This is a genomic window from Flavivirga eckloniae (assembly GCF_002886045.1).
Lineage (GTDB): Bacteria > Bacteroidota > Bacteroidia > Flavobacteriales > Flavobacteriaceae > Flavivirga > Flavivirga eckloniae.
In genome coordinates this window covers 1-57,671 of sequence record NZ_CP025791.1, presented here as the reverse complement: position 1 = coordinate 57,671, position 57,671 = coordinate 1, and the positions used below count along the sequence as shown (strand labels likewise).

The 57,671-nt window shown below is 35.1% G+C and carries 43 protein-coding genes and 1 other RNA gene (1 of these 44 running past the window's edge); 24 read left to right on the top strand and 20 right to left on the bottom strand.

Annotation, left to right across the window (positions count from 1 at the left end; genetic code table 11):
* On the bottom strand, window positions 1–298 hold the start of the coding sequence (locus C1H87_RS00220) for an NYN domain-containing protein (protein ID WP_102753882.1). It extends 431 nt beyond the left edge of the window; 298 of the gene's 729 nt are visible here — the first part of the coding sequence; the start codon lies at window positions 296–298; its stop codon lies beyond the left edge, outside the window.
* Window positions 299–458: 160 nt separating this feature from the next.
* On the opposite strand from C1H87_RS00220, the gene C1H87_RS00215 reads away from it, so the two are divergent.
* Window positions 459–3,062: a zinc-dependent metalloprotease gene (locus C1H87_RS00215; protein WP_102753881.1), complete on the top strand. Its 2,604-nt coding sequence runs from the start codon at window positions 459–461 to the stop codon at window positions 3,060–3,062.
* A gap of 187 nt (window positions 3,063–3,249) precedes the next feature.
* Here the strand turns inward: C1H87_RS00215 and C1H87_RS00210 are convergent, their stop codons facing one another.
* The 6 genes from C1H87_RS00210 to C1H87_RS00185 all read right to left on the bottom strand — a co-directional run bounded on the left by C1H87_RS00210 (window position 3,250) and on the right by C1H87_RS00185 (window position 8,698).
* Window positions 3,250–3,798: a 1-acyl-sn-glycerol-3-phosphate acyltransferase gene (locus C1H87_RS00210; RefSeq protein ID WP_102753880.1), complete on the bottom strand. Its 549-nt coding sequence runs from the start codon at window positions 3,796–3,798 to the stop codon at window positions 3,250–3,252.
* A gap of 1 nt (window position 3,799) precedes the next feature.
* Entirely contained in the window at window positions 3,800–4,882 is a 1,083-nt protein-coding gene (locus C1H87_RS00205; RefSeq protein WP_102753879.1) for an iron-containing alcohol dehydrogenase family protein, read from the bottom strand.
* Between the two features lie 51 nt (window positions 4,883–4,933).
* The gene (locus C1H87_RS00200; RefSeq protein WP_102753878.1) at window positions 4,934–5,551 is read right to left on the bottom strand and encodes a CatA-like O-acetyltransferase; all 618 of its coding nucleotides are present in this window, start codon (window positions 5,549–5,551) and stop codon (window positions 4,934–4,936) included.
* 5 nt (window positions 5,552–5,556) lie between these two features.
* The gene (locus tag C1H87_RS00195) at window positions 5,557–6,261 is read right to left on the bottom strand and encodes an HAD family hydrolase (RefSeq protein WP_102753877.1); all 705 of its coding nucleotides are present in this window, start codon (window positions 6,259–6,261) and stop codon (window positions 5,557–5,559) included.
* A 45-nt stretch (window positions 6,262–6,306) separates the two neighbouring features.
* A complete protein-coding gene (kdsB, locus tag C1H87_RS00190) occupies window positions 6,307–7,035 on the bottom strand; it encodes a 3-deoxy-manno-octulosonate cytidylyltransferase (protein WP_102758123.1) in 729 nt (242 codons plus the stop codon).
* A 235-nt stretch (window positions 7,036–7,270) separates the two neighbouring features.
* Window positions 7,271–8,698: an ATP-dependent DNA helicase gene (locus C1H87_RS00185; protein WP_102753876.1), complete on the bottom strand. Its 1,428-nt coding sequence runs from the start codon at window positions 8,696–8,698 to the stop codon at window positions 7,271–7,273.
* A gap of 120 nt (window positions 8,699–8,818) precedes the next feature.
* Here C1H87_RS00185 and C1H87_RS00180 point away from each other — a divergent pair, with 120 nt between their 5' ends.
* The 5 genes from C1H87_RS00180 to C1H87_RS00160 all read left to right on the top strand — a co-directional run bounded on the left by C1H87_RS00180 (window position 8,819) and on the right by C1H87_RS00160 (window position 12,378).
* Entirely contained in the window at window positions 8,819–9,556 is a 738-nt protein-coding gene (locus tag C1H87_RS00180) for a hypothetical protein (RefSeq protein ID WP_233783272.1), read from the top strand.
* Window positions 9,540–10,361 carry a DUF3822 family protein gene (locus tag C1H87_RS00175; protein ID WP_102753875.1) on the top strand — a complete coding sequence of 274 codons (822 nt, stop codon included), beginning with the start codon at window positions 9,540–9,542 and terminating at the stop codon, window positions 10,359–10,361. Before C1H87_RS00180 ends, C1H87_RS00175 begins: the two co-directional genes overlap by 17 nt.
* On the top strand, window positions 10,361–10,900 hold the full coding sequence (locus tag C1H87_RS00170) for an RsmD family RNA methyltransferase (RefSeq protein ID WP_102753874.1): 540 nt from the start codon (window positions 10,361–10,363) through the stop codon (window positions 10,898–10,900). Before C1H87_RS00175 ends, C1H87_RS00170 begins: the two co-directional genes overlap by 1 nt.
* Window positions 10,901–11,058: 158 nt before the next feature.
* The gene (locus C1H87_RS00165; protein ID WP_102753873.1) at window positions 11,059–11,586 is read left to right on the top strand and encodes a nuclear transport factor 2 family protein; all 528 of its coding nucleotides are present in this window, start codon (window positions 11,059–11,061) and stop codon (window positions 11,584–11,586) included.
* Between the two features lie 39 nt (window positions 11,587–11,625).
* Window positions 11,626–12,378, top strand: coding sequence for a hypothetical protein (locus C1H87_RS00160; RefSeq protein ID WP_102753872.1), 753 nt, complete (start codon window positions 11,626–11,628; stop codon window positions 12,376–12,378).
* 63 nt (window positions 12,379–12,441) lie between these two features.
* Here C1H87_RS00160 and rnpB read toward each other — a convergent pair.
* An RNA gene (gene rnpB / locus C1H87_RS00155) (RNase P RNA component class A) lies at window positions 12,442–12,832 on the bottom strand.
* A 210-nt stretch (window positions 12,833–13,042) separates the two neighbouring features.
* Here rnpB and dnaX point away from each other — a divergent pair.
* Genes dnaX through miaE form a run of 3 tightly spaced genes read left to right on the top strand, consistent with a single transcriptional unit; the run spans window position 13,043 to window position 15,939 of the window.
* Window positions 13,043–14,782 (top strand): DNA polymerase III subunit gamma/tau, encoded by a 1,740-nt coding sequence (gene dnaX / locus C1H87_RS00150; protein WP_102758121.1) that lies wholly within the window; start codon window positions 13,043–13,045, stop codon window positions 14,780–14,782.
* 6 nt (window positions 14,783–14,788) lie between these two features.
* Window positions 14,789–15,355 carry a hypothetical protein gene (locus tag C1H87_RS00145; protein WP_102753871.1) on the top strand — a complete coding sequence of 189 codons (567 nt, stop codon included), beginning with the start codon at window positions 14,789–14,791 and terminating at the stop codon, window positions 15,353–15,355.
* A 2-nt stretch (window positions 15,356–15,357) separates the two neighbouring features.
* Complete coding sequence (miaE, locus tag C1H87_RS00140) at window positions 15,358–15,939, top strand: tRNA-(ms[2]io[6]A)-hydroxylase (RefSeq protein ID WP_102753870.1); 582 nt, start codon at window positions 15,358–15,360, stop codon at window positions 15,937–15,939.
* Here miaE and C1H87_RS00135 read toward each other — a convergent pair.
* The 4 genes from C1H87_RS00135 to C1H87_RS00120 all read right to left on the bottom strand — a co-directional run bounded on the left by C1H87_RS00135 (window position 15,936) and on the right by C1H87_RS00120 (window position 20,270).
* Window positions 15,936–16,463, bottom strand: a complete 528-nt coding sequence (locus C1H87_RS00135) for a porin family protein (RefSeq protein WP_102753869.1) — start codon at window positions 16,461–16,463, stop codon at window positions 15,936–15,938. The genes miaE and C1H87_RS00135 overlap by 4 nt on opposite strands.
* A 101-nt stretch (window positions 16,464–16,564) precedes the next feature.
* Window positions 16,565–17,470, bottom strand: coding sequence for a Ppx/GppA phosphatase family protein (locus tag C1H87_RS00130; protein WP_102753868.1), 906 nt, complete (start codon window positions 17,468–17,470; stop codon window positions 16,565–16,567).
* 3 nt (window positions 17,471–17,473) lie between these two features.
* Entirely contained in the window at window positions 17,474–19,537 is a 2,064-nt protein-coding gene (ppk1, locus tag C1H87_RS00125) for a polyphosphate kinase 1 (RefSeq protein WP_102753867.1), read from the bottom strand.
* A gap of 247 nt (window positions 19,538–19,784) precedes the next feature.
* Complete coding sequence (locus tag C1H87_RS00120; protein ID WP_102753866.1) at window positions 19,785–20,270, bottom strand: SixA phosphatase family protein; 486 nt, start codon at window positions 20,268–20,270, stop codon at window positions 19,785–19,787.
* 490 nt (window positions 20,271–20,760) lie between these two features.
* Between C1H87_RS00120 and C1H87_RS00115 the strand changes: the two genes are divergently transcribed.
* The 5 genes from C1H87_RS00115 to C1H87_RS00095 all read left to right on the top strand — a co-directional run bounded on the left by C1H87_RS00115 (window position 20,761) and on the right by C1H87_RS00095 (window position 34,024).
* Window positions 20,761–21,261 (top strand): hypothetical protein, encoded by a 501-nt coding sequence (locus C1H87_RS00115; RefSeq protein WP_158655068.1) that lies wholly within the window; start codon window positions 20,761–20,763, stop codon window positions 21,259–21,261.
* Window positions 21,262–21,290: 29 nt separating this feature from the next.
* On the top strand, window positions 21,291–29,150 hold the full coding sequence (locus tag C1H87_RS00110; RefSeq protein WP_102753864.1) for a gliding motility-associated C-terminal domain-containing protein: 7,860 nt from the start codon (window positions 21,291–21,293) through the stop codon (window positions 29,148–29,150).
* 10 nt (window positions 29,151–29,160) lie between these two features.
* Window positions 29,161–30,087 (top strand): PorP/SprF family type IX secretion system membrane protein, encoded by a 927-nt coding sequence (locus tag C1H87_RS00105; RefSeq protein WP_102753863.1) that lies wholly within the window; start codon window positions 29,161–29,163, stop codon window positions 30,085–30,087.
* Window positions 30,088–30,098: 11 nt separating this feature from the next.
* The gene (locus C1H87_RS00100) at window positions 30,099–32,018 is read left to right on the top strand and encodes an OmpA family protein (protein ID WP_233783270.1); all 1,920 of its coding nucleotides are present in this window, start codon (window positions 30,099–30,101) and stop codon (window positions 32,016–32,018) included.
* 86 nt (window positions 32,019–32,104) lie between these two features.
* The gene (locus C1H87_RS00095) at window positions 32,105–34,024 is read left to right on the top strand and encodes an OmpA family protein (protein WP_102753862.1); all 1,920 of its coding nucleotides are present in this window, start codon (window positions 32,105–32,107) and stop codon (window positions 34,022–34,024) included.
* A gap of 489 nt (window positions 34,025–34,513) precedes the next feature.
* Here C1H87_RS00095 and C1H87_RS00090 read toward each other — a convergent pair whose 3' ends face one another.
* From C1H87_RS00090 to C1H87_RS00075, 4 genes are all read right to left on the bottom strand, one after another.
* Window positions 34,514–35,971, bottom strand: coding sequence for a lipopolysaccharide biosynthesis protein (locus tag C1H87_RS00090; protein WP_102753861.1), 1,458 nt, complete (start codon window positions 35,969–35,971; stop codon window positions 34,514–34,516).
* A 76-nt stretch (window positions 35,972–36,047) separates the two neighbouring features.
* Complete coding sequence (locus tag C1H87_RS00085; RefSeq protein WP_102753860.1) at window positions 36,048–37,331, bottom strand: glycosyltransferase family 4 protein; 1,284 nt, start codon at window positions 37,329–37,331, stop codon at window positions 36,048–36,050.
* 84 nt (window positions 37,332–37,415) lie between these two features.
* Window positions 37,416–39,854, bottom strand: a complete 2,439-nt coding sequence (locus C1H87_RS00080) for a YfhO family protein (RefSeq protein ID WP_102753859.1) — start codon at window positions 39,852–39,854, stop codon at window positions 37,416–37,418.
* A 35-nt stretch (window positions 39,855–39,889) separates the two neighbouring features.
* Window positions 39,890–40,171, bottom strand: coding sequence for a DUF4834 family protein (locus tag C1H87_RS00075; RefSeq protein ID WP_102753858.1), 282 nt, complete (start codon window positions 40,169–40,171; stop codon window positions 39,890–39,892).
* Window positions 40,172–40,330: 159 nt separating this feature from the next.
* On the opposite strand from C1H87_RS00075, the gene C1H87_RS00070 reads away from it, so the two are divergent.
* On the top strand, window positions 40,331–41,353 hold the full coding sequence (locus C1H87_RS00070) for a transporter (protein ID WP_102753857.1): 1,023 nt from the start codon (window positions 40,331–40,333) through the stop codon (window positions 41,351–41,353).
* 25 nt (window positions 41,354–41,378) lie between these two features.
* Window positions 41,379–42,500, top strand: a complete 1,122-nt coding sequence (locus tag C1H87_RS00065; protein ID WP_102753856.1) for a GTP cyclohydrolase — start codon at window positions 41,379–41,381, stop codon at window positions 42,498–42,500.
* Between the two features lie 150 nt (window positions 42,501–42,650).
* Here the strand turns inward: C1H87_RS00065 and C1H87_RS00060 are convergent, their stop codons facing one another.
* The 3 genes from C1H87_RS00060 to C1H87_RS00050 all read right to left on the bottom strand — a co-directional run bounded on the left by C1H87_RS00060 (window position 42,651) and on the right by C1H87_RS00050 (window position 47,345).
* Window positions 42,651–43,910, bottom strand: a complete 1,260-nt coding sequence (locus C1H87_RS00060; protein ID WP_102753855.1) for an aminotransferase class I/II-fold pyridoxal phosphate-dependent enzyme — start codon at window positions 43,908–43,910, stop codon at window positions 42,651–42,653.
* A gap of 252 nt (window positions 43,911–44,162) precedes the next feature.
* Window positions 44,163–45,203 carry a PLP-dependent cysteine synthase family protein gene (locus C1H87_RS00055; protein WP_102753854.1) on the bottom strand — a complete coding sequence of 347 codons (1,041 nt, stop codon included), beginning with the start codon at window positions 45,201–45,203 and terminating at the stop codon, window positions 44,163–44,165.
* Between the two features lie 81 nt (window positions 45,204–45,284).
* Window positions 45,285–47,345 (bottom strand): S9 family peptidase, encoded by a 2,061-nt coding sequence (locus tag C1H87_RS00050; protein WP_233783268.1) that lies wholly within the window; start codon window positions 47,343–47,345, stop codon window positions 45,285–45,287.
* A gap of 88 nt (window positions 47,346–47,433) precedes the next feature.
* Between C1H87_RS00050 and C1H87_RS00045 the strand changes: the two genes are divergently transcribed.
* Window positions 47,434–47,757 (top strand): YbaB/EbfC family nucleoid-associated protein, encoded by a 324-nt coding sequence (locus tag C1H87_RS00045; RefSeq protein ID WP_102753853.1) that lies wholly within the window; start codon window positions 47,434–47,436, stop codon window positions 47,755–47,757.
* 50 nt (window positions 47,758–47,807) lie between these two features.
* On the opposite strand, the gene C1H87_RS00040 is transcribed toward C1H87_RS00045, so the two are convergent.
* Window positions 47,808–48,821, bottom strand: coding sequence for a threonine aldolase family protein (locus tag C1H87_RS00040; protein WP_102753852.1), 1,014 nt, complete (start codon window positions 48,819–48,821; stop codon window positions 47,808–47,810).
* Window positions 48,822–49,214: 393 nt separating this feature from the next.
* Here C1H87_RS00040 and C1H87_RS00035 point away from each other — a divergent pair, with 393 nt between their 5' ends.
* The 7 genes from C1H87_RS00035 (at window position 49,215) to C1H87_RS00005 (ending at window position 57,158) form a co-directional block, all read left to right on the top strand.
* Entirely contained in the window at window positions 49,215–49,853 is a 639-nt protein-coding gene (locus C1H87_RS00035; RefSeq protein WP_102753851.1) for a response regulator transcription factor, read from the top strand.
* 408 nt (window positions 49,854–50,261) lie between these two features.
* Window positions 50,262–51,773, top strand: a complete 1,512-nt coding sequence (locus C1H87_RS00030) for a T9SS type A sorting domain-containing protein (RefSeq protein ID WP_102753850.1) — start codon at window positions 50,262–50,264, stop codon at window positions 51,771–51,773.
* 307 nt (window positions 51,774–52,080) lie between these two features.
* Window positions 52,081–53,191, top strand: a protein-coding gene (gene prfB / locus C1H87_RS00025) for a peptide chain release factor 2 (protein WP_158655067.1) whose coding sequence is annotated in 2 segments (ribosomal slippage) — window positions 52,081–52,143 and window positions 52,145–53,191 — 1,110 coding nt in all. Because the reading frame shifts where the segments join, the coding sequence is not laid out codon by codon here.
* A 45-nt stretch (window positions 53,192–53,236) separates the two neighbouring features.
* Window positions 53,237–53,638: a hypothetical protein gene (locus C1H87_RS00020; RefSeq protein WP_102753848.1), complete on the top strand. Its 402-nt coding sequence runs from the start codon at window positions 53,237–53,239 to the stop codon at window positions 53,636–53,638.
* A 23-nt stretch (window positions 53,639–53,661) separates the two neighbouring features.
* Window positions 53,662–54,279: an HAD family hydrolase gene (locus C1H87_RS00015; protein WP_102758118.1), complete on the top strand. Its 618-nt coding sequence runs from the start codon at window positions 53,662–53,664 to the stop codon at window positions 54,277–54,279.
* The gene (gene arsC / locus C1H87_RS00010; RefSeq protein ID WP_102753847.1) at window positions 54,279–54,620 is read left to right on the top strand and encodes an arsenate reductase (glutaredoxin); all 342 of its coding nucleotides are present in this window, start codon (window positions 54,279–54,281) and stop codon (window positions 54,618–54,620) included. Before C1H87_RS00015 ends, arsC begins: the two co-directional genes overlap by 1 nt.
* Window positions 54,621–54,707: 87 nt before the next feature.
* Entirely contained in the window at window positions 54,708–57,158 is a 2,451-nt protein-coding gene (locus tag C1H87_RS00005; protein ID WP_102753846.1) for a TonB-dependent receptor domain-containing protein, read from the top strand.
* Window positions 57,159–57,671 lie beyond the last annotated feature (513 nt).

The window sequence follows — 57,671 nt, the reverse complement described above, 5'->3', positions numbered from 1 at the left end:
AAGACACCAAACAAAAGCCATTAACCTTTTCAGAATATAAAATATCCATGGCATCAATAATCATTGCAGAATCCGTGGCATTCTTTCCTGTAGTATAACCATATTGCTGAACTGGCGTTACAGCATTTTCCAGCAACACAGTTTTCCATTTAGATAAGTGTGGTTTCGTCCAATCTCCGTAAATACGTTTTATGGTTGGTGTACCATATTTAGCTATTTCTTCCATCATTTCAGAAATGTACTTCGAAGGTATATTGTCCCCATCAATTAATATGGCAATCTTAGTGTCTTTTATCATAAGTGGTTAAAGATACTGATATATTGTTTAATAAACTTCTTAAAATATGCAACCTTAGAGCTCTTTTAACATTTTATATAGACATTAGCCAGTTCTTTATCTTTAATTTTATCGCGACTAATTCAAAAAATTAATAAAACCTAAACTCTAATCGTTTAACATGATGACATTAAAAAATTTAAGAGCCACAAAACTCATTTGTTTTGTGCTAACATTAATGCTTTTTACCGTATCGGAAAATGCAGTGGCTCAAAAAAGAAAAAAAGGAAAAGAAAAAAATCAAATAGAAGTTGCTGCCAAACCTGACAAGAAAAAACCAAAGAAAAAAACGATTACCGAACTGGTTAAATCCAGTAAAAAAATAGATGGTCTCTTCACCATTTATCAAGACACTATAACGGGGACAATACAAATGCTTATTTCTGAAGATCAGATAAACAAAGAATATATCTATTTCAGTCAAATCGCCAATGGCGTTATGGAGGCTGGAAGAGCCATAAAAGGTATTTATAGAGGCTCCAAAGTATTTAAAATTGAAAAGTATTTTAACAAAATCGAGTTTATTACCCAAAACACCTCATTTTACTTTGATCCGGAAAGTCCACTTTCTAAATCTAAAGATGCCAACATTAGTAATGGTAATATGGCTAGTATAAAAATTGAAAGCCACGATGAAAAAAAAGGGCTTTATCTTATAAAAGCCGACAACCTTTTTTTAGCAGAAACACTATCTCAAATTAAACGACCTAAATTGCCGGGTACGCCTCCAAATACTTTTAAATTAGGTTCTTTAAGCAAAACAAAAACTAAAATAAGTGCTATTAGAAACTACGATAGCAATACCGATTTGGAAGTAGAATATGTTTACTCCTCTCCTTCTGTTTTAAATAATGGTTCTAATGCCTTGGCAGATGGCAGAAACGTAAGTGTTAAAGTGTATCACAGTTTAATAGCTATGCCAGAAAACGATTATGAAATTAGGTTAGATGACCCTCGGGTTGGTTATTTTACAAATCAAGTTGATGACCAAACTTCTACCGATGCTACGCCATACCGCGATCTAGTACACCGTTGGAACTTAAAAAAGAAGGATCCTAATGCCTCCATTTCTGAACCTGTAGAACCAATTACGTGGTGGATAGAAAATACAACTCCTTTAGAATGGAGAGAAACTATAAAAAATGGTGTTTTAAAATGGAACGTAGCTTTCGAAAAAGCTGGATTTAAAAATGCTATGGTTGTAAAAATTCAACCAGACGATGCCAAATGGGATGCTGGCGACATAAGATATAATGTATTACGCTGGACTTCATCGCCTAAACCACCTTTTGGCGGATATGGACCCAGTTTTGTAAACCCAAGAACAGGACAAATCCTAGGGGCTGATATTATGTTGGAATATGTGCATTTTACCAACAGGGTGATGTACGATAAGTTATTTCATCTAGCATCAGCTAACGAAACTTATGAAAATTCAAGTCTTGAAGAAGATCATAACATGTATTGCTCTTTAGGTCATGTTATGCATGAAAATACACTTTTCGGAAATGCGGTTTTAAAAGCTACCAATGCTACAGATCTGGAGATGAAACGTATGAAAAAAGAAGCTATGTTAGCATTAATTATGCACGAAGTCGGGCATACATTAGGACTAAACCATAATATGAAAGCCAGTCAACTATTCTCACCAGAGCAATTAGCAGATCCCAATTTTATTAAGGGCAAATGTTTAACCGGTTCTGTAATGGACTATGCTGCTATAAATGTAACTAGAGACAGATCTAAACAAGGGCAGTATTACGATACAGCTGTTGGTCCTTATGATATTTGGGCGATTCAATTTGGATATACTCCTTTTAAAACTGAAGCAGAAAAAACGACATTATTAAATAAATCAACCCAACCAGAACTTATTTTTGGTAATGATGCCGACGATATGCGATCGCCCGGAAAAGCTATTGATCCAAGGGTTATGGTTGGAGATATGTCTAACGACCAAATTAGATATTCCATCGATCGATTTGAAACCGTTAACGCGATGATGCTTGGTATAAAAGATAAGTTTACCAAATCCGGTCAGTCTTATCAAGAATTAAGGCAAGCCTATCTCATTCTAAGTAGTCAAAAGGCTAATGCAGCCAATGTAATCTCAAGATTTATTGGTGGTGTTTATGTAGATAGAGCCATGGCGGGACAAGAAGGTGAAAAACAACCGTACACACCAGTAAGTCTAAACGATCAAAAAAGAGCTATGGTTGCTTTAAGTAAATATGTGTTCGCACCCGATGCTTTTAAAGCTCCTAATGATTTATACAACTATTTGGCCATGCAAAGGAGAGGTTATAATTTTAGAACTCCAGAAGATCCTAAAATTCACAAACAAGTACTGGGATATCAAAAAAATGTACTAAGCCACATATTACACCCCAATACGTTGCAAAGAATAACAGATTCTGAATTATATGGAAACACATATAAATTATCAACCTTTATGAATGATCTAAATGGCGCTATTTTCAAGGCTGATATTTATTCCAATATAAACTCTTTTAGACAAAACTTACAATTGGAATATACAGACATGTTAATAAATATGCTTACCGGGAAACAAAGTGGGAAATATACAAACAATGCTAAATCTATGGCTTTATATAATTTAAAAAATATTAGAAACTTGGCTTCTAATACTGGGAATATATCCTCTAGAGCGCATAAACAACATTTAAGAACCCTCATAGACAATGCTTTAAAAGAGATAAAATAATACAGGGTTGTTAAAAGAATAGTGTATTTGAAACTAAACCATACGAAAAGCTCCCATATAAATCATATGGGAGCTTTTAGTTTTGTTAAGTAAAAATGTTTCTTTTTAGGTACAAATTAATTGTTTACTTTATGTTTCATTTCTACATATTAAGTAATATCCAAATTCCATGCCATATTTTTAAACCCTAGGAATAATGCGCTATTTTGCCTTTTACACCCTTAAAATAATTACGCATAAACTTAAAATCGGATTCCATGCTATCGGTTGGATAAAACGGTTCTGAAATTTTATTTTGTTTATTTTCAAAATCGAGCGTAATCATTATAATCGGTACTTTGGCTTTTTTAGCGATATAATAAAACCCTGTACGCCATTCATTTACTTTTTTGCGCGTTCCTTCTGGCGCCATAGCCATCCTAAATTTTTCCTTTTCTTCAAATAAACGGGCAATTATATCTACTTTATTTTCTTTGGTGTGTCTGTCGATTGGTATGCCTCCCAATTCTCTAAAAAAACAACCCATAGGAAAAACAAACAACTCTTTTTTACCAATATAATTTGTTTTTATTCCTAATACAGAACGCAACAAAATACCAATATAAAAGTCGTGCCAACTCGTATGTGGTACGGTTATAATAATTGCTTTTTTAACTAAGTCTTTAGAGATATGAGTATTACCTACAACGTTCCATCCTAATAATTTAAAATAGATAAATCTGGACAGCCATCGCATACTACATTTTTTGATAAAGTTCCCTTAATTTTTCCCTAGTAATTGTTTTTTCCCAATTTTTTCCAAGAGCATTTTCCCAAAGAGGTTCTAAACTTAACGAAATATCGATCATAATATCAAATTGCTCATCAATTAAGTCTGCACAAATACCTTTAGGTAATTCAATATTGTGTTTGGCTTTCATTTCTTTAAAAAGCTTTACGCCTTCTGGGTAAAACTCTTCTAATTGATCGAAAACAATACAGTTTCCAATTCCATGCTTAGTACCCAACAAATACGATAAGCCATAACTCAAAGCATGGGCAACACCCACTTGCGAATAAACAATACTCATACCACCATGCCAAGAAGCCATCATTAGTTTTTCCTGAGACTCTACCTCTGGAAGTTCCCCGTTTAAAAACACTTCTTTACAAAGCTCTAAAGCCATGTCGCCATAACTTTGGCTAAAAGCATTTAAATAAGTTCCTGTTAACGATTCTACACAATGGATATAGCAATCCATTCCTGTATAAAACCACTGATCTGTAGGAACATCTTTTGTTAGCTCAGAATCCAATATAACTTGGTCAAACGGCGTAAAGTCCGAATTAATACCTAGTTTTCTATCTGGTCCTGTTAGTACGGTTGTTCTTGAAACCTCTGCTCCTGTACCAGATATGGTTGGAATACCTACATGGTATACACCTTCGTTTTTCACTAAATCCCAACCTTGGTAATCTTTAGATTCTCCATTATTGGTTAACATTATAGAAACTGCTTTAGCAAGATCTAAAAGCGTTCCTCCTCCTATGCCTATAACCCCAGACGGGCGTTCTTTTGTTAATAAAATAATTTCTTCTACCAAGGCATCTACTTGAGATGTTTTGGGTTCTTCTTTTGAAGAAACAAAAATAAGTTTGTCATCATAAGATAACTGTATTCTTGAAGTTAACCAAGAATTGTTTTTAAAAACATCATCTACCAAATAAATAAATGGAGCATTGATGCTTAAACGTTTTGGGGCCAAAATTTCGTTTAACTGATTGAAACTACCTCTACCAAAAATAACTCTTGGCACCATTGGAAAGTTTTTATAACTCATTTAGTATGTTTTCTTTTACAAAAAGTAAAAATAGTATTTATTTTAAAATTTTTACTGATCTAGGTTGTTTTGGAATTTTTCTGAAAATAAACCAACATGGTAACCATCTACCAAGGCATGATTAACATTAACAGCTACATTCATTATTAGTTCATTATTAACTTCACTTAATTTGCCAAATGCAATTTTTGGTACAGATTCCAGTATTCCGGAAACGGGCTCTTTATGTCCTGTAAAATGAAGCCAAGGCATGGCTGAACAATGTATGCAGTCTAAGCCATTTTGGGGCGGATATAAATCCATTGTGTTTTCAATTCTTTCTTTTTCCATAGCAATATTCTTTATAAAAACATTCAAATCGTTACTATACTCAATGAATGAAAAACCAAACGTTTTATTACTTCGCATTATTGTAGCAGATGCATGTATAACATCATGATCTACAATGCTTTCGTTTTCTATTCGATACCTAAAATTATCGATTGTATTTATAGCTTCCATACAATCATGTAGATATTTTGCAAAAAAACTTATATTGTTTTCTTTCGAAAATTTATAGGCTTTAGTCACATTAAACGGAATCGTTACTCCAAAATAAGGGTCTTTTAATCCACAAAAATGCTCATAATGCTGCTTTCTATTCCAGGTATTTAAATCAATTATCTTCAATGAACTTAGTCTAATAAATTTATTACCTCTCGTAAACTACTTACTGTCTTGTAAGTCTTTCCGTTAGTTTCTTTTTCTGTAACCTGTTCATGTGCCCAAGTAGTATGAAAAGGAATATGAACAGCATGAGCTCCTATGTTAACTAGTGGTAACACATCCGATTTTAACGAATTTCCTATCATTAAAAACTCAGAAGGTTTAATGTCTAAATGGTTTAACAATTTAGAATAATTCGTTTCCTTTTTATCGCTTAACACTTCAATATGGTGAAAATAACTGGTAAGACCAGACTTTTCCAGTTTACGTTCTTGGTCCAGCAAATCACCTTTTGTAGCTAGTATTAAACGGTATTTTTTTGATAGTACGCTTAAAACCTCTTCAACCCCATCAAGTAATTCTACGGGTTTTTCAAGCATACCCTTACCAATACCAAGTATAGCTTCAATGGTTTTGTTTGATACATTGTAGTTAGACAATTCTAAAGCAGATTGCACCATAGACAGCGTAAATGCTTTAACACCATAACCGTATATGGGTAAATTGTCTATTTCCGTTTTAAACAATTCCTGATCTATCTTATTTGGAGTTTCATAGTCTGACAATAACCTCCCAAATGTCTCTTCGGCTTCACGAAAATAGGTTTCGTTTACCCAAAGTGTGTCATCTGCATCAAAGCCAATAACTTTTATATTTCCGTATTCTTCTGTCACTTCAATATTGTTTTAATGAATTAGCAAAAACTAATTTCAGTCAGCTTATTTCCATACTTTTTTAGCGCGTTCTAAATCCTCAGGAGTGTCTATTTCAATCCCCTGAACATCGGTTTCTACCATTTTTATTCGCTTTCCATATTCTAAATAACGAATACATTCAATCTTTTCTGAAGCCTCCAATGGCAGCATAGGCAACTTGTAAAAATCTAATATAGCGTCCTTTCTAAAGGCATAAACACCTTTGTGCTTATAGTATTTTACCCCAGCGTTCTTTTCTCTTGGAAAAGGAATTGGACTTCTGGAAAAATAAAGAGCAAAATTAGATTGATCTACTATAACCTTAACTGTATTCGGATTATTAATTTCATCCAAATCCGTAATATGAACCATTAAGGACGCCAGATCAATAGTTTTCTCATGATCACCTTTAAAAACGTCAATTAGCTTAGCTAACGATTCTTTATCTGTAAATGGCTCATCTCCTTGAACATTTATAACAATATCCACATCCATTAACTCTACGGCTTCAGCTATTCTATCACTACCACAATCATGTTCCTTTTTACTCATCATAGCTTTTCCGCCGTTATTTACAATTTCATCATAAATAATCGAGCTATCTGTAACAACAAACACATCATCAAACAAATTAGTTGCTACTGTGGCTTCATATGTACGCAAAATAACCGTTTTACCCCCAAGGTCTTGCATTAGTTTTCCTGGAAATCGCGATGCACTATAGCGTGCAGGAATCATCGAAATTATTTTCATAATGAATAGGTCAGAATCTTGTCCAAAAATAGAACAATTATTATTAGATTTTGCATTTCTAGGGCTTAAAATTTTAAACAATGTAAATTATAAACCACACCAAATAGTATAATTTCATATAGACTTACTTTTCCAAAATTCGAGGCATAAAAACAAAAAGCTAAAATTGAAACCGATACAAAAACGACTTTATTAGGTCAACTAAACACTGAACACTGAATACCGAACACTAAAATCAAACGTCTTCAAAAAAATCATCCTTAAAACCGATAAGGTACAGTTTTTCTTTAGCTCTGGTTACGGCTGTGTACAACCATCTTAAATAATCTTTATCGATACCGTTTGGCAGATAAGGCTGTTCTACAAAAACAGTATTCCATTGCCCCCCTTGCGATTTATGACAGGTAATGGCATAAGAAAACTTTACTTGAAGCGCATTAAAATGCTTATTACCTTTTACCTTTAAGAACTTTTTATATTTACTGGATTCGTCCTCAAAGTCTTTCATGACTTCCTGATATAGCCTATTGGAATCTTCATAAGGTAATGATGGTGTTTCAGCATCAATAGTATCTAACAGCAAAACAGTTTCAAAAGGTCTCATTTTAGGATAATCTACCATACGTACTTTAACTTCCGCAAAGCGAAAACCGTAAAGTTCCTGAATACTAAAAATCTCGAGAACTTCAATAATGTCACCATTGGCAATAAACCCAGCTTCTGTAGTTGGTTTTATCCAAAAATAATTGTTTTTAACCACCATTAAATAATCTCCAGCACTAATCTCACTCTCGTTAAACAAGATCCTATTTCGTATTTGCTGATTGTACAAATTAGCACGCTTGTTACTTCTTACTATAATAGCAGTTTCTTCTTTGCCTAAATCGCTATAAGCATCTGTAATGGCATCCATAATATCATGACCATCAATGAGCCTTACAATATCCTTAAAGTCGACCAAATCGAATTTGAAACTATCATAAATATTATATGTCAAGGCTTCGCGAAGTACAGTTGCATTGGCAAGTATACCTGAATCTTGTGCTTGCCTTACAACTTCGTCCAATTCCGTTCCGGAAACCTCTTTGTTGTAATTTAAGCCAAGTGAATCCTTATTCAAAGCAGGGCTTATATCCAATTTAACCGGTGGTAACTGAGCCGTGTCTCCAATTAAAAGTAATTTACACTGATGCCCAGAATAGACATACTGTATTAAATCGTCCAATAGCGAGCCATTTTCAAAGAATTTCGATTCTCCGGGAGTATCTGGTATCATTGAAGCTTCATCTACTATAAAAACCGTGTTTTTGTGTTTGTTTGGTTGCAAGACGAATTTAACCCCACCACCACTGTCTTTCTTTGGGAAATATATCTTTTTATGTATGGTAAATGCTTCTTTTCCTGAATAATTAGAAATAACTTTGGCCGCCCTACCTGTTGGAGCCATTAAAACGGCGCTTTTCTTTGCTTTCCACAAATTGGTTACGATTGTTCCTACAATTGTTGTCTTTCCTGTACCCGCATACCCCTTCAACACGTATAAAGCATCGTTTTTTTTACTAAAAATAAACTCCGATAGCTGTTGCAATACAACGTCCTGTTTTAACGTTGGTTTAAACGGAAATTGCTGTTTTATAAGGGAATAAAATTCGGATGGCGTCATTAAAGGTTTAGGCAAATTAAAAATTATTCAAATATAGAAATGATTTTTACTCTTATTAGGTTTTTACGGTTAAAAAAAAATTGTAGATTTGCGAAAAGACTTTTAATTAAAAACATCCCTATGTTGACATTTATTCTGATTGCTGTAGCAGTGATATTAGTTACAATTGGCTTGGTTAAGCTAATTGACAAATTCGTTCCTTTAAAAATTAAGCCTGTTTTAACCATTGTCCTTTGGGTATTAATTGGTTATTTAGGCTACCAAACATACCTATCTATTTATGAGCCTATTCAGTTCAACAAGGTTAAGAACAAACGTTACAAAACAATAATTACAAGTTTGATCGATATTAGAGATGCTCAACTTGCCCATAAACAAGTAACTGGTAGATTCTCAAATAACTTTGAAGGTTTAATTAAATTTGTTGATACGGCTGAATATACAATCACTCAACGTAGAGATTCTACTGTTATAGATGAAGCATTAACAAAATTATATGGTGTAGATACTACTAAGGAAATTGTAATAATCGATACTTTAGGTTTTGTTCCAGTAAAAGATTCTTTATTTAAAAATTCGAACCATTACAAAAGCATGATGTTTGTACCAATAGGTAAAGAAGGTGCACGATTTGTTTTACAAGCTGGATTTATAGAGCAAAACGATATACAAATACCTGTTTTTGAAGCTTCTGTAAAAAAGGACGTTATTTTATATGACCAAAACCCAGATCTTCTTGTTCAAGAAAACCAAGTGGTTTCAGTAGACGGAGTAAATGGAGACGCTTTAAGAGTTGGTTCTATGGATGAAGTTAAAACAATAGGAAACTGGCCAAAAAATTATGGCTCAGCCGAATAAAAATATTAATATACTTACCAATACAGAACTGTCCATTCAAATAAGTTTGAGTGGACTTTCTTTTTGTATATTACAAAAAGATACCAACACGATCTCGTTTTTAAAAAGTTTCGATTTTGATAAGAAGCTAAATCCTTTAGAGATATTAGATTACTTAAAAAATACTTTTAATACCGAAACTGCTCTACAAAAATCATTCGCTAATATTTGTGTAATTCACGATAACGAGCTCTCTACTCTAGTACCAAAACCACTATTTGAAGAAGATTGTATTGCAGACTATTTAAAATTTAATTCTAAGATTCTTAAATCGGATTTTATAGCCCATGATGATATTGTGCTAAACGACAGCGTAAATGTATATGTACCTTATATTAATATCAATAATTTTATATACGAAAAATACGGGGCATTTACTTTTAAACACCTTTCAACTATTCTAATTGAAGAAATTTTGAATATTGAAAAAAACTCACACACCCCTAAGGTGTACTTAAACGTGAGTAAAAATAATTTTGAAATCATCATTACAGAAAAGGGCAAACTTTTGCTTTATAACACATTCGAATACAATACCAAAGAGGATTTTATATACTATCTACTATTTACCGTAGAACAATTAAAACTAAATCCCGAAACGTTGAATCTTATTTTTATTGGTGATACACATAAAGATGATGATTTATATAAAATAGCTTATAAGTATATTAGAAACATAAGCTTTGGTACCAGAAACGACAATTACAAATACGAAGTAAATCCAAAATATAATCATTCAGATTTTACCATAATAAAAAGTTTTTAATGCGTATTATTTCAGGTCTTTATAAAAGTAGAAAAATTGTTGCTCCTAAAAACTTACCTGTGAGACCAACAACCGATATGGCCAAGGAATCGCTGTTCAATATTATAAATAATCTATTTTATTTCGACGAAATTTCTGTTTTGGATTTGTTTGCCGGTACTGGCAATATAAGTTACGAATTCGCATCAAGAGGCTCTTTAAATATCACCTGTGTAGATCAGGATTATGGCTGCATTAAGTTTATAAACCAAACTGCTGAGGCTTTCGACATGCCTATTAGTACTATTAAAAGTGATGTTTTTAAATTTTTAGAGAGGTCTAATTTACAAACCAACATCATATTTGCAGATCCTCCATATAGCTTTACAGAAGAACAATTTTCTAAAATTCCAGAATTGGTTTTTCAAAACAATTTGTTATTAAAAAATGGTGTTCTCATCATAGAGCATTCCAAGCATACAAACCTATCCAACTTAAAGCATTATAGCTACTCAAAAAGCTATGGTGGTTGTGTGTTTAGCTTTTTTGAAATAGCATAGAGCACACATTATTTTTTGTTAATTCCTTTTTTTTCAGTAACTTAGATATTCCCTGAGAGTCCCAGGCTCTATATATACTTTATCTCATCAAAGAAGTGCGCTTTTTTGTAATTGCTTATGGTCTAATTTGAAACACTAACTTCAAAACCATAAACAAAATGAAAAAACTCCTTTTATTACAGTTAATAGCCCTTCTCTTTATTGCCTGCGGAAAACAACCCCAACAACGCTATTTTGCAGAATCTGCAGAAATTGAAACATTAAAATCTGGTATTAAAGCCTACGAAACGGGTGACTGGGACAAATGGAAAAGTCATTTTGCAGACACAGCAAAAATCTTTGTTAATTCCACTAAACCTTTAACTCCAGAAAAGCGATTAGAAGGGTTAAAGGCTATGACCAGTGCCATGTCTAAATATGGCTTTAACCATGAAAAAGAATACATTGAAATGGTTCTGGACAAAGAAGATGAAACCTGGGTATATTATTGGGCTACACACAAAGGCACTTTTGCTTCTAACAATAAAGAGTTAACCATACCTGTGCATCTGGCTGTGCAATTTGTAAATGGAAAAATTGCAGAAGAACATATTTATTTTGATGGCACAGAAATGAATGCAGAATTTGCGGCGATAGTTGCCGAAAAAGCGAAAGCAGAAGACACAACCGAAGTTTCAGAAGATTAAAATTACTAACCAACCTTTAATTAACTAAACGTATTAATTATGAAAACAATTAAAACTGCTATTATCTTAACAATAGTATTATTCTTAACGTGTCATGTGTCGCAAGCTCAAAAAATGTTTAGTGTTCACCAAGACAATGTAAAACCTTCAAAGTTTATTGAATACGAAAAAATTGCAAAAGAATTTGTTACAGCCACGACCGAGCATAATGTTCAAGACGAATGGTTTGCAGCTATGTCCAACGATTTTAAATATTTTTATATCACGCCGATTGAAAATTTTGCAGAATTGGATAAAAAACCTTTTGCCGATATGGCTAAAACTATGGGGGACAAATTCTTAGACATGTTTACCCGTTTAAATAAATGCCTTGATTCACATGGTACCTATATCGTTTTAAGTGACGATGATCTAAGCTATATGCCAGACGGAGCCAGTGAAGCCATTAAAGGTGAAAATTATCGCAAATGGTTTTACATGTATTACACACCCGAAAACGCTAAAAAAGTAAAGGAAGGCATGAAAGCCGTTAAAGAGCTCTTTAAAAGCAAAGGCTCTACAAACTATTACCGTGTTTATAAAAACGGTTATGGCTCTTTGGAAAACTACTATTTGGTATCAGTTTCTGCTAAAGATGAAATAGATGGTGCTACACAAGCTAAAGCAAATCAAGAAGTTTTAGGACCAGATCGTATGGAAACCTTTAGCAAAGTACTAAACCACATAAGCAGAATGGAAGAATACAGTGGAGAAATGCGCCCAGACCTGAGCTACTCTGCTAAAAAAGAATAATTACTAACCAACCATTTTTGGCCAAATGGTAAACCCTTCTTAAGTTTAAGAAGGGTTTATTTATTTTCAAGTAAATCTATAAGCCGAATTCTGTTTATCTCGAACTTGTTTTAGGATCACCCAAAACAAATACAAGAATACTTTATCATTTATCTACGTATATTGTTACCAATACACTTTAGCTGCCTACCCTCCAGTATCGAGCGTGCAGCCCTCAAACACTGGTATACATGGCATTGCACCACATAGAGTTTACCCGGTTTCACTACAGCATGACCTGTACATACTTTCTGTTGCACTTTTCCTAGCCTCACGACTGGTGGCTGTTAACCACTATGTTGCACTACGGTGTTCGGACTTTCCTCTCAAGTGCTGAACTTGTTTCAGTACCTTTTAAATATAAACTTAGACACTAAAACAAATTCAGCACAAAAGCGATAAAGCGATCTACTTAACTGCAAAATTACAATAAAGAAATCTTAAAAAACAAAACTGTTCTCTATTTAAGTACTTATTACTTAAAGTTGTTAATAACTCGTCTTAAATTTTATGTGCATTATCTTAAATTTTAAGTTGAATTTTTAACTTTGTTAAACATTATAATTAGTGTCAAAAAAGATGCTAAATAATGGCAACAAATTCAATACAAGTAAATTTAGTAAGATTGGAACACTTTGTAGTATCGGCTAGAAAATATAGACCACAAACATTTAAGGATGTTGTGGGGCAGCAGGCTATTACAAATACCCTATTGAATGCTATTGATAACAATCATTTAGCTCAAGCTTTATTGTTTACTGGACCTCGTGGTGTTGGTAAAACAACTTGCGCACGTATTCTTGCTAAAATGATTAATAGCGATGATTCCGAATCCAACGACGAAGATTTTGCTTTCAATATTTTTGAGCTCGATGCCGCTTCGAACAATTCTGTTGATGACATAAGAAGTTTAACAGATCAGGTTCGTATTCCGCCTCAAGTTGGAAAATACAAGGTTTATATTATTGACGAGGTTCATATGCTATCGCAGGCCGCTTTCAATGCATTTCTTAAAACATTAGAAGAGCCACCAAAGCACTGTATATTTATCTTAGCGACTACAGAAAAGCATAAAATTATTCCAACTATTTTGTCGCGCTGCCAGATTTTTGATTTCAAGCGCATTACGGTAAAAGATGCTAAGGAATATTTAAAATACATCGCCGAAGAGCAAGGTATAACTGCAGATGATGATGCTTTACACATCATAGCTCAAAAAGCAGACGGTGCTATGCGAGATGCACTGTCTATTTTCGATCGTGTAGTAAGCTTTTCGGGTAAAAATTTAACCAGACAGGCCGTTACAGAAAACCTAAACGTACTTGACTACGAAACCTATTTTACAAGTACCGATTTAATTTTGGAAAATAAAATTCCAGAATTGTTGCTACAGTTTAATAGTACGCTGTCTAAAGGGTTCGACGGTCACCATTACATTGCAGGGTTGGCATCACACTTTAGAGACCTTCTGGTAAGCAAAACACAAGAAACTATCGAACTGCTTGAAGTAGGCGATCAAACCAAAACCAAATATTTGGAGCAATCTAAAAAAGCCTCTCAAGACTTTTTACTTCGTGGTATAAACCTAGCAAACGATTGCGATCTCAAATATAAAACCAGTAAAAATCAACGTTTACTCGTTGAATTATGCCTAATGCAGCTTGCCTCTATCACTTTTGATGGAGAAAAAAAAAATAGCAGACATTACATAATTCCAGCGTCCTACTTCAAAAAGAAGGGCATCACTCCCATTCCAGTAACAACACCAGAACAAAAGCAAAATAATGACGGGACTTCCCCTGTAAAGGAAGAAAACAAAGGTGCTCCTGTAAAAAACTATGCAACTAATACTTCAGAAGCTTTTCAGGTAAACGAACCTCCAAAAATCCTTCTAAAGAAAGAAACCAAACGAGCTTCCGGGCTATCTTTAAGCAGTATAAAAGCAAAAAAAGAACATCTCATAAAACAAATGGATGTTGTTATTGATGAAGAAGATCTACCTAAAGAAGATTTTACAGAAAAGGAACTCATCACAGTTTGGAATACCTATACCGAAAAAATACGTAAAAATGGAAAGCATAATTTAGCTTCTATTTTAGATATAGATACACCTAAAGTAAAAGGTACTACGGTTTATTTAGAGTACCCTAATGCTACAAACAAGGTTGAAGTAGAGCGTAATCAATATGATCTTTTAGCCTTTGTTAGAAAGTCTCTAAACAATTTCGATATTAGTTTATCAATTAGTATAAATGAGGTCATGGAAAAGAAGTATGCCTACACTACGGCAGAGAAATTCGAGAAATTGAAAGAGAAAAACCCTAATATTGATCTTCTTAGAAAAACTTTCGATTTAGACATATAATTAAATATGAAAAAATTAGCGGTCTTAATGTTTCTTTCTATTATCACTTTAATTAGTTGCGATGGCAGAGATAGAAAGTACAAAACCAATACAGAGGTCTTAAAAGAAAACAAGCTCTTAAAATCGTTTAAAGAAGCCATAAAGTTTGTTCCGGAAACTTATACCGAAATAAAATCAGACACCATTTTAAGCAATGGATTTAAAATAAAAATAAACTACTATTCTGTAGAAAACGATTTTGTTTTAGAAACCAAAAAATCAAAAAACGATTCCCTAATCAAAATTCATCATAAAAACTTTGAAGCCCAACTGTTGGTATTTAAAAACAACACTATTATTAACCAGAGCCTAATCAATAAAAAGCTTTTTTATAATGACGACATAACATTTTGGCAAAACGCCATTATGCAATTTGTATGGATCGATCATGAAGCATCAAATAAAAATGAACTATATTTAAATACATCGTTCTGTATTCCTAGCACTGAGGAATGCAAGGACTTCGTTCTTAAAATAAATAAACAAGGAATTATTAAAATAGAAGAAGTTATTATTCTTTCCAATACCGTGTAATAATGCTAGGACTAAAACTTCCAACAGATCCACGTTGGGTTAATATTGTAGAAAAAAACATTGAAGAAATACTTACCGATCATGCTTTTTGCGAACAAAAAGCAACCAGTACAGCTATTTCATTAATTGTAAGCTTTCCTGAGTATACCGAATTGGTACAGGAAATGACAGCCTTGGTAAAAGAAGAAATGAGCCATTTTAAAATGGTACATGATAAAATAATTGAACGCGGTTGGGTTCTTGGACGCGACAGGAAAGACGACTATGTCATACAACTTGTAAAATTCTTTCCAAAAGGTGGTAGTAGAACCACGCAATTAGTACACCGTCTGCTTTATGCTGCATTAATTGAAGCACGAAGCTGCGAACGCTTTAGATTACTTTCCGAAGAACTTAAAGACAAAGAACTAGCCACATTTTACAGAAACCTAATGGTTAGCGAAGCCAACCACTACACCATGTTTTTGGGTTTTGCCCGCAAATATGGAGATAAAAAAGAGGTCGATACCAAATGGCAACAACTTCTTGAATATGAAGCAGAGATTATGTCTAACTTAGGAAAAAAGGAAACTGTGCACGGTTAAAACTTATAACCCACACCAATTTGTATATTCGAATTTTTAGCTTCAACTAGTACATCATCATCAAACACGTTCGATAAGCCTCTAGTATACCTTACATCTGCAAAGATGGCATAGTTAATTTTATATTCTAAACCAATAACACCAGAATAAGCGAAGTTCCTTGCACGATCATCTTCTTTGTGTACTTTAATCCCCACTTGTGGACCAGCTCCTAAATAAATCTTTTCACTTAATCTAAATTTTAATAACACAGGTGCCTGAATATAATCCAAGTGTAAAGTCTCTTCATTTCCACCTTCGGCAGAAAACTGCAACTCTGGTACTAAAGCAATGGTTTTAGATAAACCAATATTTGCAAAAGCACCAATATAAAAACTGTTTCTATGTTTATTTTCAACACCTAGGTTAGTATCGAAATCTAAATTTGAAATATTTAAACCGCCTCTTATTCCGTACTTTACGTCTTGCGAAAAGCCGTAAAAAGAAAAACTAAATAAGATTGCTAATAGTAATATTTTTTTCATAATAACATTTAGTTTGGGATATAATTTTAAGCAATTATACAGGTACGAATATATATTATAAAATTAAAAAACGACAAGTATAAAAGGTAAAGTGCACAATTTTACTGTGTATTGCTAGAAACAGTATCGTAATAGATACTTTTAATAATACCGTCTGCTAAACCTATTTTTGGCACATAAATATTCTTCGCGCCGCTCCATTTCATTGAAGAAAGATAGATCCGCATAGCAGGAATAATAACATCGGCCCTATCTTGATTTAAACCCAACTCAGTAATACGTTCCTCATAAGAATAACTCTGAAGTTTGTTATAATAGCTGGTTAAATAAAAATACGAAAGCGGTTTCCCGAGGGCCTTGCCAGATATTTTAAATATTTTATTAATGTTTCCTCCAGAGCCTATAACTTCAATTTTATGATAATGCCTCGCATGCTTCCATATCCAGGACTCCAAATCTATCCAAGATTCCTTTTTAACGATATCGTTAAGCAACCTAACCGTACCTATTTTAAAAGATTTTGAAGCTACCTGTACGCCTCTATCAATGACAGTAAATTCAGTACTACCACCCCCAACATCGACATATAAATACGTCTTATTGTCATCTATATACTTATGCAAATCGGTCGCAGCTATTATTGCAGCTTCTTCTTTTCCTTCAATAATATCGATACTTATTCCGGCCTCTTTTAAAACTAAATCAACTACCTGTTTGCCATTTTTAGATTCCCTCATAGCCGATGTAGCACACGCCTTATATTTCACCACCTTATGAGACTTCATTAACAATTTAAACGCCGTCATAGTATCCACAATGCGCTCTTTATTCTCTTCAGAAATCTTATCTTCTACAAACACATCGGCCCCTAAACGAATAGGCACACGAACCAATGAATTTTTTTTGAATTGTACAGGTCTCCCCTTCTGTTCTATAATATTTGAAATAAGTAATCTTACAGCATTAGACCCAATATCTATAGCTGCATATTTTTTTATTGTAAGCATAAATTAACTTTCTAACTTTTTTAAATAATAATCATATGTAGCAAATTGAGACCTTACTTTTTCCTTATTATTTATTCTGTAATTATTGTCTTGCGATTCATTTAACACTCTAGCCTTAACATTATCGTTCCAGCTAATATTAAATGTATCTATGATTTCTTGTTTAATATCGTCGTTATAAATAGGGCAACTAACCTCTACCCTGTTATCTATATTTCTTGTCATCCAATCTGCCGAAGAAATATAAATCTTGGCTTCATCATCTTCCCCAAATATATAGATTCTCGAGTGTTCTAAAAATTTATCTACAATACTAATAACCTCTATATTTTCACTCATCCCTTCCACGCCGGGTATTAAACAGCAAATTCCCCTTACTATCATTTGAATTTTCACTCCAGCCCTACTAGCTTCATAAAGCTTGTCAATCATTTTATAGCTGGAAATACTGTTCATTTTTAACCTTATATAACCCAAATTACCATTTCTAGCCTTTTCTATTTCCGCATCAATTAATTTATAAACTGCTTTTTGGGTATAATGTGGAGATGTTATTAAATGTTTGTACGTGAAAATCTTGTAATTGGTCTCAAAGAAATTAAAAATCTTGTTTACATCCTTTAAAATACGCTGGTTAGAAGTAAACAAAGTAAAATCCGTATAAATTTTTGCCGTAGATTCGTTAAAGTTACCCGTGCTAATAAACCCATAGCGTTTTAGTTTCTTTCCTTCCTCACGTTCAATAACACACATTTTACTATGCACTTTTAAACCTGCCACACCAAAAACCAGATTAATACCCTCGTCCTCCATCTGTTGCGCATAATCTATATTAGCCTGCTCATCAAATCTAGCCCGCAACTCTATAGATACAGTAACCGATTTACCATTAATAGCAGCATTTATAAGCGAACTTGCTATATGGGATATTTGAGCCAAACGATAAATAGTAATCTTTATCGTTTTTACATTCGGATCTAAGGCGGCCTCCCTTAAGAACTTAACCACATAAGAAAAAGTTTGGTAAGGCGCCTGAAGCAAATAATCCTTTTTCTCAATTGCCTCAAAAATACTAGCCTCTAAAGTAAGTCCTTTAACAGGTAAAGCCTCAATCTTTCTGTACAAAAGGTCATTTCTACCCAAACTCGGGAAGCCCATATAATCCCTTCTATTGTGATAACGTCCCCCAGGAATGATACTATCCGTATCGTCAATACCCATTTTGCTCATTAAATACTCCAATGTTTCCTTATCTATCGTTTTATCATATACAAAACGAACAGGATCACCAATTTTTCTATGCTTAACACTATCTGAGATCTTTTCAATAAAACTCTTACTTAAATCACTTTCAAAATCCAGCTCACCATCACGTGTAATTTTTACCATGTGAGCAGAAATGCTCTTATAATCGAAAATATTGAAAATATCACTTAAACAATGACGAAGCAAATCGTCTATCATTATAATATAATTCTTTTCCCCTTCCTTAGGTAATACAACAAATCGATTAACAGATTTAGGTATTTCAATTAATGCAAACTGTTTTTCACCATCAGCCATAACCATTCTAACTGCCAAATAAGCACCACTATCCTTTAAATTAGGAAGCTCTACAGAATCATTTAAAATAATGGTAACCAAAGCAGGGCTAACCTTTGTTATAAAATACTTTTTAATATAATCATGTTGTGCATCATCAATTTGATTTTCATCAATAATATGTATATCCTCCTCCTCTAACCTTTGATGAATCGTATTTAATATCTCTAAACTCTTACTTTGCTGCTCTATCACAATTTGAGTAATAATTTCCAACAGCTCTTTAGCCCTAATACCACCCAAGGCATTTTTCCCACCCTTTCCAGCATCTACAATACGCTTTACCGTAGCATATCTTACCTTAAAAAATTCATCTAAGTTATTGGAAAAAATTCCCAGAAACCGCAAACGCTCTATCAATGGCACATTTTCATCTGATGCCTCTTGTAAAACTCGTGCGTTAAATTGCAGCCAACTTATCTCTCTGTTTATATAACTATTGTTTTGTAATTCAGGTTTGGTCATTGGATAATTTCTAATTTAGAATAGACACACAAATATATTCTATTTAAGCGTAATACAACCACTAAAACTAGCATGAAAAAGAAGATTAAACCCCACATAATAATTTAGTAACGCTTTGCGAAAGCATGCACTTACACGTAAACAATAAACACAAAGAATTTCCCTTATTAAGACAGATTAAAACGTAACAAAAAGTGCACAAAGCATCCATTTCGGTTACAACGATATCCCCTTGTAGTTTACAGCATTACTTTAAATCTCTAGGAAATAGTATTTTTACGGTCTTTCCTTTATCTAAGTTCTTCCAGGCATCCATATCAAACTCTATAAAAACAGCGCCACTGGTAGGAACATTATCTACATAACGATCCCCATAAGTATTTACAAAAGCCGTAATAGCATGATTATGCCCAAAAAGCATAAGTGTATTAACAGCATTGTCGCAGGCCTTAATAACCGCTATAAGATTCGACCCCGAAAAATCATATAATTCATGATTTAGATGAGCTATACCCGTATCGATACCAAGGTTGGAAATAAAAATATTAGCCGTTGTTTTCGCACGCATAGCATCGCTAGACAGTACTAAATCAACACCTAAGTCATTTTCCTTTAAATGGTTAGAAACTAAGTTAGCATCCTTAAACCCCCTATCATTAAGAGGTCGTTCATGATCTATCACGTTATGCTTCCAAGAAGATTTGGCATGTCTTACCAAAATAAGCTTTTTCATAAAAAATCGATTAAATGTATTATTTTACCGACAAAACGATTAATTTTATCGATAAAATTCAATTTATTTGCACATAAAATTAACTAAAAATAATAGAACAAAAGATATTACTAACCATAAAAAAATTAAAGAACAAACCATTATAAACAAACGAATACAGTGCAAACCGATGAAAACCTTATAATTAACGACTAATGGTTTTTCAAAAGCTTTTAATCGAATTTATAAGTGATTTAGCATATATTTTTGAAGGGATAACTGTATATGCGTTTTTTTGTAGTACCTACTTAAAGTTATAAAGTAATGAACCTGAACCCGATACCATACACTAATCCAGCATTGTTAAACAATGTTTATCCCTCACAGTTTTTTCCCTCAAAAACTTTTTTATCGGTTTTTTTAATAATTAACATTGATACCTAAGTGTGACTAATTTAACATATAGGTGTTTTATTATATATAGTCTTTAAATAAAATAATTTACTAAATCATGAAAAATAAATCAATCATAACGTTTTGTACCTTACTATTTTGCTTGTCAGCCCTATTATATTCAAATAATACCCTGGCACAAGAACACGGTATTTATGAATTAGTAAATAACCAAATAGTTCAAAAATCGAATAATAGAAACGATTTTTATAATCTTTCTAAAAAACTTCACCCTACGCATTATTTTGAAAACAACACATTGAAAAATAAGTATGGAGAAGGTGCCCCAGTTAGAATCTCTTTAAAAGGTACGAACGGTTTTAGTTTACTTAACCAACAGAATTCTAACTATAATGGTGTTAAACTAATCACAATTACACTAAAAAACGAAAGTGATTTAAACACGCCTTTAGACCTATCGAACACCCAAGGATTTCCACAATTGCAATACATCTATATAAAATGTCTATTTAGTTGTACCGCAAGTCAGATCGAAAGATTTGTAAAGAATCCAAATGATAGCATAAGAATTTTTTATACATCAGTGAGACCATCATAATAGTATACAGGCAATTAAAAGAATAAGAAATGAAAAAACTATACACTACAATTAAAGCTTTATCATCCAAAAACCAAAAGGTTTTGGCTATGGCTATTTTACTTGCATCTACAGTTTTTAGTAGTTATGGTCAGGTTAGAGTTGAGTTCACACCAAGAACGTCAACCATTCCTCCTTCATCAACAATGTATAACGTTAAAGGAGATTTTACCATGGTAGGTAATACAAACATTACTATGGTAGACTATTCCGATGGAGGTTCTAATTTTGAAGATGTAAGATATGTCGATGTGGATGGTACAGCAGTACCAGGAAACGACACGTTTAACTCATCTTCTGCAACAGTAACCTTTTCAACAGAAAATGGTGCCATTCCAGAATGTTCAAATATTATTTTTGCCGGATTATACTGGACAGGTAGAGCCTTTGGTGATGGAGAATCAGATTCTGACACATTTGAGGTTACAAAAAATGGTATCACAAAAACCCTAGATAAAAGAAAAGTATTAATAAAAGGGCCTTCTTCTGCTGGCTATACTGAAATCACAGCCAGTCCTACCAATATCTATTATCCGTCCGGAACAGATGGTAATATGTATTCTGCCTATACAGAAGTTACTGACTATGTAGTAAACAATGGTATTGGTGAATACTTTGTTGCAGATGTAGCAACAAGAGAAGGTAACGCCGATGGAACCGGTTTCTACGGAGGTTGGGGTATGGTTGTTGTTTACGAAAATTCTAAAATGAATTGGAGAGATATCACTGTTTTTGACGGACATGCATACGTAACAAATGGTGTTGCCGATTTTACTATAGACGTGAACGGGTTTAATGCCGTACAAAGTGGAGATGTTAACCTTAAATTAGGATTAATGGCTGGTGAAGGTGATGTGCCTTGGACTGGTGATACTTTTGAAATAATAATTCCTGATGGTGATGACGACCCTAATAACCTGGCAACTTTAAATAACAACAGTTATCAATTACTATCACATACCAATAATAGTACAAATAACTTTTTCAATTCTTCTATTGTTACCGGTGGTAATGCGAGAAACCCTAATTTACTAAATAACACGGGGTTAGATATTGCCATGTTTAATATAGATAATACAGGAAATACTATAATTCCAAACAATAAAACATTTACACGATTTAGATACGGTTCTACATTAGATACTTACATTATCTTTAATGTAACCTTTGCGGTTGATGCCTATGTACCAGAACCAGAAGGAATCTTAGCAAATACCTCAATAAATGGTAACCCGCCAAGTAATACCAATGGATCATTAGAGCCAGACGATAATGCGGCCTATGCTATTGAAATAAAGAATACAGGAACCGAGGCTACTAATAATACAACTATTACAATACCCCTTCCAGAATCTGTAAATCAGAATAATTTAAATATAAATTATAACATATACCCACCGTTAACACCAATTACAAATCCAAATGTTCCATCTTTCGATCCGAATATAGGTGCAAATGGTGCCATAGTATGGAACATAGGTACCCTACCAGTGCCTACAGATCCAGATACTGTTCTTGCAGATTTAAGTTTTTCATTAACAGTAACTACAAATTGTTCTATTTTAACAGACCCTGGTTTCGATCCAAATGTAGCTGTTAATGGAACCATTAGTGGTGTTGGAGCAACATCCGGTCAACCATTTAATTTAGACTTAATTCAAGGATATGAAACCTCGGGGCTTTGTATAGGAGACCCAATACCAGGACCAAGTATAATTCCTATCGAATATTTAGACTATGTTAATGAACCTCCTACTGCAAGTAATCCTGCACCTATTAATGTACAATGTATAGACGACGTACCAACACCGGACATTACGGTTGTTATAGATGAAGCTGACAATTCAGGCATAGCTCCTGTTGTAGCTCACGTATCTGATGCATCCGATGGAAATACTTGCCCGGAAGTTATAACAAGAACATATAGCGTAACAGACGATTGTGGTAACTCCATAAATGTTACACAAACCATTACAGTTAACGATGACGAGGTACCAACTGCTACAGGTTCAATTACTGAAACTACAGTAGAAGGTTGTACGGCTACCGATGCTACAGCTCCAGTTAATACTGTGGCTGCTTTAGAAGCTCTCGGTCTTACTATTGGTGACAATTGTACCGCTGATGCAGACCTTGTAGTAACAAGTTCTGATAGTGCAACTGGAACTTGCCCAATTATCGTGACTAGAACTTACACCATTACAGATGCTTGCGACAACTTTGTTACAGCAACTCAAACTATAAATGTAGACGATACTGAAGCACCTGTTGTTTCTGGAAATATAGCTGAATCTACTATAGAAGGATGTACAGCGGCAGACGCTACAGCACCTGTTAGCACAGTAGCAGCTTTGGAAGCTTTAGGGCTTACTATTGGCGATAATTGTACAGATGATGCTAACCTTGTGGTAACCAGTTCTGATAGTGCTACCGGCACATGTCCAGTTATAGTAACTAGAACTTATACCATTACAGATGAGTGTGATAACGAAACTACAGCTACGCAAACTATTAATATTGACGACACACAAAACCCTACAGCTACTGGCTCTATTCCAGAATCCACGATAGAGGGATGTACCGCTGCGGATGCTACCGCGCCTGCAACGGACGTGGCCGCCCTTGAGGCGCTCGGACTTGTTATCGGCGACAACTGTACCGCCGATGCTGACCTTACCGTTACAAACTCGGACAGTGCTGCGGGGACATGCCCGATTGTCGTGACAAGAACATATACCATCACCGACGCGTGTAACAACTCCGTTACCGCAACACAGATCATAAACGTAAACGATACGACAGACCCTACGGCATCAAACCCGGATACGATAACCGTACCAGGTGGACCGGTTCCGGCTCCAGATGTAACAGTGGTTATCGACGAAGCGGACAATTGCACGGTACCGCCTACGGTGGCACATGTATCCGACGTATCCGACAACGGGAACTGTCCCGAGACCATTACAAGGACCTATAGTGTGACGGACCAGTGCGGCAACTCGATCACAGTGACACAGACCATACTTATTACGGACCCTATAATGCCTACCGCTTCTAACCCTGCGGACATAAACGTACAGTGTATCGACGACGTGCCTGCTCCCAACGTGGACGTGGTGACCGACGAGGCTGACAACCAGGGAACGCCCGCTGTGGCATTCGTATCGGACGCATCGGATGGTAATACCTGTCCAGAGACCATTACAAGAACATACAGCGTTACGGATATCTGTGACAACCAGATATTTGTGACCCAGAACATAATCGTGAACGACGATCAGGATCCAACAGCTACCGGCTCTATTCCAGAGTCTACGGTAGAGGGATGTACCGCTGCGGATGCTACCGCACCTGCAACGGACGTGGCCGCCCTTGAGGCGCTCGGACTTGTTATCGGCGACAACTGTACAGCCGATGCTGACCTTACCGTTACAAACTCGGACAGTGCTGCGGGGACATGCCCGATTGTCGTAACAAGAACATATACCATCACAGACGCGTGTAACAACTCCGTTACCGCGACACAGACCATAAACGTAAACGATACGACGGACCCTACGGCCTCAAACCCGGATACGATATCCGTACCAGGTGGACCGGTCCCTGCTCCAGATGTAACAGTGGTTATCGACGAAGCGGACAATTGCACGGTACCGCCTACGGTGGCACATGTATCGGACGTATCCGACAACGGGAACTGTCCTGAGACCATTACAAGGACTTATAGTGTGACGGACCAGTGCGGTAACTCGATCACAGTGACACAGACCATACTTATTACGGACCCTATAATGCCTACCGCTTCTAACCCTGCGGACATAAACGTACAGTGTATCGACGACGTGCCTGCTCCCAACGTGGACGTGGTGACCGACGAGGCTGACAACCAGGGAACGCCCGCTGTGGCATTCGTATCGGACGCATCGGATGGTAATACCTGTCCAGAGACCATTACAAGAACATACAGCGTTACGGATATCTGTGACAACCAGATATTTGTGACCCAGAACATAATCGTGAACGACGATCAGGATCCAACAGCTACCGGCTCTATTCCAGAGTCTACGGTAGAGGGATGTACCGCTGCAGATGCTACCGCACCTGCAACAGACGTGGCCGCCCTTGAGGCGCTCGGACTTGTTATCGGTGACAACTGTACAGCCGATGCTGACCTTACCGTTACAAACTCGGACAGTGCTGCGGGGACATGCCCGATTGTCGTAACAAGAACATATACCATCACCGACGCGTGTAACAACTCCGTTACCGCGACACAGACCATAAACGTTAACGATACGACGGACCCTACGGCCTCAAACCCGGATACGATATCCGTACCAGGTGGACCGGTCCCTGCTCCAGATGTAACAGTAGTTATTGACGAAGCGGACAATTGCACGGTACCGCCTACGGTGGCACATGTATCCGACGTATCCGACAACGGAAACTGTCCCGAGACCATTACAAGGACCTATAGTGTGACGGACCAGTGCGGCAACTCGATCACAGTGACACAGACCATACTTATTACCGACCCTATAATGCCTACGGCTTCTAACCCTGCGGACATAAACGTACAGTGCATCGACGACGTGCCTGCTCCCAACGTGGACGTGGTGACCGACGAGGCTGACAACCAGGGAACGCCCGCTGTGGCATTCGTATCGGACGCATCGGATGGTAATACCTGTCCAGAGACCATTACAAGAACATACAGCGTTACGGATATCTGTGACAACCAGATATTTGTGACCCAGAACATAATCGTGAACGACGATCAGGATCCAACAGCTACCGGCTCTATTCCAGAGTCTACGGTAGAGGGATGTACCGCTGCAGATGCTACCGCGCCTGCAACGGACGTGGCCGCCCTTGAGGCGCTCGGACTTGTTATCGGTGACAACTGTACCGCAGATGCTGACCTTACCGTTACAAACTCCGACAGTGCTGCGGGTACTTGCCCGATTGTCGTAACAAGAACATACACCATCACAGATGCGTGTAACAACTCCGTTACCGCAACACAGACCATAAACGTAAACGATACGACGGACCCTACGGCATCAAACCCGGATACGATATCAGTACCAGGTGGACCGGTTCCGGCTCCGGATGTAACAGTGGTTATCGACGAAGCGGACAATTGCACGGTACCGCCTACGGTGGCACATGTATCGGACGTATCCGACAACGGGAACTGTCCTGAGACCATTACAAGGACTTATAGCGTGACAGACCAGTGCGGCAACTCGATCACAGTGACACAGACCATACTTATTACGGACCCTATAATGCCTACCGCTTCTAACCCTGCGGACATAAACGTACAGTGTATCGACGACGTGCCTGCTCCCAACGTGGACGTGGTGACCGACGAGGCTGACAACCAGGGAACGCCCGCTGTGGCATTCGTATCGGACGCATCGGACGGCAATACGTGTCCCGAGACCATTACTAGAACATACAGCGTTACGGATATCTGTGACAACCAGATATTTGTGACCCAGAACATAATCGTTAACGACGATCAGGATCCAACAGCTACCGGCTCTATTCCAGAGTCTACGGTAGAGGGATGTACCTCTGCAGATGCTACGGCTCCGGCAACAGATGTGGCCGCCCTTGAAGCGCTTGGTCTTGTTATCGGGGACAACTGTACCGCAGATGCTGACCTTACCGTTACAAACTCCGACAGTGCTGCGGGGACATGCCCGATTGTCGTGACAAGAACATATACGATCACCGACGCATGTAACAACTCCGTTACGGCGACTCAGACTATAAACGTAAACGATACGACACCTCCTACAGTGTCTAATCCGGCTGATATTACGGTAGAATGTTTAGACGATGTACCAGCTCCAGATATTAATGTGGTTATTGGAGAAACAGATAATTGTACGATTGCTGACAATCTTAGCGTTGTTTTTGTTTCTGAAGTATCAGATAACAATACCTGTGCAGAAACCATTACTAGAACATATAGTATTACAGATGAGTGTGGCAATATAACCAACGTCACTCAAAACATTATTATTGATGACGTTACTCCACCTGTATTAACCTTACCTGCTAATCAAACAGCAGAATGTAGTGATGATTTAACACCATTAGCATTTGGTAATGCTACAGCAACAGATAACTGCGACCCTAACCCTATCATAACGTTTGTAGATGTTAGAGAAGATGGCGCATGTTCTGGTACGTTTAAAATCGTTAGAACCTGGACAGCAACAGATGCTTGTGGAAATGTAGCCTCTGCGCAACAAGAAATTTCAACATCAGATAGTATAGCTCCAGATTTTGTTGAACAACTACCGCAAGACATAACAGTTGAATGTAGTACAGTGCCAGCAGCTGTAACATTAACAGCTACAGATAATTGTGGGAATGCTACCGTTGAATTTACCGAAGCGAGAACAAATGGCAACTGTCCAAACAACTATACCATTACCCGTACATGGGTTGCAACAGACGATTGTGGTTTAACCAATACCCATATTCAAACAATAACAGTTCAAGACATAACGCCTCCAGAATTTGAAGGTACACTACCTGAATTGGTTCAAACTGTACAATGTGACGCTGTTCCTGTTGCAGAAACATTAACAGCTACAGATAGCTGTGGCGACGCTACAGTTACAGTAAACGATGTAAGAACAAATGGTAGTTGTCCTAACACATACAGAATTGCACGTACTTGGACAGCTACAGACGAATGTGGCTTAACAACAACACACACGCAAATAATAAACGTTGAAGATACAGTACCTCCAGTTTTTGATACACCACTTCCAAGTGATGCTATAACTGTAGAATGTGATGCCATACCAACGGCAGAAACATTAACAGCTACAGACAATTGTGGCGATGCTACAGTTACAGTCCAAGATTCAAGAACAGATGGAGACTGTCCTAATAATTATTTCATAGCACGTACCTGGACGGCTACAGACGAATGTGGTTTAACAACAACACACACACAAATTATTACTGTACAGGATACAACGGCACCTGTGCCTACATCTACTTTTGATGAAACATTAGATGTAAGTTGTACAGATATACCAGATGCACCAGAATTAAGCTTTACCGATAATTGTTCAACAAATATTATCGTAGTATTTAACGAAACAAACTCATTTGACGAAAATGCTTTTGTAGATTACGAAATTGTTAGAACGTGGACGGTTAGAGACGAATGCAACAATGAAGCAATATATACGCAAACACTTAATGTAGCGCTAGACGAAGTAGTTACCGAAATAGTTGCACCAGACTGGTGTTATGACGAAGGTGCTATAAACATGAATGATTTATTACCTGCAGACCTTAATAAAAATGGTACTTGGGAAATGTTAGAAGGCGATACTGCCGCAATACTAAACGGTAACGTATTCGATCCTAGCGGACTTGAATTAAGCTTGGATTTCTTACCAGAAAGTGGTGGAATAGATTATGAATTCAAATACACAACTACCGATCAAGGTTGTATTAGTGTTACAGAAATTACCATGAATGTACATGCCGATTGTGTGGTATTACCTTGTGGTGAAAATGATGTAGTCGTATCGAAAGCTGTAACTCCGAATGGTGATGCATATAATGAATATTTCGAAATTTCCGGAATTGAATTATGCGGATTCCAGTATGAAGTTCAAATCTTTAACAGATGGGGTGCTTTAGTGTACGAATCCGGTAACTATCAAAACGATTGGAATGGAACTACCGGTAACGGATCTATAGGATCTGCCGGAAAAGTCCCTAACGGAACATATTACTATATAATAAAATTACTGAATAGTGGCTTGAATCCTATTACAGGACCTGTTTACTTAGGAACCAAATAAAACATAACCTATGAGACTTATAAAACATAACATAATAGCTATTGCATTGTTAAGCTGTACGGTTGGAATTGCACAACAATTACCGCAATTCACCCAGTATATGTACAATACAATCTCAATAAATCCAGCTTATGCAGGAAGTAGAGAAGCATTAAGCATTGTTGGATTGCACAGAAGCCAATGGGTTGGTTTTAAAGGTGGACCTATTACCCAAACACTTTCAATACACACACCACTAAGAAACGATAGAATAGGCTTAGGGTTATCTTTTATTGAAGACGATCTGGGACCACAAAACTATTCGTACCTATATGCAGATTTCTCATATAGTATTCCAGTGGGAAGAACAGGGAAGTTTGCATTTGGAGCAAAAGGTGGTGCTACACTCTATAGTTTCGATCAGGATTTCATTAACGATCCAACTGTAAGTCAAGATCCATTTTTTAGTGGCACAGAAAACCGCTGGGCGCCTAACATCGGTGCTGGTGTTTACTATCATACAAATAGATTCTATGCCGGATTATCTGCGCCAAGAATACTTAGCACAGACGAAAACAAAAACGGAGACTATAAAGCCTTAGAGCGTATTAGCTACTACTTTACATTAGGAGGTGTATTCGATATTAGTAACTCGTTTAAATTTAAGCCTGCTGGTTTAATAAAAGCGACCAATGGTGCTCCCCTATCTTTCGATCTTACAGCTAATTTCTTATACAGGGAAAAGTTTTGGTTAGGCGGATCCTATAGAATAAATGAGCAAGCCGCTGCCATAGGTGGTATTGTAGACTTTCAAGTTTCAAGACAACTACGTTTAGGATATGCTTACGAAAAGCCTATTTCAGACATAGCCAGATATACTACTGGAACGCATGAGATATTGCTTATATACGAATTTAAGTTCTTAAGTTCTAAGTTAAAATCACCAAGATATTTCTAATTGGATTTTATATGAAAAATAAAAACTACATATTAGTCTGTATCGCTTTAATGTTAAGCTTTTCAGCCTTTTCTCAACAAGGAAAACAAAAAAGAGCCGATACATTATTCAATAAATTCTCTTTCGTAAAAGCAGCTAAAGTTTACAGAGAGCTTATTCAAAATAACTACAACAGAGATTATGCTACACGACAGTTAGCAGACTGTTATGCTTATTTAAGAGACCCGAGAAACGCCTCTAGATTTTATAAAAATGTAGTTAAGCAAAAAAACGTACCTATAGAGTATTACTATAAATACGCACAATCGCTTCGAGGCATGAAAAAATATGAAGACTCGCAAGTTTGGTTGCAGCGTTACAAAGATTCTGGAGGTGTTGTAAAATCAAACGACTTTTCTAAAGACGCCAACTTTATCACCAGTGTTTTTGGTGCTAAACAACAATACTTTTTAGATAAAATCCGATTCAATTCAAAATACAGCGACTTTGGAGCTTTCGAACATAATGGTAAAGTCTATTTTGCTTCATCCAGAGACGAAGGTGTTGCCATAAAACGTTTGTACGGTTGGAACGAACAACCTTTCCTGGATATTTATGTAGCCGATGTAGGTACCAGAAGAAATGTAAATCATTCAGCAAAAATAAAAGGAGATGTAAACTCTATATATCACGATGGTCCGGTAACCATTACAAAAAATGGGCATACCATGTACTTTTCCAGCAATAACTTTACCAAGGAAGCTGGTGAAAGAAAAGATAGAAAAGGGTTAACTAACATGAAAATATACAGAGCAACCCTTCAGGACAGCGTATGGACAAATATTGAAGACTTATCCATAAACAGTGATGATTTTTCTACACAGCATGCCGCCTTAAACGTTGATGAAACCAAATTATACTTTGCATCAGATAGGCCTGGCGGATATGGTGGTTCAGATATTTATGAGGTAGACATCAATCCTGATGGCTCCTTAGGAGAACCTCAAAATGTTGGAAATATTGTAAATACAGAAAGCTCGGAAGGATTTCCCTTTATTAACAATGAAGGTGTTTTATTCTTCTCTTCAGACGGACATCCTGGTTTAGGACTGTACGATATCTTTGGAACCATTAAAGGAGAAGACGGTGGCATTGCCGACGTTATAAACTTAGGAATTCCTGTTAACTCCAATAAAGATGATTTCTCGTTTACCATGAATGAAAATGGTATAACAGGGTATTTTGCATCTAACAGAAAAGGAGGACGTGGCGACGACGATATTTACGCATACCACAGAAAACCTGTATTACATGTAGAAGGTGTTGTAACAGATGCCATTAATATGAATCCTGTAGCACATGCCATAATTACTTTGTTCGACAAAAACGGCAACCAAATTGCCTATATGGAAACAGATGAAAACGGTTACTATCAAATAAATATCGACAGAAACGAAGATTATAAAATTGTGGCGAGTCAGGACAAATACATTGACGACTACAGACATTTTACCTCAAAAAACATTCAAACCGAGCTCATTACCATTAATGCCAATTTACTATTGAACCCGGTACCTAATGTTATAAAACTTGCTGAGTTGAACACGATTTATTTCGATTTCAACAAATACGATATTAGAAAAGATGCTGCTTTAGAGCTGGATAAAATTGTTAGCCTAATGCAAAACGACTATCCAGATATGATTATTAGAATAGAGTCGCATACCGATTCCAGAGGAGACTTAACATACAATGATAGATTATCTATAGATAGAGCAAATTCAACATACGATTACTTAATTTCCAAAGGTATAAAACCGGAAAGAATTACAGAACATCAAGGTTTTGGAGAACGTAGGTTAACTAATGGATGTGAAGATGGTGAAGACTGTGAAGAGGAACAACATCAATTAAACAGACGTACTCAATTTATAGTTGTGAAAATGGAATAACACCACAACTAACCCAATACGTTTATAAAATAACTAAAAAACTATCTCGAATTAGCATAGTCTTTTAATTAAAACTAATTGACCCCATGAGAGCAAAACATCATATATTAACTAGTATTATATTGTTATTAAGCTTTTCGGCACTAGCCCAATATGGCACTCAAAAAAAAGCGGATAACTTATTTAATAAATTTTCGTTTGTTAATGCTGTTCAGGTGTATCACAATCTTATAGAAAAAGATTTTAATGCCGATTATGCCACCAGGCAATTAGCAGACAGTTATGCGTTTTTACGAAACCCAGACAGTGCTGTTGTATATTATAAAAAGGCGGTAGAACAACCTAATGTGCCTATTGCATATTATTACAACTATGCACAAGCCTTAAGGGGTGTAAAAGCCTATAAAGAATCTCGTGTTTGGATGAGACGCTTTAAAAAAGCGGGAGGAGAAGTAAATGAAGAAAGGCTTTCAAAAGATCCCGATTTTATTAATTCCATTTTCAATGCAAAACAACAATACTTTTTAACAGATGTTAACTTCAATTCAAAGTATAGTGATTTTGGAGCATACGAGCACGATGGTAAAATTTACTTTGCCTCATCAAGAAACGAGGGTGTTACTAAAAAACACATATATGGCTGGAACGAAGAGCCCTTTTTAGACATTTATGTTACCGATAAAAGTGCTAACGACAGTATTGTAGATCATAAGTCTAGACTTAAAGGCGATATTAATTCCGTGTATCACGAAGGACCAATAACCATAACTAAGGATGGTAAAACCATTTATTTCTCTAGAAACAATTACAATAAAGATGTTTTAGGGAAAGATGCAGAAGGCATGACAAACCTTAAAATCTATAAGGCATCCTTAATTGATGGCAAATGGACTAATGTTGAAGAACTTCCTTTTAATAACGATGATTATTCCAACGGACATCCGGCTTTGAATAGCGACGAAACGAAATTATATTTTGCATCCAATATGCCAGATGGTTTTGGCGGAACAGATATTTATTATGTAGATGTAAATAGCAATGGCTCTTATGGCAAACCACAAAACTTAGGTAATGTGGTTAACACAGATAAAAATGAGAGATTCCCTTTTGTTAACAGTGAAGGTGTCCTTTTCTTTGCTTCAGATGGGCATCCGGGATTAGGTTTGCTAGACATCTTTGGAACCGTTTCAGACAAAACCAATAACATTATTAGTGTTTTAAATCTTGGTGTTCCAGTAAACTCTAGTAAAGACGATTTTTCATTCTTTATGAACGACGATGGATTATCCGGGTATTTCGCATCTAATAGAAATGGAGGTGTTGGTGGTGACGATATTTATGCTTACGACAGAGTGCCACAATTAAAAATAGAAGGTACCATAACAGATGTTAAAACAAATGCTCCAGTACCTAATGCTATAGTTACGTTACTAGACGGCAACAATAAACAAATAGCCCTCCTGAAAACTGATGAAGACGGAAATTACGATATAAACATCGATAGAGATACAGACTATATATTAAACATTAAAAAAGAAGACTATATAGACGATACCAGACATGTAACCTCTAAAGGTGTAGAAAAAAAGGTTACCAGTATTACAGAAAACTTCCACCTAAATCAAGTTGAAAAAGTTTTACCAATTACAGAGCTCTATCCTATTTATTTTGACTTTAATAAGTTCGATATTAGAAGCGATGGTACTGCCGAGTTAGATAGAATAGTTAATTTAATGATGAACACGTACCCGAATATGGTAATAAAAATAGAATCGCATACCGATTCCAGAGGTTCATCAAGATACAACGACAGACTCTCTCTAGGTAGAGCTAAAGCTACATACAAGTATCTAATCGATAAAGGTGTAGATCCTGCCAGAATAACTGAATACAAAGGTTATGGTGAGCAAAAATTGATTAATGATTGTGATGACAATACCAATTGTACAGAGGAAGAACATCAATTAAACAGACGTACACAATTTATTGTGATTAAAATGGAATAATTTAAGCTAGTTCAATAATAATTAAAACCATCAAGGGATTTATCTTTTGATGGTTTTTTCGTTTTTTAAAGGCCTTACCATTTAATACATTTAACTTGAACGTATATAGCGTAGCTATTGAAGAGCCTACCTGTCAGCAGCTATGGTGTCCTCATATCTCTTTAATCAAGCCACGAATTACACAAATTTGCACGGATTTAACCTCAATATAATGGATGATCATATACTATTCATAATCACGAATCAGACTTTCAGTCAATCTTTACAATCCAAACCCTAATTTAATTCTATTATACTCCTGCACTTTAATTTACTAATAAGTAAATAAAGATTATTTATTAGTAAATAATTTGTGATAATTCGTGAAATTAGTGTCTATCTATGTAGAATTATTATTTAATATACAGCCATATTTGTAGTTACACCGTAGCTGACTACAGGTAGGTGTCGACATTGTAAAGCATTGTTTTGATTTACTTCGGGTTCACGTTATTTAATCTTCAAATAGCGCTCAATAAGTGCGGAAATATCCTCAGAAAACTTAAACCTATAAACTACAAACACATACAATGCAGTGATTAAAGCCGATTTTAAAGCAATATTTACAAAAGGATGAAATGGGAATTCCCAAAAATAAAAAAGCAATACACTTAAAGTTATTAAGCCCGTTATTCTAAGCACATTGGATGTAAAAGGATGAATTTGAAACTTCTTATAAACGAACAGCAGTTTTATGGAGTTGTATACAAAAATGGCTATAAAGGTTGCCAAAGCTGCTCCATCTATACCAAACAAGGGGATGAAAACCATATTTAAAACAATCATTAATATAACTAGGGCAACTCCTAAATAGAGCACTACTCTATAATAATCGCTATTGAATAAAATAGCATTGTTACTCCCTAAAATAGCATCATATAGTTTACCAACACTAATTATAAACACAACAAACAGTCCTCCATTAAATTCTTCTGGAATGATATAATATAACTGATCAATATTTAAAACTATAAGCAGAAAAATAAACCCACTAATAATAAATAAATTCAACGAGCTCTTTTTGTACAAGTCTTCCAAAGCATCAAAATCCTTTTCATTTAAATACTTGGCAGATAAAGGCAATAGTATTTGATTCATCGATTTTTGGGGCACTGCAATTACTGCAGCTATAAAAACAGCTACATTATAATACGCTATTTCTTCAATTTTAATATAAGCGCCCAGCATAACCTTATCCACATCTAAAAAAATAGTAGCAATAGACCCAGCTATAATTATTAAAAATGAATACTTAAAAATGCTACTTACCCCATTTACCTTTTTAAAAGTAATAACTGGAAGTTTAACACTAAACGCATATGCGTTCATAACAAACATTCTTAAAACATAAACACAAACCAATCCAATCATAAACTGCTCAACATCAACTACATTAAAATGCAATAAAAACAACAGCACCATAGTTCCTATTCGATGGAAAACCTCTTTCATAAAATTTCCAAACACAGTTTGCATTTGCACCTTAGCCCAAGCAAAAAACACCTCAAAATAGGCCAAAGCAAGCGCTATAACTATAACATGCCATATATAACCACTAATAATGTCATTTTCTTTAGATAAAAAATCTGCAATAGTATCATAACATACATAACTAAAAAAACTCAACGGAATCGTGATGATAAACGGCAAGAACAGCATGAGTGTTAAAAAGCTATTTAAGGACACACGTGTTTTAAACGATGAATAAAACTTAATCAGGGTATTGTGAGCACCAAAGGACATTAAAGGCATAATAACATAGGCTAAAGACAGCATATACCCAACCATACCGTAATACTCGTCACTAAGAAACTCAGTATATAGAAATAATGTATTAATCGCTCCGACAAAAAAACCTAAATATGTTGAAATAACGTTTTTAAAAGATTGTGAAGCAACTAGTCCCATTAACTGTTTAAATATTGATAATTAAATTCCATAAACGCTCAAAATCAAAATAAATTGGAATTTGTTTTTTATACTTTTATTTCTTGATCAACTCTGTTAACTGCTGAGTCAACTTTTCCCTACTGTACTTTTGCAAGCCAATAGGATGCGATTGTAAACCTTTACTTTGAAACGCTTTATAGCATTCCAATATAGTTCTTTTTAACGACTCATAATCATTATAACAGAAGTAGTTTCCCGTATTGGTTTCTTTAATAATTTTTTCAACATCAGAATCTTTAGGCCCTATGGCAATAATGGGACGGTTAGATACCATGTACTCAAATAACTTCCCGGGTATAATACATTTCGTATCTTCAGAATCTATTTCAATAAGTAGTAATACTTGCGATTTTTTCTGAAATTCAATTGCTTCTTTATGAGAAACATATCCCACCTTATTTATATAATCACTTAATCCATTGCTATTAATAGATTCTAATACATTATCACTAACGGCTCCAACAAAATTAAGTTGAAAATCTTTCGAAAAATCATCATGTTCTTTTAACAACTCGCGTAATACGCGCCATAAAACTTCCGGGTTTCGTTTAGACAGCAAGGAGCCAATATGCGCTATAGAAAACTTAGAATCTAGCTTAAATTCGCTAGCAGGTTCATAATCGTAACCATTCGTAATAACTTCGATGGAGCGATTAGTTATTTCCTGAAACTCTTTTTTTGTTGTGAAACTGGTGACAATAATTTGATCGGCAGTATTTAAAACCTGTTTCTCTAAAGCTTTATGTTTTTCTTTAGAAGCGTTTGTCAACTTTAACTGTTTATGATAACCAATAGTTGTCCACGGGTCTCTAAAATCTGCCAACCAATTCACTCCTAACCTTTCCTTTAACTGCAAACCAATAAGGTGCAAACTATGTGGTGGTCCTGTGGTGATTATGGTTTCTATATTATTCTCAGTAATATATTTATAAAGATACGCTACAGAAGGCTTTACCCAACCAATTCGCGCATCGGGTATAAAAAAGTTTCCTCGTATAAAAAGCAATAGCTTTTCAACGAGAGATTGTTTTTTAGTATCAGAAATAATCCCTTTGCTGATGGTTTTCGATGATTTTTTCGAAAATATACCGGCTAATTTATAAGGTTCTTTTATAGGCTGTTTTAAATAGGTAGCATGTTCTGGAATTTCAGAAACCATACTCTCATCAACTAGTGGATAATTAGGGTTTTCTGGAATATAAACAATAGGTTCTATTTGGAATTTAGGTAAATACTTAACAAACTTCAACCAACGTTGCACTCCGGGACCTCCTGCTGGCGGCCAATAATAAGTTATTATGAGTACTTTTTTTTTCATCCTATAATTCCTGCCTTTCGACTATCGCTCAAGATAAACTTCGGCAGGAATCCTTAAACTATTTATTTTCAGCTTTTAAAATTCCTACTTCCGCAGGAATGACAAACCTTTAAATTCATAAAACAAACCACCCAGCAATAATATTCCAAACAAAATGGAACTCGCTAAAGCAATACGGCTACCAGTTTTAACAACATCCGGGTCAAACTTAAATTCTATAGTGTGGTTTCCTGCTGGTAACGGCATACCTCGTAATGTATAATTAACACGCATATAAGAAGTCTCTTCGCCGTTTATATACGTTTTCCAACCATTTCCATAGTACACTTCGGAAAAGACAGCAAACCCTTCGTTGGAATTCTCAGATTTATACTTTAAATAATTTGGTTTTACTTCAACCAAATTAATAGTGGCCAATGAGTCTACCGCATAATTAGGCTTTACATCTCCCCGCTTTTTCAAAGCTTTGTGTTGCGAATAAATAGCCATAACCTTGTTCGGTAGGCTATCCAATTGCTTGATTTCTTCATTTGCAGATTGAACTTCTTGCACATTCTTTACAAACCAGGCATTACCATTAGCTTGGTCGTTCTTATAAGAAAACAGAGCGTTTTTTTCATCTTGAGCAATAATATACTTGGTATTGAGCATATTAAGCACATTGATGTTGTTTTGAGATACATAAAAATCGAAAACCTCTCTATAACGCTTTAATTCCGCAGCATTGTAGCCATTTAACGAATTATGAAAGTACGAAGGCTTAGAAGGCCCCGAAACTAAATCGAATACTCTAAAATGCGTTTTGTCTTTTAAAATCTCTTTGTCTACTTCATTAGCTTCAAACGGCTTGTTTACTTTAATTGCCGATACAAAATCATCATTGTTCACATAGCGTCTATCTACACCTACCAAATCAAACAGAATGAGCGCACAAAATGCAGTTATCACCCATTTCTCTTTTAACTTATCTCGTAAAAACATAAAAATTGTACCTGCAGACAATAACACTAAAACCAATGTACGTAAAGTATCTTGAGTAAAAACAGCTTTCCTGTCTTCTTTAATACCTCTAATAAAATCCTGACCATAAGCCTGTATATACTGACCATCTCTCACCCCCACAAAGTCGAACAACGACGATTTAAACAGTAGAAACACAAGTGCCAAACCTCCTGTTATCGCAGTTGTAATTTTTAAAGCTTTTAGCTTCTCTTCTTTCTTCTCAAAATCGTTAAACAATCTAACTAATCCGAAAATGGCTAAAGCCGGAATACACAACTCCAAAATAACTTGAATAGAGCTTACAGCTCGAAACTTGTTGTATAACGGCACATAATCAATAAAGAAGTCTGTTAAAAAGCCCAAGTTCTTTCCGTAAGACAATAATAAAGACAGTAGAGTTCCTCCTACCAGCCACCATTTTAATCGCCCTTTAACCAGGAACAAGGCAAAAACGAACAAAAACAAAATAACAGCTCCAACATAAGCCGGTGCTTCTACAATAGGTTGTTTTCCCCAGTATAAAGGCGCTCGTTTCGATTCTTCCAAGGCTTGTGCTGTACTGGCTCCCAATTTTCTATAAGCCTCGTAAGTACCTGAATCCCTGCCTACATCTTCAAAGTTTCCGCCCCCCATAAACCTTGGTATAAAAAGGTTAAAGGTTTCAAGAATACCATAACTGTACGCTGTAATATAATCCCTATCTAAACCATTTGTTACTTGTTTTGGCGAGCCATCTGGATTTATGGTTAATTCACTTTTGCCACGTGTGCTTTCCTTTACATATTCTCGTGTTGCCATTATACCTGTAGCATTTAAGGCTATAGACAAAATAACTGCAGCAACTAAAACCCCTATGGATTTAAAATAATGTGGTAGTATTTTTTTTCTATACGCATCAACTAAATATACAATACCCAAAACAACAACCAGGAACAATAAATAGTAGGTCATTTGAAAATGGTTAGACACAAGCTCTAAGCCCATGGCAACAACCGTTAACAAGAACCCTAAAATATACTTCTTCTGAAAAACAAGCAAAATACCACTTAAAACCAAAGGCATATAAGCAATAGCATGTGCTTTACTATTATGTCCTACTCCTAGAATTATTATTAAATAGGTAGAAAAGCCAAAAGCAATAGCTCCAAGTGCTGCAAGTTTAAAATCGACTTTTAAAACCAATAACAGGATATAAAAACTTAAGAGGTACAAAAACAGATAATCTGCCGGACGCGGTAAGAATCGAAGTGCTGAGTCTAGCTTTTTAATATAATTATGAGGATACCTCGCTCCTAATTGATAGGTTGGCATACCCGCAAACGCACTATTTGTCCAATAAGTTTCTTCTCCCGTTTCTGCCTTAAAATCTTTTTGCTGCTTGCTCATGCCAATATATTGCATGATATCACTTTGGAAAATCTTTTCTCCTTTTAAAACCGGGCTAAAATATGCTAATGAAAGCACAATAAACCCTACTAAAATTAATACATGGGGAAGTATTCTTTTGACTGAAAATTGCATGGGGAAGTATCTGTTAAAAATAATGGTTGTGAAATTTAATCAATTTCTTCGAAATCGACATAATCTCCTACTTCTTTATTAGAGGTTCTTGTGTTTGGCATTTTATCGATGGTAACCTCACCTTCTTTTCTTGGTTTTTCTTTTTGCTGTCTTCCATACTGACCAAATTGATCACCAAAACGCTGTTCTGCTTTTTTAGCAACATATTTCATTAGAAACGGTGCAAACAAGCGAGATAGGATTTTCACCCCAAAGTAAATTAGGAGAATGATTAATATCATTCTAACAAAACCTGTTACAGATGCAAATTGTAGCATAAAAAATATTTTTAACAAAAATACAATTCTATATGTTTAAAAAACGTTCAAAAATGATAAAAAATGTATAAAATATCTATATTTGAAAAAGTCTTAGGACTTAAAAACAATAACTAAGTACTACTAAAATGCTACTAGTTGTAAACATAAACATTAATTATGAACTTGATTAAACCTACATTATGCTTGCTATTGACCTTGATTTCAATTCAAGCATATGGTCAATATACCAATGTTATAAACTCAAACAGACCTGGGGTGTCCAGAAGCGCCTTTTCCGTAGGCACCAACGTTGTTCAATTTGAAGTTGGTCCCTACCTTTCTAGAGAAAAAAGAACTCCTGCTGTTGCCTACGATGCTAATGGTTTCGGAGTTGATTTCGCTGCTAGATATGGATTATTATTAGAACAGCTTGAAATAAACATTGAAGGCACCTATCAAAACGATACAAAAACCCTATACGCTTCTGGGTTTTCTTCCGAAGAAAAACGATCTAACTTTAAAACACTAACATTAGGTGCCAAATATTTGGTTTACGATCCCTATAAAAACCCAGAAAACAGAAAACCAGACCTATACAGCTGGAGAGCCAATCACAGTTTTAAATGGCGTTCGTTAATTCCTGCTGTGGCAGTGTATCTGGGGGCACATTACGACACAAAAGACAATCCCTACTTAGCACCGGACGTAGAAGGATTTAGTCCGAAGATTATGGTAGCCACGCAGCACAATTTCCCGGGAGGATGGGTTTTTGTAATGAATTTTTCAAAAGATAGGATTGGAACCGATCAATCGGATTTTCAATACATACTAACATTAACACATTCTTTCAATCCGCAATGGGTTATATTTGCTGAAACCCAAGGTATTAAGAGTGATGTTTATGCCGATAATCTTTTTAGATTAGGAGGTGCCTATTTATTAAACAAAGATCTTCAACTAGATACAGCCATAACGTTTAATGCCAAGGACACACCTTCTGTTTTTGGAGCTAATCTTGGCGTATCTTATAGATTGGATTTTCATAAAGATAAAGAAGTAAAACGTGAAAAAATAGACAACGGTAATTCTGCCAAAGAAGAAGGCAAAAGAAAATCGAGACGAAACAAAAAGAACCAAACCGACCTACCCGGTAAAACCAAAAAACGAAAACGAAACGATATAGATTTTGACGATAATTAAAAATCGGATATCTATATAATTACTTATGATAATACTTAAAGAAGTACAGACAAAAAAAGAGCTTAAAGCTTTTGTGAAATTTCCATTTAAGCTGTTTAAAAATTCCAAATATTGGGTTCCTCCAATTATAAGTGAAGAAATTAAAACTTTAGATAAAACAGAAAACCCGGTATTCAATGATGCGGAAGCCAGAATGTTTTTGGCTTATAAAAACAATGAAATTGTAGGCCGTATAGCGGCTATCATTAATTGGATAGAAGTAAAAGATCAAGCCGTAAAAAAAATGCGCTTTGGTTGGTTTGATGTTATTGACGATATTGATGTTACAAAAGCTTTACTCGATAAGGTTATAGAGATAGGCAAAGAAAAAAACCTCGATTTCGTTGAAGGTCCGGTTGGTTTTTCTAATCTTGACAAAGTGGGTGTACTAACTGAAGGGTTTGACCAAATAGGAAACATGATTACCTGGCACAGCCACTCATATTATGCAGATCACTTAAGGGAACTAGGTTATGATGTTGCCAAATCGTATTCTGAAAACATCATGAATTTTCAGAATATGGATTCCAGTTTTTTTGTTAGAATGCAAGGCATTATAAAAAAGCGCTATCAGCTTAAAGCCCTTTGCTTTACAAAAAACAAAGACATTCTCCCATATACAGACGAGATGTTTGATGTATTTTCTAAATCGCACGAAGTCCTGTCTTCTTTTGTTAAAATAAATGATGAGCAACGCGAATATTTCAAGAAAAAATTCATCGGATTCCTTAATCCGGAATATGTAAAATTTGTTTTGGACAAAGACGACAAACTAGTCGGTTTTGGTATTGTTACACCATCTTACGCTAAAGCTTTACAGAAAATGAAGGGTAAACTATTCCCTTTTGGAATAATTCATTTACTACGCGCTAAGAAGCATGCTAAAACAGTTACTTTTTATTTAATAGGTATTTTACCAGAATATCAAAATAAAGGTGTAACCGCTATTATTTTTGATGAGTTTTATAAAACATTTAAAGAAAAAAATATAGAATGGTGCGTAAGAGGTCCAGAACTAGATGACAACGTTGCCATTCAAAAAATATGGAAAAACTTCAATCCAGTCGTCAATAAAAGGCGCTGTACTTTTAAAAAGGATATTGCATAAAAAGAGAGCGTCTAAAAAGTGTTGAATGTCATTTTGAGCGCAGTCGAAAAATCTCAACATTCTAATAAACTCGTGTTTATTTTTTGAGATTCTTCACTTTGTTCTGAATGACACTTTTTAGACGCTCTTTTTTATTATTTTAAAACACTACTACTCCCTCATCGCTTCCATTAGCGAAGCAGATAAGCGTTTGTATGTTCCATTTTTTAGTCGAGTACGTATAGCTTCAAAAGCAGCTAAAGTTTCAGCAACGTCTTCTAAAGTATGTGTAGCTGTAGGTATGAGTCTTAAAAGAATCAAACCTTTTGGAATTACCGGATAAACCACTATAGAACAGAATATGCCATAATTCTCACGTAAATCTCTAACTAAGGCCATGGCTTCCGGAATACTTCCTTTTAAATACACAGGTGTTACACAACTTTGGGTTGTTCCTATGTCGAAACCGCGATCTTTTAATCCAGATTGTAACGCATTTACATTTTCCCAAAGCTTATTCTTTAGTTCTGGCATAGTTCTAAGCATTTCTAAACGCTTTAAAGCACCAACAACCAATTGCATTTGCAATGATTTTGCAAACATTTGAGAACGTAAGTTATATTTCAAATAATCAATTATTTCTTGATCTCCAGCTATAAACGCTCCTGTACTTGCTAACGATTTTGCAAATGTGGCAAAATACACATCAATATCGTTCTGTACACCTTGCTCCTCTCCTGCTCCAGCTCCTGTTGCTCCCAACGTACCAAAACCATGAGCATCATCAACAAATAATCTAAAGTTATATTTCTGTTTAAGCGCTACAATCTCCTTTAACCGTCCTTGTTCACCTCGCATTCCAAAAACACCTTCAGAGATTACTAAAATCCCTCCTCCGGTTTGTTCTGCCATTTTAGTAGCTCTATCTAAGTTCTTTTCTAAACTTTCAACGTCGTTGTGTTTATAAGTAAAACGTTTACCCATGTGCAAACGAACCCCATCAATAATGCAAGCGTGTGCATCTACATCATAAACTATAATATCGTCTTTAGATACGAGTGCATCAATAGTAGACACCATACCTTGATATCCAAAATTTAATAGGTAGGCTGCTTCTTTACTTACAAAAGAAGCTAATTCGTCTTGCAACTTTTCATGTAAATCGGTATGTCCAGACATCATTCTAGCTCCCATCGGATAGGCAGAACCATATTGAGCAGCTGCTTCTGCATCTACTTTTCTTACCTCAGGATGATTAGCTAATCCTAAATAATCATTAATACTCCAAGTAATAACATCTTTTCCTTGAAATTTCATGCGATTTGAAATTTCTCCTTCCAATTTAGGGAATACAAAGTAACCTTCGGCTTGGGAAGCCCATTTTCCTAATGGCCCTTTGTCCTTATAAATTTTCTCAAATAAATCTTTCATTTATTATAATCTTATTGCTATTAAAACTAAGACATAACCACACAGATGCATTTGCTTTTGAGGGATAACAAAAACAAATTATAATGTTTAAGCATATTTCATGAAGCTTTTTGTTCTTAGTTAGTTATTGCAAAATTAAATATTTATATCGTTTGAGCATAATTTTTACCGCTCAAATATTGATAAAATAAAAAAAGAGATATTATTTTGCCTTTATGACAAAATAATATCTCCTCAAAGTTTTGATTTATATTACTTTATATACTGAATGTTTTGCGCAGCAGCTTCATTTTTACTATCAAAAAAGCCTTGTTCGTTCATCCATTTATCGCTATATACTTTGCTCATATACCTCGATCCGTGATCTGGAAAAATGACAACTACATTATCTCCTTTTTTAAATTCTCCCTGCTCCCCTAGTTGTTTAATAGCTTGCATTACTGCACCAGAAGTATAACCAACAAACAAACCTTCTGTTTTAGCTATTAATCTAGCAGAATGAGCGCTTTCTTCATCGGTTACCTTTACAAATTCGTCAATAGCATCGAAATCTGTAGCGGTTGGGATCAAGTTTTTCCCTAAACCTTCTATTCTATATGGATAAATTTCCTTTTCGTCGAATTCTCTAGTTTCGTGGTATTTTTTAATAACAGAACCAAAAGCATCTACTCCTATTACTTTAATGTTAGGGTTTTGCTCTTTTAAATATCTAGCCGTACCAGAAATCGTTCCTCCGGTTCCACTACATGCTACTAAGTGAGTTATTTTACCATCTGTTTGGTTCCAAATTTCTGGACCGGTAGAATTGTAGTGTGCATCAACATTTAACTCATTGAAATATTGGTTAATGTACACAGAACCTTTTATCTCTTCGTGCAAGCGCTTAGCCACTTGATAATACGATCTTGGATCGTCTGCACTTACATGTGCCGGGCACACATAAACTTTAGCTCCCATGGTTTTAAGCATGTCTATTTTATCCGCCGAAGATTTAGAACTCACGGCTAGAACACAATCGTATCCCTTTATAATACTTACCATAGCTATACTAAATCCAGTATTACCCGAAGTCGTTTCTATAATCGTATCGCCTGGAGATAAAATTCCTTTTTTCTCTGCTTGTTCTATAATGTAAAGTGCTATTCTGTCTTTTGAAGAATGTCCTGGATTAAAGGCTTCTACTTTTGCGTAAAAGTTCCCTTTAAACTTGGCGGCTATTTTATTAAGTTTAATAAGTGGTGTATTACCTATTAAATCTAATACATTGTCAAAAACCTGGTTTCTGTGTTTCATAAATGCTTTTTATAAGCTTAGGTAATATTACTAAAAATATTTAAAACCTAAAACCTGACAAAAATAAAACAATTTTTCATATTACCTATTAATTCCTTCTAAATCTAGTAAAAACGCGTATTCTAACGAAATTTCCTTCAAGCTTTCAAAACGCCCGGAAGCGCCCCCATGACCAGAATTCATGTCTATATGTAATAACAATTTATTAGTGTCTGTTTTCAACTCCCTAAGTTTTGCCACCCATTTTGCAGGTTCCCAATATTGCACTTGCGAATCATGCAAGCCCGTTGTAACTAACATATTGGGATAACTTTTGGCTTCTACATTATCGTAGGGCGAATACGATTTCATGTATTTATAATATTCTAAATTGTTCGGATTCCCCCATTCGTCGTACTCTCCTGTTGTTAGCGGAATACTTTCATCAAGCATGGTTGTAACCACATCTACAAAAGGAACGGCTGCTAAAACACCATTATATAGCTCTGGATTCATATTAATAACAGCTCCCATTAACAAACCTCCAGCAGAACCACCGTAAGCATATAAATGCTTTTCTGATGTATATTGCTGTTCTATTAAATATTTTGAACAATCGATAAAATCGCTAAATGTATTTCGTTTGGTAAGTAATTTTCCGTTTTCATACCAATGCCTTCCTAAATATTCGCCGCCTCTTACATGGGATATGGCATAAACAAAGCCCCTATCTAATAAACTTAAGCGAATACTCGAAAACGAAGGATCGACCGTTGCACCATACGATCCATAAGCATATTGTAATAAGGGGTTGGTTCCATCTAGCTTAATACCTTTTTTATAAACTAAGGATATTGGCAATTTTACACCATCTCTAGCAGTTGCCCAAATTCGCTTAGATTCGTAGTTGTTTTTATCAAATTTACCGCCTAATACGACCTGCTCTTTCTTAATATCCTTTTGTTTTGTCTTGAAGTTATAATCGATAACTGCACTTGGAGAGGTCAAGGAATTAAACCCATAACGTAAAGTCTCACTATCGAAGTCAGGGTTATTTCCTATATACATCGTATAAGTTTCCGAATTAATAGGTAGTTTATAATCTTCTTTTCCATCCCAACTAATAATCCGTAAGCTATTGAGTCCGTTTTCACGTTCATTAACAACCAAATAGTCTTTAAAAATCTCGATATCTTCCAATAAAACAGTATCTCTATGAGGAATAACCTCTTGCCAATGTTCTTTTTGGGTGGTTGTTTCCTTTGTTTTAAGTAATTTAAAGTTTGTTGCCCCATCGCTATTGGCTATAACATAGAAGTGATCCTTAAAATGGGAAATACTATAATCCAACTTACGAACACGGTCTTGAAACACCTTAAATTCACCATCTGGTGTATTGGCATTTAAAATTCTATACTCTGTAGTTAGCGTACTCGAAGACCCAATAATAATATACTTTTTCGACTTTGTTTTATATACAAAGGTGTTAAAGGTTTCATCTGCTTCATAATAAACTTCAATATCGTCTTTTGCGTCTGTATGCAGTTTATGCTTAAAAATTTTATGAGAACGTAAAGTAAGTTCGTCTTTAACAGAATAAAACAGCGTTTTATTGTCGTTTGCCCACGTAACCGATCCTGTAGTACTTAAAATCTTGTCTGAATAGACTTCACCAGTGATCAAATTTTTAATTTGGATGGTATATTGCCTTCTACTTACAGTATCTGTAGAAAAAGCCGCCAATGTGTTGTCGGGACTTATAGCAATGCCTCCTAAATTAAAATAGGCATGCTCTTTTGCCATATCGTTACAATCGAATAAAACCTCTTCCTCGGCATCTAAACTGCCTTTTTTACGAATATAAATGGGATAATCACCACCTTTTTTATAACGCGTAATGTACCAATAGCCATTAAGCTTGTAGGGTACTGTAGTATCATCTTCCTTTATACGCCCTTTCATTTCTTCAAACAGTTCTTTTTGAAAAGCTTCTGTATGCGCCATGATGCCTTTGGTATAATCGTTTTCGGCATTTAAATAATCTATAACCTCTGGGTTCTCTCTTTCATTTAGCCAATAATAGTTATCAATACGCGAATCGTCATGTATTGAAAGTATTTTAGCTTTCTTAGCTGCTACTGGGGTTTGAATTGTGTTTTTCAAAAAAGATGTATTTATTCTTAAAATTTAAGCCCCCAAAAATAGAAAAATTAAATAGTTTTGTAACACACAATAACCAATTAATAAAATTATGTTTGGAGATATGATGGATATGATGGGCAAACTTAAGGAGGCCCAGAAAAAAGTTGAAGAAACTAAAAAACGTCTAGATACTGTTTTAATTGACGAAGCTAGTAACGATGGTAAACTTAAAGTGACGCTTACAGCTAACAGAACAATTAAGTCTATCGAAATTGATGACGAATTACTTGCCGATAAGGAACAACTGGAAGACTACCTTATTCTCACTTTGAATAAAGCCATTGAAAATGCAACTAAGGTTAACGAAGCCGAATTAGCTGCTGTTGCTAAAGAAGGGATGCCTAATATTCCCGGAATGGATATGTTTAAATAAACCTTTTCGGGGTAAACTCCAAGAAGATGTGAAGCTGGTTTTTGGAGGATTTAGCTCCGTAGTGTACTCAAAAGTTTATCGTGCATCGCATTTGTATAGTCTAAATGCGTAACCATTCGTAGCTTGTTACTTCCCATACTTATAATGTGGATGTTTTTGGCTGCTAATTTTTGTACAAAGGTATTTTCATTTACGTCTGCGTTTAATTCAAAAATTACGATATTCGTTTCAACCGGTTCAACTGTTTTTATCATGGATAAGTTAGAAAGGGTCTCTCCTATTTCTTTTGCCTTCTTATGATCTTCCGCTAGTCTTTCTATGTTGTGATCTAAGGCGTAAAGTCCTGCAGCAGCCAAATAACCCGCCTGTCGCATATTACCTCCAAAAATCTTTCTAATGCGTATAGCATGTTTCATAATATCTGCATCACCTACCAGAACAGAGCCTATAGGACATCCTAAACCTTTGCTTAAGCATACCGAAATAGTATCGAACACCTCTCCGTATTGCTCCGTCGTTTCATTTTTAGCCACTAAAGCATTCCATAAGCGCGCACCGTCCAGATGAAATCCAAGACTGTTTTCATCGCAAATGGTTCTTATTTTTTTTATTTCGTTAAAATCCCAACATGCACCACCTCCTTTATTTGTGGTGTTTTCAATCTCTACCAAACTTGTAAGACTATAATAATAAGCCTCAGGGTTTATTGCCTCTAAAACTTGTTCGGCTTTAAACATCCCCCTGTTACCATCTATAAGTTTACAGGAAATACCACTATTAAAAGAAGCGCCACCAGACTCATAATTATAAATATGGGCGTATTTATCGCAAATAACCTGATCTCCGGGATTTGTATGCAGTTTCAATGCCGTTTGGTTCGCCATAGTTCCGCTGGGGAAAAACAGAGCATCACTTTTCCCGAACATGTTTGCTATACGCTGCTCCAATTCATTAACAGTTGGGTCTTCTCTAAACACATCATCACCAACTTTTGCCTGCATCATAGCATCAAGCATATCTTTTGTTGGTTTTGTAACGGTATCGCTTCTTAGGTCAATGGTCATTTAAATATTTTGTGTAGTTCAAAAAACATCCAAAACTATCAAATATTTATAAATTATATACAATCCTAGAGAGACAATTTAAAAATTAGAATATTAACTCTTGATTACCATTATTCTGTACAATGTTTATAAAATATATACTGCTAGGTAACTGTGATAAAATTAGATTTTTGAGCGGTCTCTTTTAAGCATGTAAGATAACTTATTAAAACAGATACCTCTAGGAAACATAATAAGCTTAAAGAGCTAATAGAATGAATTAGTTCATATTTTTTTTCAAAGACACACTTAAATTTTTAATTCAAATTAAAAAAAAGGATTTTTTGACAAACAACTTTAACAATTAAGGCTTTATTTTCGACCAAAAATACACGTTCCAAAAAAGTGGAAAATATGATGGAGAAACCTACTTTTTTAATTCTTCTATCCTCATTGAAGAATATTTTACTTATGGAAGATTATAAAATTGTTGCGAAATATTGCAAAACTTTTATTAATACTTCAAGCGATTTTAAGGTAGTTGGAGGCTACAACAACTATGAAGACGCATTCAAAGATATTATAACCTTTCAGCCCGATTTTGTATTGAGAGATATTATCCTGCCAGGTAAGTATGGTATTGAAGAGATTAAAAAAGTTTTAAAAAGTAAAGTGCATGCAATTGTTGCACTACATGAAAATCCCCAGCATGTTTTTGATACATTAAGTAGTGAAACCTTAGATTATTTAAGTAAAAGAGATAGTGAAAAATCCTTAATTGCGTCTTTATACCAAAGCAAAGATGGAGGCACCCCAACATGTATTAACATAGCAAAAATAGCCGTAGAGTCTTTTAGAGAAAAAAGGTTTGACGTACTTACCGACCGTGAAAACGATGTACTTACTTTATTGGCGGAAGGCAAAAGTTATGTCGACATTGGCATATCTCTTCACTTGAGTATAAATACCATAAAGTTTCATTTAAGGAATATTTATGAAAAATTGAATGTGTCTAAAAAATCGGAAGCTATAGCTCTATTTAAAAATAAATAATATACAAATGTATTGCTTTTACATACTTCATTCATTTATGCTTAAAGCCTGATTTATAAACTTTGGTAAAAAGCAGTTATCTAAATACACTTATAAACACATGTAAACTATAAAACTACCTATTTCGGGTGGGTTTTTATTATTAGAAACCATTTAATTTTGATTAAATTTTAAATTTATTTTTTGCCTATTACGAACACTCGAAACTTCAATTTTCATATAAGAATACGCAATATTATAAGTCATGGTATAGCTAAAATTTTAACCACAAAAACCAATGGAAAATATTCATTACTGGTTATCTCTAGAACCTTTGGCTTTTTTAACTTTTATATTAATAGAAATCACAGAATTAGTCTCTGAAGGTGATTTACATATTAATTATTTTATAAAAACGAAAAAGAAAAAATGAAAAAATCAACTCTAACTTTAAGCTTATTACTTTTTTTACAAATACTTAACGCACAATGGCAACAAATTGGAAACAATATAGAAAGCTCCGATATGCCATTAAATTTTGGTAATAATATTAGCCTTAGTGGTAATGGAAATACACTAGCCGTGTTAAAAACAATTAGGTCTTTAGATGGAGGTGTTAGTAGAGATCATGGATATGTTGAAATATTCAATAATGAGAATCAATCATGGACACAAATCGGAACTATTGGTTCTACAAATGAGCCAAATAAATCCTTTGGTAGTTCTTTAGCTATCAATGAAGACGGTTCGGTTGTTGTAATTGGAGTTTCCTTTGCAGATGACAACGGCAGCGCCTCTGGTAAAGCAATGGTATACAGACACATAAACAATTCCTGGGTATTAGTCGGATCTCCAATTATTGGGGAATTCGAAGGGGATAGATTTGGATCTTCAGTTGCTATTAATGATGACGGAACTATTGTTGCCATTGGCGCAGAAGACAATAATGGTGGAGACACGAATAAAAACGGTGTAGGACATGTAAGGGTTTTTCATTATGAAAATAATGATTGGGTACAAATAGGAGCCGATATAAATGGTGAAAAATCATTTGAATCATTCGGGGAATCGCTAAGTATGAATGCAGATGGCTCTGTAATAGCTGTAGGTAATACTTTTTTAGAATATAGAAATAATATATTCTTAGAAACACAAAAGGTTAAAATATTTAGAAACATAAATAATAACTGGACACAGATAGGTAATGATTTATCCATTAGGGTAAGAGATGGAATAGCCTACAGCAAAAAACTATCTATTAGCATGAATAACCTAGGTGATATTGTAGCTATTGGAACGGCGGGAGCAGATACTAACGGTAAATCCAATAATGTAGGTGAAGTAAAAATATTTAGAAATACGAATAACAATTGGAACCTTATAGGTTCACCTATTTATGGAACGCAAGAAAATGGCCAATTTGGTCAATCTGTAAGCATTAATTCCAACGGCTCTATTTTAGCTGTCGGAAGTACATCTATTAATAGTGATTCAGGGCTAGGTTCCGGTCAAGTTCGTATATACAAAAACCTAAATGAAAAATGGGTTCAAATAGGAGAAAATATAAATGGAGAAGCCCCAGAACATAGAATGGGTGTTGTAAGCATAAGTTCCAACGGTTCTGTAGTTGCTACTGGAAATTCATCTTCTCTAGATGAAAAATATGTTAAAGTATTTAATAATCAAGATGTATTATCTATCGACAATAAAACTTTGATTGATGGTGTATCTCTTTACCCAAATCCTGCTAGCAACAAACTTTTTGTTACTTCTAAGCAGCCTATAAATCACATGAGCTTATACACCATTCATGGAGCTTTAATTAGTGAGGCAAATAGTGATAATGCTATTGATGTATCACAACTCGCGAATGGGGTTTACCTAATAAAAATAAACACTATTAATAGCAACATTACAAAACGATTTATTAAGAATCGATAATTATTGAAGGTCTAAAAAAGTAAGTTTAATCTATGGAATTCCTCGAGGTTCTACCTCGGGGTAGTTCATTATTATTCTACTTACTTTTTAGACCTTTTTTCTATTTAAAAAACGCTCTAACCAATATCTAAAATAAATATTTAGGTACATACTTCTTACTAGGATTCAATATTAAATAACATAGAGCAATTAAGAGGCTTAATATTAAGCACCCAATAAACCTGATGAAAAAGTAGGGTTTTCCATTACCAAAATTATATTTTTAAATAGGTGAATAAATCCTATTTTTGTTCAAAATAAAATAATTATGATTACTTCAGATCAAATTAAAGATCTTAATACCCGCCTTGACAAACTAAGGCACTATCTTTGACGTAGATGCCAAACTAGTAGAGATACAAAACGAGGAAGAACAAACCTTCGATCCGAATTTCTGGAACGACCCAAAAGCTGCAGAAACGATTATGAAATCGCTTCGAGTTAAGAAAAAATGGGTTGAAGACTACAATAAAATTAAAACGCTTGTTGAAGATTTAGAGGTTCATTACGAGTTTTTTAAAGAAGGGGAATCTACCGCAGAAGATGTAGAAAAGTTGTATGATGATGCTTCTGTTTTTCTAGAAAACATAGAGTTTAAAAACATGTTGTCGGATGAAGGTGATAGCCTAAGTGCTGTTTTACAAATTACAGCCGGTGCTGGTGGTACCGAAAGCTGTGATTGGGCCAGTATGCTAATGCGTATGTACTTAATGTATGCCGAAAAAAATGGTTTTAAAGTAAAGGAACTTAACTTTCAGGAAGGCGATGTTGCTGGTATAAAAACCGTTACTTTAGAAATTGAAGGCGATTTTTCCTTTGGTTGGCTAAAAGGTGAAAATGGGGTACATCGTTTGGTAAGAATTTCACCGTTTGATAGTAATGCGAAGCGACACACCAGTTTTGCTTCTGTTTATGTATATCCTTTGGTAGACGATACTATTGAAATAGAGATCAACCCGGCAGATATAGAAATTACAACAGCCAGATCTAGTGGCGCCGGCGGACAAAATGTTAATAAGGTTGAAACCAAGGTGCAATTAACGCATAAACCAACCGGTATTCAAATATCTTGTTCCGAAACAAGATCACAGCACGATAACAGAGCCCGTGCCATGCAAATGTTGAAATCGCAGTTGTATGAAATCGAGCTTCAAAAACAATTAGCACAACGCGACGACATTGAAGCAGGTAAAATGAAGATTGAATGGGGAAGCCAGATCCGAAATTACGTTATGCACCCGTACAAGCTCGTAAAAGATGTTAGAACAGCTCACGAAACAGGAAATGTTGATGCCATTATGGATGGCAATATTGAAGCGTTTTTAAAATCTTATTTAATGATGATGGGACAAAAAGTTGAAGATGATGGTCAATTATAAAATATTAATACGCAATTCAGTATAAATAATTAATTTAGAAATGTTATGAAAATAGTATTGTTTTTTATTGTTTTAGCTTCTTCTGTCGTTAGCTACGGTCAACATGATCATAAAATTTCCACTATTGATTTTGTTCAAATTTTAAATGATAACAAAAAAGAAGCCATATACTACTATCAAAACAATTGGAAAGTACTTAGAAACATGGCTATTGAAAAAAAGTATATCGAGTCATTTCAAATCTTGGAAACATCAGCAAATGAAGCCGCTCCGTTTCATTTAATGCTTATTACTACTTATTTAAATGAAGAACAATATAAGCTTAGGGAAGATCATTTTTCTGAATTAATAAAAGAAAAAGGTAAGTTAAAATTATTGAATGATAAAAAACCTGGAGCGTTTAGAAAAGTATTATATAGTAAAGAAAGAAGTCTCCATTGGAAATAAAAAAATATTGCTTAAAACAACAAATGAATAAAATTGATACCATAATTTTCGATCTTGGTGGGGTTTTAATAGATTGGAACCCCGAATACGTTTTTTTAGATGAATTTAATGGCGATCGTGAAAAGATGCAATGGTTTTTCGATAACATCTGCACGTACGATTGGAATGAGAATCAAGATGCGGGATACCCCATAGCTAAAGCAACAGAAGATCGTGTTGCCCTTTTTCCAGAACATGAAACCTTAATTAGAATGTATTATGGAAGATGGATAGAAATGCTAGGGGAAGCTATAAACGGCACCGTAGACATTCTTGAATCCCTTATAAAATCTAAAAAGTATAAAGTTGTAGCCTTAACTAATTGGAGTAGCGAAACCTTCCCTATCGCTCAAGAGAGATTTGAGTTTTTGCAATGGTTTGAAGGTATTATTGTTTCTGGTGAAGAAAAAACCAGAAAACCTTTTAATGAAATCTATAATATTACTCTAAACCGGTTTGATATTACTGCAGAAAAATCGGTTTTTATCGACGATAACTTAAGGAATATCGAAGCAGCCAATGCTCTAGGTATTAATGGCATTCAGTTTAAATCTCCAGAACAGCTTATACAACAACTAAAAAACTATAACATCGATTTATAATGATAAAAATATACCATAATAACCGTTGCAGCAAATCGCGTTGCGGACTGGAAATACTTGAAAAATCTGATAAAGAGTTCGAAGTCGTAAAATATCTGGAAAATGTTCCAACTCATAACGAGTTAAAAGATCTAATAGCTTTATTAGGTATAAAGCCTATCGAATTAGTTAGAAAAAATGAAGCCATCTGGAAAGAATCATTCAAAGGCAAAGAATTAAGTGATGACGAAATCATTACAGCCATGACAGAAAACCCTAAATTAATAGAACGCCCAATCGTTATAAATGGTAAAAAAGCTGTTATTGGTAGGCCTCCGGAAAAAATATTGGACATAATTTAAGGAAATCCGCTTTCTTATTAACACAATTTTAACCATACGCCATTAAACCTTAAGTTACTTTTGTTGTTTAAATACTAAACACAATTAATGTCTAAATTTACTCTAACCGGTTTAATGCTTTTCTTTGGTATGCTTACAACTTATGCGCAACCAAAAAATAAAGAGGTTAATACAGCTTCTGCAATATCTAAGGATGTAACAATAAAAGGAAAAGTTGTTGATAAAGAAACCAAGGATCCTCTGGAATATGCAACAGTTTCGTTTTTTAGCAAACAAAAAAATAAAATTGTAGCCGGGGGAATTACAGATATTAATGGCGCATTTAGCATTCCTGTTCCTCAGGGCGTTTACGACATCTCAATTGAATACATTTCGTTTAAAACACAAAAGATTGAAAACAAGAAAATTATATCCAATACAAACCTAGGGGTCTTTTTTTTAGAAATCGATTTAGCGGCTCTCGATGAAGTTGAAATTGTTGCTGAACGTACTACGGTTGAAATTAAACTTGACAAGAAAATATACAACGTTGGTAAAGATCTTACCGTCAGTGGTGGTAATGTTAGCGATGTTTTAGATAACGTTCCCTCTGTTTCTGTTGATGGAGAAGGTAATATATCATTAAGAGGAAACGATAATGTACGTATTCTTATAAATGGAAAACCTTCCGGATTGGTTGGTTTAAATTCTACAGATGCCTTAAGACAACTACCCGCAGAATCTATTGAAAAGGTCGAAGTAATAACATCACCATCTGCCAGATATGAAGCAGAAGGTACCGCTGGTATATTAAACATTATTTTACGTCGTAGTAAATTACAAGGACTCAATGGTTCTGTAACGGCTAATGCTGGTCATCCAGACGCAGCAGGAATTTCTGGAAATATAAATTACAGAACAGGAGATGTAAACTTTTTTAGCACCACGTCATATGCATACAACGAACGCTTAGGGTATTGGTACAATAATGTAAAATATAACGACATTGACACTCCAGATTTAGATGAAAAAAGAAACTGGACCGATATACGAAAAGGCCTCACTACAAACACAGGTATAGAATGGTACATAAACGACTCTGCATCATTAACCACAGCCGTAGTATATAGTAATAATAATAGTGATGATCGTTCCGTAAATAACCTGGTTCAATTAGATAAAAACACAGGTAATACTACTAGAAATCTTAGACTCAATCCTGAATTAGGAAATAATGAAAACATACAGTATTCTGTGAATTTTGTAAAAGACTTTGATAAAAGCGATCATAAATTAACTTTCGATTTTCAATACGAAGACACCAATAACGATGTGAATTCCATAATAAATCTTGATGCTGTAGATACCGAATTGGTTAGTGATTTTAGAGATCAAACCCAAATTCTTTTACAAAGCGATTATGTTTTACCAATTGGAGAAATGAGTCAGTTTGAAATGGGATATCGTGGTGATTTTAGAACCAATATAACCGATTTTAGAGTTGATACATTAAATGTAAGCACCAATACATTTGAAATAAACAGGAACCTTACTAATGTTTTCAATTTTAAACAATACATTACTGCTGCTTATGTACAGTTTGGCAGTAAAATAAAAAAGTTTTCATATTTGTTGGGCTTACGTCTTGAAAATACCAAAACAACTATAGACCAACCCACAACTGGCGACTTTAATAGAAAAAACCTAACGGGTTTATTTCCTACGGTTAACCTAAATTATGAAATGAGTGATGATGAAAGTATTTCCCTTGGTTATAATCGAAGACTAAGAAGACCACGAGGTTTTATGCTTAACCCCTTCCCTTCCAGATCGAGTATAACCAATGTATTTCAAGGAAACCCAGATTTAGACCCTACTTATACCGATAGATTTGAATTGGGCTACCTAAACAGGTTTAACAAGTTTACATTAAGTTCTGCTTTATACTATGCGCATTCTGAAAATGTTATGACTTTTATAAGTAGGAGAACAGGGAAAACCGTTATGATTAATGATAGAGAATTTCCAGTTATTGAGAGAGGTCCTGTAAACCTAGCAACAGATAAGCGATACGGTTTCGAATTTAATTTAAACTATAGTCCTTCGCGAAAATGGCGTATTAATACAGACTTTAATGTTTTTAAATTTGAAAGAAATGGCAGTTTTAACGACGTTACTATTGAAGCCGATAACTTAACGTGGAGAGGCAGATTAACCAATAAGTTAACATTACCTTATAAAATAGATTGGCAAACGAGTATGAATTATAGAGGCCCTAGTCAGGATTCCCAAAACGACCGGAAAGGCGTGCTAACTACTAATCTAGCTTTTAGTAAAGACCTATTTAAGGAAAAAGCTTCTATTGCATTTAATATTAGGGACGTGTTTAATAGTAATATTTTTAAAAACCATATTACGACAGATACCTTCACTACAGATCAGCAAGTTCAATTTAGGGGGGGACGTATTTATAACATATCCTTTACTTACAGGTTTAATCAACAAAAGAAGCGGGAACGTAACGGTGATTTTAATGGCGGTGGCGGTGTAGAAATGTAATCTACTTTAGCATCAAAGATTAATTTAATACACAAATTGATACGAATAATTAGTCAATTTAAACTCTAATTTACATTTCGATGAGATTCCCTGCCTGTGGCAGCTGCGGTGTATCCACATCTTTTTAATCAAGCCACGAATTACACAAATTTACATGAATAAAGCCTCAATATGATAGGTAACTCTCTATACTATTCATAATCACGAATCAGACTTTCTGTCTGTTTTCACAATCTAAACCCGATTTAATTCTATTATATTCCTATACTTTGATTTATTAATAAGTAAACACAAATTACTTATTTGTAAATAATTTATATTTAGAACCGTTTGTGATAATTCGTGAGATTAGTGTCCATCTTTGTAAAACTATTATTTAATATGCCGCCATATTTGTGGGTACACCATAGCTGTGGTAGGTAGGTTAGCTTGCTTCAACTTTAGTTTATCTTGAGCGAAGCCTAAAGGCTCAGCACGGACTATTCTCTGAATGACATCCATAAAAAAAGGAAG

Excerpts from the sequence above, each read along its gene's own strand:
- C1H87_RS00215 (WP_102753881.1), top strand. The coding sequence starts at position 459 with ATGATGACATTAAAAAATTTAAGAGCCACAAAACTCATTTGTTTTGTG.
- C1H87_RS00210 (WP_102753880.1), bottom strand. The coding sequence starts at position 3,798 with ATGCGATGGCTGTCCAGATTTATCTATTTTAAATTATTAGGATGGAAC.
- C1H87_RS00205 (WP_102753879.1), bottom strand. The coding sequence starts at position 4,882 with ATGAGTTATAAAAACTTTCCAATGGTGCCAAGAGTTATTTTTGGTAGA.
- kdsB (WP_102758123.1), bottom strand. The coding sequence starts at position 7,035 with ATGAAAATAATTTCGATGATTCCTGCACGCTATAGTGCATCGCGATTT.
- C1H87_RS00185 (WP_102753876.1), bottom strand. The coding sequence starts at position 8,698 with ATGACGCCATCCGAATTTTATTCCCTTATAAAACAGCAATTTCCGTTT.
- C1H87_RS00180 (WP_233783272.1), top strand. The coding sequence starts at position 8,819 with ATGTTGACATTTATTCTGATTGCTGTAGCAGTGATATTAGTTACAATT.
- C1H87_RS00175 (WP_102753875.1), top strand. The coding sequence starts at position 9,540 with ATGGCTCAGCCGAATAAAAATATTAATATACTTACCAATACAGAACTG.
- C1H87_RS00170 (WP_102753874.1), top strand. The coding sequence starts at position 10,361 with ATGCGTATTATTTCAGGTCTTTATAAAAGTAGAAAAATTGTTGCTCCT.
- C1H87_RS00165 (WP_102753873.1), top strand. The coding sequence starts at position 11,059 with ATGAAAAAACTCCTTTTATTACAGTTAATAGCCCTTCTCTTTATTGCC.
- C1H87_RS00160 (WP_102753872.1), top strand. The coding sequence starts at position 11,626 with ATGAAAACAATTAAAACTGCTATTATCTTAACAATAGTATTATTCTTA.
- C1H87_RS00145 (WP_102753871.1), top strand. The coding sequence starts at position 14,789 with ATGAAAAAATTAGCGGTCTTAATGTTTCTTTCTATTATCACTTTAATT.
- miaE (WP_102753870.1), top strand. The coding sequence starts at position 15,358 with ATGCTAGGACTAAAACTTCCAACAGATCCACGTTGGGTTAATATTGTA.
- C1H87_RS00135 (WP_102753869.1), bottom strand. The coding sequence starts at position 16,463 with ATGAAAAAAATATTACTATTAGCAATCTTATTTAGTTTTTCTTTTTAC.
- C1H87_RS00130 (WP_102753868.1), bottom strand. The coding sequence starts at position 17,470 with ATGCTTACAATAAAAAAATATGCAGCTATAGATATTGGGTCTAATGCT.
- ppk1 (WP_102753867.1), bottom strand. The coding sequence starts at position 19,537 with ATGACCAAACCTGAATTACAAAACAATAGTTATATAAACAGAGAGATA.
- C1H87_RS00120 (WP_102753866.1), bottom strand. The coding sequence starts at position 20,270 with ATGAAAAAGCTTATTTTGGTAAGACATGCCAAATCTTCTTGGAAGCAT.
- C1H87_RS00115 (WP_158655068.1), top strand. The coding sequence starts at position 20,761 with ATGAAAAATAAATCAATCATAACGTTTTGTACCTTACTATTTTGCTTG.
- C1H87_RS00110 (WP_102753864.1), top strand. The coding sequence starts at position 21,291 with ATGAAAAAACTATACACTACAATTAAAGCTTTATCATCCAAAAACCAA.
- C1H87_RS00105 (WP_102753863.1), top strand. The coding sequence starts at position 29,161 with ATGAGACTTATAAAACATAACATAATAGCTATTGCATTGTTAAGCTGT.
- C1H87_RS00100 (WP_233783270.1), top strand. The coding sequence starts at position 30,099 with ATGAAAAATAAAAACTACATATTAGTCTGTATCGCTTTAATGTTAAGC.
- C1H87_RS00095 (WP_102753862.1), top strand. The coding sequence starts at position 32,105 with ATGAGAGCAAAACATCATATATTAACTAGTATTATATTGTTATTAAGC.
- C1H87_RS00090 (WP_102753861.1), bottom strand. The coding sequence starts at position 35,971 with ATGGGACTAGTTGCTTCACAATCTTTTAAAAACGTTATTTCAACATAT.
- C1H87_RS00085 (WP_102753860.1), bottom strand. The coding sequence starts at position 37,331 with ATGAAAAAAAAAGTACTCATAATAACTTATTATTGGCCGCCAGCAGGA.
- C1H87_RS00080 (WP_102753859.1), bottom strand. The coding sequence starts at position 39,854 with ATGCAATTTTCAGTCAAAAGAATACTTCCCCATGTATTAATTTTAGTA.
- C1H87_RS00075 (WP_102753858.1), bottom strand. The coding sequence starts at position 40,171 with ATGCTACAATTTGCATCTGTAACAGGTTTTGTTAGAATGATATTAATC.
- C1H87_RS00070 (WP_102753857.1), top strand. The coding sequence starts at position 40,331 with ATGAACTTGATTAAACCTACATTATGCTTGCTATTGACCTTGATTTCA.
- C1H87_RS00065 (WP_102753856.1), top strand. The coding sequence starts at position 41,379 with ATGATAATACTTAAAGAAGTACAGACAAAAAAAGAGCTTAAAGCTTTT.
- C1H87_RS00060 (WP_102753855.1), bottom strand. The coding sequence starts at position 43,910 with ATGAAAGATTTATTTGAGAAAATTTATAAGGACAAAGGGCCATTAGGA.
- C1H87_RS00055 (WP_102753854.1), bottom strand. The coding sequence starts at position 45,203 with ATGAAACACAGAAACCAGGTTTTTGACAATGTATTAGATTTAATAGGT.
- C1H87_RS00045 (WP_102753853.1), top strand. The coding sequence starts at position 47,434 with ATGTTTGGAGATATGATGGATATGATGGGCAAACTTAAGGAGGCCCAG.
- C1H87_RS00040 (WP_102753852.1), bottom strand. The coding sequence starts at position 48,821 with ATGACCATTGACCTAAGAAGCGATACCGTTACAAAACCAACAAAAGAT.
- C1H87_RS00035 (WP_102753851.1), top strand. The coding sequence starts at position 49,215 with ATGATGGAGAAACCTACTTTTTTAATTCTTCTATCCTCATTGAAGAAT.
- C1H87_RS00030 (WP_102753850.1), top strand. The coding sequence starts at position 50,262 with ATGAAAAAATCAACTCTAACTTTAAGCTTATTACTTTTTTTACAAATA.
- C1H87_RS00020 (WP_102753848.1), top strand. The coding sequence starts at position 53,237 with ATGAAAATAGTATTGTTTTTTATTGTTTTAGCTTCTTCTGTCGTTAGC.
- C1H87_RS00015 (WP_102758118.1), top strand. The coding sequence starts at position 53,662 with ATGAATAAAATTGATACCATAATTTTCGATCTTGGTGGGGTTTTAATA.
- arsC (WP_102753847.1), top strand. The coding sequence starts at position 54,279 with ATGATAAAAATATACCATAATAACCGTTGCAGCAAATCGCGTTGCGGA.
- C1H87_RS00005 (WP_102753846.1), top strand. The coding sequence starts at position 54,708 with ATGTCTAAATTTACTCTAACCGGTTTAATGCTTTTCTTTGGTATGCTT.